The sequence below is a fragment of the Corallococcus sp. bb12-1 genome (assembly GCF_026626765.1).
Classification (GTDB): domain Bacteria; phylum Myxococcota; class Myxococcia; order Myxococcales; family Myxococcaceae; genus Corallococcus; species Corallococcus terminator.
On record NZ_JAPNJZ010000010.1, the window covers coordinates 169,261 to 226,931 of the forward strand.

Genomic DNA, 57,671 nt, shown 5'->3' on the forward strand with positions numbered 1-57,671 from the left:
GGTCATCCCAGGCGGGCGGCGGGCGCCCGCGGGTCAGAGGATACAGGAGGGGTAGTTGCCGTCCTGCCCACCGGTGGAGTTGCACGGCGCTACGGCATCCGGGACCTCATCCGGCCCGCAGACGGGGATGGGGCGGGTCGCGTTGAAGGCGTCGAACGTGTAGACGTACTCGTTGGACTCGAACGAACCGCTCCCACTGGCGAACTTGCCCGTGAGCTTCACCGTCACGGTCACCTGCACCGGTTCCGAACCCGGCGGCACGTTGTCCAGCAGTGCCTCCGCGGACTCCCGGGTCAACAGGTTGATGAGCAGCCTGTTCTGTTCGGAGCCCGGATTCAGGCTGCCCGTGTATTTGATGGTCTGGTCGGGGATCCGGAAGCTTGGCGTCGTCTCATACGACAGCTCCACGTTCTCCACGATGGTGGTGGCCTGACCACCCGTCCCTGGTTCGGGATCCAGGGGGATGTCGTTCACCTCCAGCGGGGTGTTGACGTAGCTGGAGTTGACGAAGAGCCCCAACAGATAGCTCTGGCCGTAGGCGAGGTTGAGCGACCCGCCCGCGCTTCCGACCGCGCTGTTCTCCAGCGAGCATTCCGCGGTCGGGACCTTGACCGAAAGGATTTGAACGACCGGCGGGCTTTCGGAGCACCCGCACAGGCCCAGCGCCAGGGACGCCGCGACGAACAATGGCTTCATTGGAATGAGTCTCCCAATCAGACGGCAGGCCCCTAGAGGCTCTGCGCGATGGTCTGCCGGTTGAGGATGCGGGGCGTGATGAAGATGAGCAGTTCCTGGCGGTCGTCGGTTTCCAAGGTGCTCTTGAAGAAGAAGCCCAGCACGGGGATCTTCGACAGGAAGGGCACCGATTCGCGGGAGGTGCTGCCCCGGCGCACGTAGATGCCACCGATGACGGTGGTATCGCCGTCCTTCACCAGGACCTGCGTGTTGGCCTCCTTGCGCTGGATGGACGGCTGACCGTTGGCACCCGTGTTGGACGGGTCCGGCTGGTTGTTCTGCGCCTGGATGGACATCAGGATGCTGCCGTCCTGGGTGATGTGCGGCGTGACTTCCAGCGACAGACGCGCTTCGATGAAGGTCGTGTTCACGCCGCTCGCCGACGTCTGGCTGAACGGGATGGACAGACCCTGGCTGATGCGGGCCGTGTTGTTGTCCAGCGTCGTCACCTTGGGCGACGAGATGGTCTTGATCGTGCCCTCGGACTCCGCCGCAGACAGGCGCAGGTTGAGCTGGAGCGCGCCGCCCGCGGAACCGAAGGCGAAGCCCATGGCACCACCGATGCCCTGGCCCACGGCCGCCGGCAGGTTCACCGCGAAGTTGGGCGCCGACGGGACGCCCGCGGCCGTGCCCGGAGAGCCACCCGTCACGCCCACCGTGCTGGGGAAGATGAGGCCGGTGGGGTTGCCGGTCGCCGGCGACAGACGCGCCTGACCGCCCCACTGCACGCCCAGGTTGCGACTGAACGTGGTGGTCGCCTCCACGATGCGGCTCTCGATGAGGACCTGCGGCGTCTGCGTGTCCAGGCTGCGCACCAGGGCGCGCGCCTTCTCCGTGTTGGAGCGGATGTCCTTGATGATGAGCACGTTGGTGCGAACGTCCACCGACACCGAGCCGCGGTCGCTGAGCACATCCTTGACCCGCGACGACATGTCACCGGCCACCGCGTAGTTCACCGGCACCAGGCTGACCAGCAGGTCCTCCTGCTGCTGCAGGGACTTCTTGCGCTCCTGGCGCAGCCGCGCCTCCTCTTCCAGGGTCTTCAGGGGCGCGATGCGGATGATGTTGCCCACCTGCTCCTGGCCCAGCTGCTTGGTGCGCAGGATGAGGTCCAGCGCCTGGTCCCAGGGAACATTGCGAAGGCGGATGGTCACGCGGCCCGACACGTCGTCGGCCACCACGATGTTGCGCTTGGAGATCTCCGCGATGACGCGCAGCAGGTTCTGGATCTCGATGTCCTTGAACTCGAAGGACACGCGCTTGCCACGGTAGCGAGCCTGCTGGGGCGCGCCTTCCGCCGCGTACGCCGGCGCCTCGGCCGTGAAGCCGGCGGTGCGCTGGGTGACGGCGACCTCCTCCGTCTTCACGCCCTGCACATCCAGCCGCCAGCTCAGGGTGTTGGCGCCCTGGGTGACGTTCTCCTCGATGGCGCCGTCGGCGGCGACCACCACGCGCACCTTGCGGCCCTCTCCGGGGACGCTGAAGGCGCTGATCATCTTCACCGGCGTGTCCAGCGCGCTGGTGTCCAGGCTGCGCTCCAGCTTCTTGGGCAGCCGCGCGTTGTCCAGCGTCAGCACCGCGCTGCGCGGATCCGGCCGGTCCACCTTCCACGTCGTCGCGCCGGACAGCTTCAGCTGCACGCGACCACCAGAGGCGCTCTCGTCGAAGGACAGGTCCTTGACCTCCACCGCCTGGGGCTGCGGGGCCGCCTGGGCCACGACGGCCGGCGCGGACTTCGGCGCCTCCACGGGCAGGGGCTGCGGGCGCAGGGGTTCGGTCTCCGCCACCGCGTCGCGGGGCGTGGAAGGCTTCGGCTTGCGCGCCACCGCGGCGCCCAGCACCACCTCCAGGCCGCGCTCGGAGCGGTCCACGCGGTAGGCGGGCATGTCGCCCTTCGCCACCAGGACCAGGCGGACCTTGTCCTCATGGGCGCCCACGCGCACGTCCTTGAGCAGGTTGCCCTTCACCTTGGGCGCCTTCGCGCTCAGGCCCACGCCGTAGACATCCACGGCGAGACGGGGGGGATCCACCAGCTCCAGGACCTCGTAGCGCGCGATGTCGCCATCGGCGCCCACGCGCAGCGCGTCGCCGTCCAGGGACAGCCGGGTGATGCGCTGGGCCGGGTGGGCCACCTCGCGCTCATCCGCCTCCGTGGCGACCACGTTCTCGCGGCCCGGCGTCTGGGACGGAGCGGCCTTGGCGGCAGCGCCCTCCTCCGGCACCACGGCCACCATCGCCTCCACGACAGGCGCCGGCGCGGCCTTCACGGGAGCGGGCTTCGGCGCGGCGGCGACAGCCACCGGTTCGGCCTGCTTCGGAGCCACGGGCGCCTGGGCGGTCACGGTGGCGGGGGCCACCGACGAACCGTCCACGGAGATGACGACGCGGTTGCCCTCGGCGCGCACGTCGTACTGGGACGCCTGGTCGAGCGCCACCAGCACACGGCCCACACTGGCGCGTGCGTCGGAGAACTGGGCGGCCACCACGCCGGACACCGGACCGGTGCCGTCATGATGTCCCTTGATGCCCGTGGCATCCGCGGACGACAGGTCCACCACCAGCCGCTCCGGCCCACTGAGCCGGAAGACGGTGAAGGTAGGCGGCCGGGTCCCGGTCACCACGACCTGGGCACCAGCTCCCGTCCGCGACACCTGCAGGTCGCGCAGCGTATTCAGATCCGCGCCGTACACATTGGCGCTTGCCAGGACGACCGCCCATGCGGTCGCCATGAACCACTTGCCCCTCGTCACAGCGCTCTGCTCGAGCATGCGTCCCCTCAACAAGTTGGTGCGGGCGACTGCCCGCGGGCGCGCCGTGGGGCGCTACTCCCAGTTCTTGCCCGTCATCAGGTTGTAGGCGGGGTCTTTTACGCCATCTGCCTTGAGGTGCAGGCTCACCGGATTGCTGATGAGCTCGCCCTTGGCACCCGTGAAGACCTCGGTGACGGTGACCGAGTCCCGGAGGATCTGGGTCACCTTACCGCCCTGGCGCCCCACCCGGGTGTTACGCCGGACGATATGGCCCCGGCCCAGCGGATCCTCCACCATCGCCAGCGGACTGGCGTCCCCTGTCACGACCGCCACCAGCTTGAGCTGGTCGAGGTCGAACACGCACAGGGGTTCGTTGCAGGCGCGCTCCGGTGCATCGCGCGCCACCGGTCCCAGCTCCTCCAGCGGACTCCGGAACGGATCCCGCTTGCCCACGGGACTGTAGGTGTAGACGAAACCTGGCACCGTCGACACCTCGGCCTTCGCCATCACCTGTGCCACGGCGGGGGCCGCAGCCTTGGGTTTGGCGGGAGGCTTGCTGGCCGGAGGCGTCTCCCCACAGGCAGACAAGGTCAGCACCAGCACCGCAGCAGTCATCGTGGACTTGAACGTCTTCATCCGCGTCATCCCTTGTCGCCCCAGTTGCCGGGCGGATCAAGTTTCTAGTTTTTCTTCTTCTCGACGGGCTTCTTCGGGTCGGCGGCGACGGCGGGCTTCGTTTCGACGAACCGGAACGTCGTCGCCAGGAAGCTGCTCTGGAGGACCACCTTCTCGTTCTTCAGGGCCGCGCCATCGAGCTTGATGTTGTTGACGTTCACGATGCGGCGCATGTTCGCCATCTCCTGCAGGAACATGGCGATCTCGTGGTAGTTGCCGCTCACCGTCATCTTGATGGGGATGCGCGCGAAGAACTCGCCGCCGCTGACGTACTCCTTGTCAGGCTCCACGCGGGCGATCTCCAGGCCGGACTTCTTGCCGATGTCGTTGATCTGCGCGAGCAGCTCTTCCATGTCGCGCCGCTCCGGCAGCTCCGTGAGGGCCTCCGCCAGCTTCTGCTCCAAAACGTCCATCTCGCGACGGCGCTCGTTGAGGTTCTGGGCGATCTCGCTCTTCTCCGCGAGCTCCAGGTCCAACTTGCGCCGCTCCGCCGCCCGGGCGGTGATGGCCTCTTCCGTGGGCTGGATGGCGAGGAAGAAGTTGGCGACGGTCAGGATGACGACGAGTGCCGCGAGTCCGCCGAACTTCACCGCCGGCGGGGCCTTCGCGAGCTGATCCAGGTATTTGTCCATGACGTGGGGGTCCTTCGCCGCCTGCTAGATGGCGTAGTTGGCGGTGAGGGTGAGCTTGAAGTCGACCAGCGTGGGCGACCCGGCCGCGGTGGCCTTGGTCTGCACCGCGTTGGTCAGTTCGATGTTCTTGAAGAACGGCCGGATGTCGCCCACGGGGAACTCCTCCACGGAGGCGGTCTCCGTGTTGAAGAGCTCCACGCGGGTCGTCTTCGCGTCGCGGCGCTGCTCCACCAGGCGCCCCATGCCCTTGGGCGTCCACACCATGCCGCCCAGGCCGCGCATCAGTTCGGCGACCTCGTCGTGGCTGACGGCCGAACCGTTGATGGTGACGTTGTTGGACGCCTCCACGAAGTTCTTGAGCCAGACCTTCTTGGGGAGGGCGGACGACAGCGCGTCCAGCATGCGCACCGGCCCGTTGCGCCCCTTGCGCAGCGTGTCCAGCACGGCCAGCTTCTTCTCCACCTCGGTCTTGCGGGTGTTGATGTTGGTCACCTCGCCGATGACCTTCTCCAGCTCCGCGATCTTCGCCTTCGTCTGGGCGATGCCCTGCTTGGCACGCGTCAGGTCGCCATCGCGATCCGCGTACCAGAAGTAGTTGCCCACCACCGCGGCGATCAGGACCGCGGCGTAGACGACCAGCACCTGCTGGCCCATCTCGCGCTTCTTCACCGCCCGGACGGGCAGCAGATTGATTCGAATCATCATGTGCGTCATCTCCTCGCGGCCAGAGCGGTTCAGCCCAGCTTGTCGCCCGGGCGCCGGAGCGCCAGTCCCACTGCCACCGCGGCCATGGGTGCCACGTCCATGATGAACGCGGGGTCGAACTTGCGGTTGTCCACTTCAATCTTCCGGAACGGGTTGAGGATCTCCACCGGCACGCCGGTCCGCGCCTCGATGGTCTTGAACAGGGCGGGAATCTTCGCGGTGCCGCCGGAGAGGTAGACCTTGGTGAAGTTCGAGTCCGCGGCGGTGCCCGCGTAGAAGTCCAGCGAGCGCTGGATTTCACCGGCGACCTGCTCCGCCACGCTGGAGAGCACCCGCTCCACGTCCTGGGGCACCACGGCGTCCGCGTCCGCTCGGTTGCCGCCGATCTTCAGCGCTTCGGCCTCCTCGTAGGAGACGTTGAGCTGCTTCTGGATCTCTTCGGTGAACTGGTTGCCACCGATGGTCACGTCGCGGGTGAACACCGTCACGCCGTTGGCGATGATGTTGATGTTCACCACGGAGGCGCCGGCGTTGATGAGGACGACGGTCTCCTTCTCCGGCAGCTCGTAGTTCGTGGAGAACATGTTCTGGACGGCGAACGCGTCCACGTCCACCACCACCGGCGACAGCCCCGCTTCGGAGACCACGGTGGTGTAGTCGTTGATCATGTCCTTCTTGGCGGCCACCAGCAGCACGTCCATCTGACCGGTGGCGTCGTTGCCGCCGCCGTCGAGGATCTGCGTGTCGATGTTCACGTCCTTCACGTCGAAGGGGATGTACTGCTCCGCCTCCCACTGGATGCTCTCCTCGAGCTCTTCCTGGCTCATGCGAGGCATCTGGATCTTCTTGATGATGACCGAGTGGCCGGACACGCCGATGGCGACGTCCTTGCCCTTCACCTTCAGCTCCGCCATCAGCTCCTGCACGGCCTGCACGATGGCCGTGGAGTTCATCAGGGCGCCGTCGACGATGGCTTCGGGAGGCAGCGGTTTCATTCCGAAGCTTTGCAGGGCGTAGCCCACTTCACCGCGCTTGCGCTGCTCCTTGAGCATGATCATCTTGATCGACGTCGACCCGATATCCAGCCCAAGTGCCAGTTTGCCCTTCGCCATGCGTAACTCCATCGGAGAGGCGGCCAGCGTAGCACCGGCTTGATACCCCTCCTAAAAAGTGCTTGGCGCCCGGCCGCCCATCGGACGGGGGAGCGCCGCAAAGACCGACGACAGCCGCTCGCCCCCTGACGTACCGCCGCGGAGGCCCGATTTTCCGGCCCCAGCCGCGTTCCGTCAAATGGCCGCGGATGATTCCTGCCAGGTCGGGTCGCCAGGCGACCCTCTCCCCTGCCCTTGGGTCCCTCCTTCAGCCCCGGAGCGCCTCCGCGTCGGGATCAATGCCGTACTCCTTGATCTTGTACAGGAGGGCGCGGTGGCTGATGTCCAGGACCTCCGCCGCCCGGGTGCGATTGCCCTTCGTACGACGAAGCGCTGCCCGGATGTAGGACTCCTCCATCTCCCGGATGGCTCGCTTGAGCGACAGGTCGCCTGCGGTCTGTAGCGGCGACGCCGTCCCGGCGGACGCGGGTGCGGAAGCCGCCCACAACTTCTCCGGCAGGCTGCCGGGCGCGATCAGGATGCCCTCTTCCAGCAGCACCGCGCGCTCCATGGCGTTCTCCAGTTCGCGCACGTTGCCCGGCCAGGCGTAGGCCGTCAGCAGGGCCTCCGCTTCCGGGGTGAACCCCTGCACCGGCGGGTCCCGGTTGAGCTCGCGGTTGAAGCGACCCAGGAAGGAGCGGGCGAGCAGCGGGATGTCCTCGCGGCGCTCGCGCAGGGGCGGCAGGGCGAGGTTCACGACGTTGAGCCGGTAGTAGAGGTCCTCGCGGAACTCGCCCTTCTCCACCAGCCGGCCCAGGTCGCGCAGCGTGGCGGCCACCACGCGCACGTCCACGCGCTCCACGCGGCTTTCACCCACCGGGCGGATCTCCCCCTCCTGCAACACGCGCAAGAGCTTCACCTGCGCGCCCAGGGGCAGCTCTCCCACCTCGTCGAGGAAGAGCGTGCCGCCGTCGGCCTCCGCGAACAGGCCCCGGCGGGCGGTGCGCGCGTCGGTGAAGGCGCCCTTCGCGTGGCCGAACAGCTCGCTCTCCAGGAGGCCGTGGGGGATGGCGCCGCAGTTGACGGCCACGAAGGCCATGGCGGAGCGGCGACTCTTGCCGTGCAGTTCGCGGGCGATGAGCTCCTTGCCGGTGCCGCTCTCCCCGGAGATGAGCACGGTGGTGTCCACCGGGGCCACGCGCGCCACCTGCTTGAGCACCGCCTGGAGCGCGGCGCTCTCCCCCAGGATGTGGCCCAGCGACGCGCCGGGCAGGTGGGCCTCGTGCAGGCGCCGGTTCTCCCGCAGCAGCCGTTCGCGCTCCTCGGCCTTGCGCAGGACGAAGACGATCTCCTCCGGCTTGAAGGGCTTCTGGACGTAGTCGTACGCCCCTGCCTGCACCGCCTCCAGCGCCTGCTCCTGGGAGCCGTAGGCGCTCATCACCACCACGGTGAGGCCCGGCTGGTCGGCGAGGACCGCGCGCAGCACCGACAACCCGTCGCGCTTGGGCATGCGCACGTCGCACAGCAGGACGTCGTAGGGGCGCGCGGACAGCTCTCGCAGGGCCTCTTCGCCGTCGGCGACGGCGCGCACCTCGTAGCCCTTGTCGTTGAGCACCAGGGTGAGGATGTGGCGGATGGACGGCTCGTCGTCGGCGACGAGAACGGTGCGGAAGAGGGACATGGGCTTGGGCGCAGCGTATCAGACGGCGGGAAGCGACAGCCGGAAGCAGGCGCCGCCCCCTTCGCCGTCGCGGGCCTCCAGCCGTCCGCCCATGCCCTGCGCCAGGTTCAGCGACACCGCGAGCCCCAGGCCCGTGCCCTGCCGGCCCTTGGTGGTGAAGAACGGTTCGAAGAGGTGCGCGCGCACCTCCGGCGACAGGCCCGGGCCGCTGTCCTCCACCTCCACGAACAGGAGTGAGTCCTCGCGCCGGGTGGAGATGCGCACCTGCCCCTGCCCACCCATGGCCTGCGCGGCGTTGAGCATCAGGTTGATGAGGATCTGCGACAGGGGCCCTGGATCCGCGCGCGCCAACAGGCCGGGCGTCAGCGCCAGCGTCACGTCCACGCGTTCCAGCTCCGGTCCGGCGCGCACCAGGCGCACGCACGTCTCCACCACCTGCCCCACGTCCACCGGCACGGGCTGGGCGCTGCCGGGGCGCCCCAGGTCCAGCAGGCCCCGCACGATGCGGTCGATGCGCAGCACCTCGTGGTCGATGCGCTCCAAGAAGTCCTTCACCTCTGGCCCTTCCGCCTTCATCCGCGCCAGGGAGAGGTAGCCCAGGATGCCCGCCAGCGGATTGCCCACCTCGTGCGCCACGCCCGCGGCCAGCTTTCCCACGGTGGCCAGCCGCTCCGACGCGACCAGCTCCGTCTGCGCCCGCGCGAGCCGGGAGTTCGCCTCGCGCAGCGCCTCCAGTTGAGAGCGCGTGAGGGCCTGCTCCTGGCGCAGCGCATCCGCCATGCGCTGCAGCGCGCGCTGGATGCGCGACAGGAGCGGTCCGCCCTGCCCCGCCAGCGGCACGTCCAACTGCAGCCGGCCCAGTTGCTCCACGGCGGCTTCGGTGGCGCGCAGCGGACGGCCCACCGTGAGGTCCAACACCACGTAGGCCAGCACCGTCAGCACCACCAGGTCCAGCCCCAGCGCCAGGGGCAGGAAGGTGCGGATGCGCGCGAGCCCCTCCGCCTCCGGCGTCCCGGGATCCGCCAGCCGCCGCGCCACGTCCAGCAGGCGGATCAACACCGGTTGCAGCGTGAGCCAGGACAGGCCCGTGGACAGCGAGCCCAGCAGGAAGGCCACGCTCGCGATGCGCCACTTCATCCGCGCACCGGCGACCCGCCCCTCACTGCGTCCCCCCGAGCATCATCGCCACCTCCAGCGGCAGCACGCGGGCAATCCAGGGCCCCAGCAACATCACCTCCAGCCCCGCCAGCGCCAGCCACGGGCCAAACGGGATGTTGGTGGGACCGGGCACCCACTCCTCTTCTTCTCCCGTCTCGTCCAGGGGCGCGTCCGGGATGGGCTGGAAGAGCAGGCACGGAATGACCAGCGCCACGCGCTTCCACCAGGGCAGGCCGGGCTTCGTGAACTCCCACGTCATCGTGGACTCGGGCTCCTCCGCGTCCTCAGAAGGAGACGCCTTGGACGGATCTACCTTCTCCTCCTCCGCGCCACCGGGGCCCGCCCGACCCGTGATGGCGAGCAGCACCACGCCCACGACCGCGCCCTGGAACGACGAGAAGAAGAGGATGCCGAGCAGCGACTGCCAGCCCAGGAACGCGCCCAACAGCGCGACGAGGAACTTGTCCCCGCCGCCCAGCGCCTCCTTCTTGAAGGCCTTCCAGCCCACGTACTCCATGAAGCGGAAGGTGAGGAAGCCCACCGACGCGCCCACCACCGCGCGGATCACCGCGTCCTGGCCCAGGGGAATCGCCAGCAGGACGCCCGCCACGATGCCCGGCACCGTGAGCGAGAACGGGAGGATCCAATGCTCCAGATCAATGAAGGTGAGCGGCACCAGCAGACAGACGAGCACCAGCGCGGGCACGAGCGGATACGTCCAGTCGAAGCGCTTGAGGCACGCGAGGAACAACAGCCCCGTGAGCAGCTCCACCAGGACGTAGCGCGGTGAGATGGGCATGCCGCAGCCGCGGCACTTGCCTCGCAGGCCCAGCCACGACAGCACCGGGATGTTCTCGTACCAGGACAGCACGTGCCCGCACTTGGGGCAGCGCGAACCCGGCCGCACGATGCTCAGCCCTTCCGGCACTCGCGCGATGACGACGTTGAGGAAGGAGCCGAAGCACAGGCCCAGGAAGAACAGGAAGAGGATGAAGAGGGGCTCGGCCCAGCCCGGCGCGTAGGTGAACGTCACGGAGCCGGGCATCCTACAAGCCGCTCCAGTCACTGGCGACTTCGTGGCGGACGACGAAAACCGTCAGCGTCAGTGACAAAAATTGGCAGGCCAGCAGGCGTGCCGCGCCTGAGGTGGGCTGCCCTTTGAGGGAATCCAAGCGGTTGGCCGAATTGTTCGCGGTGGCACTCTTCGTGCTAAGCCTTCCCCCGTCGTTCAACCCCCCTCTGCCTGCTGCGGAGTTCCCAAACATGATGAACCGTCTCTTCCGGAAGAAGGGTGGCTTCACCCTCATCGAGCTGATGATCGTGGTCGCCATCATCGGCATCCTGGCCGCCATCGCCATCCCGAACTTCATCCGCTTCCAGGCGAAGTCCAAGCAGTCGGAGGCGAAGACGAACCTGAAGGCCATCTTCACGGCCCAGAAGGCGTACTTCGGTGAGAAGGACAAGTACCAGGTGAACTTCACGGTCATCGGCTTCGATCCCGAGGCCGGCAACCGCTACAGCTACGGCATGGCCACTGGCTGCGCCGCCGCCGTTGACGCGACCCAGACGGCCCGCCGCGCTGGCGCCGTCCTCGGCTGCATCGGCCAGGACGCGCTGAAGTTCCCCACCGCTCCTGCGGCGGCGGACGCCGTCACCGCCGTTGGCGTGAACCCGGACATCCCCACGTGCCCGAACTGCTACTTCAACGCGACGGCGATCGGCAACGTGGACAACGATCCCGAAGGTGACACCTGGGGCATCACGTCCGCCACGGTCGCCGGTCAGGCCGCCATCCCGGATCCCTGCGGCATCGACCAGGACACGCCGAACGGCCTGAACCTGGTCGCTGGCGAGCCGACCAACGGTTTCAACGATGTGAGCTGCGGCGGTTGATTCGCTGCATGCTGTTTGAGCCGGTCTCGCCTGCTTCATTTGTTTCACCGACGCGGGCGTGACATGGCACAATCGACGGGGCGCCCGGGCATTTCGGGCGCCCTGTTGTCGTTTCGAGAGGCCATGCGAAAGCTGCCCCTGTTGCGATTCGTTCCGGGACTGCTGCTGGTAGCCCTCCTGTCAGCGCCGCCCGTGCCCCCGCGCAGGCAGGGCGGCGGGCCCCTGCTCCCCCGTCCCGACCTGCTCAAGGTGCTCTTCACCGCCCAGAAGGGGCTGGTGACGGACTACTTCTGGATCCTCATGCTCAACCGCATCGGGACGGCGGTGAAGCCGGAGGAGTACCGCCACATCTCCGACTACGCGGAGCTGGTCACGAACCTGGATCCGAAGTTCCGGCAGGCGTACCTCTACGGAGGCCTCACGATCCCTGTCTATCGGGGAGAGGGCCAGTATCTCAACACCGCGGAGTCCACGGCCCTGTTGCTCAAGGGCGTGGCGAATGTCCCCCACGACCAGCCCCTCACCTTCCAGCTCGCGTACAACCTGATGTTCTTCGAGCGGAAGTACAAGGAGGCCGCGGACCTGATCCTGGAGATGTCCCGGTGGGAGGGCGCCCCGGAATACTTCTCCGCGCTCGCGACGCGGCTGTACGCGCAGTCCGGGGACTTCGACGCGAGCATGTCGCTGACCGTCGCCCTGCGTGACAGCGCGGAGGATGAGGAGTCACGCACCTTCTACGAGCAGCGCATCCAGGAGATCCAACAGGAGCGCGTGCTGAAGGGCATCGACGCGGCCATCGCCCGCTACCGGGCCCGCGAAGGCCGCCTGCCCGAAACCCTGCCCGCGCTGGTGAGTGCGGGCGACCTGCGGCAGCTTCCCGCGGATCCGATGGGTGGAGAGTTCTTCCTGGGGCAGGACGGTCGGGCCTACTCCAACGTCTCCCGGTTCCGGTTGGAGCTCATCGAGGATGAGAAGACCGAAACCGGAGACCGCATCGTCCCCCAGCCCCGAACGACGACCGAGCCATGACGACTCCCAACCCTGACGCACCTCCCATCCTGGCCCAGGGGCTCGCCAAGACGTACAAGGTCGGCTTCTGGTTCAACCGCACCGTGCGCGCCCTGCAGTCGCTGGACCTCCAGGTGGGCGCCGGACAGATCTACGGCCTGCTCGGCCCCAACGGCGCCGGCAAGTCCACCACCATCAAGATCCTGATGAACCTGGTGCGCCCCAGCAGTGGGGTCGCGCGCATCTTCGGCCAGCCGGTGGATCAGGCTTCCACGCGGCGGCTGGTGGGCTTCCTTCCGGAGAACCCCGCCCCGTACGAGTACCTCACCGGCCGGGAGTTCGTGACGCTGGCCGGACAGCTCGCGGGCCTGAGCGGCCACGAACTGGACGGGCGCGTCACGGAGGTCCTGGGCGCGGTGGAGATGGCGGGTGCGGAGAAGCTGCAGATCCGCCGCTACTCCAAGGGCATGGTGCAGCGCGTGGCGCTGGCGCAGGCGCTGGTGAGCCGGCCGAAGCTGCTCATCCTGGACGAGCCCACGAGCGGCCTGGATCCGCTGGGCCGCCGCCAGATGCGCGACCTCATCCTCGCGGAGCGGGAGAAGGGCACCACGGTCCTCTTCTGCAGCCACATCATCCCGGACGTCGAGTCGCTGTGCGACCGGCTGGCGGTGCTGGTGGGCGGCCGGCTCGTGCGCGAAGGCAGCGTGCGGGAGCTGGTGTCCGCGCAGGTGCCCACGGTGGAGGTGGTGGTGGAGGGAATGGAACCGGACGCGGTGAAGGGGCTGGGCGTTCCCCTGGAGTCGCTCCAGGCGCTCGATGGGCGCGTGCTGCTCCAGGTGTCGGACGTGGACACGCAGCGGCTTCTCAGCGGGGTGCTGGGCGCCGGGGGCCGGGTGAACCAGGTGCAGCCAGCGCGGTTCTCGCTGGAGCAGCTGTTCATGAACGCGCTCAAGGAGTCCGGGCGCGCATCGACCGTGGGCGGGGAGATCAATACATGAGCGCCTTCAGCGCGATGATGTGGAATGGCTTTCGCGAGGCTCGCCGCAACCGGGTGACGGTGGTGGTGGGCGTGTTCGCCGCGGTGGTGCTGCTGTCCTCCACGTTGGTGACGGAAGTCACGGTCACCACGTTCGACCGCGTGCTGACGGACTTCGGCCTGGGGATGATGAGCATCATCCTCGTCTTCCTGGCGGTGTTCCTGTCGAGCAGCCTGCTCAGCCGTGAAATCGAGCGGCGCACCATCTTCCTGGTGGTGAGCAAGCCCGTCTCCCGCACCCAGTTCCTGCTGGCGCGGTTGGCCGGCACCATGCTGACGCTGGGCGCGTTGCTGGTGGCGATGACGCTCGTCTTCCTCAGTCAGCTGCTGCTGTTCCGAGCGGACATCACGTCCACGCAGCTGCTCGCGAGCGCGGGCCTGTGGTTCGAGCTGCTCGTCATCAGCAGCGTGGGCATCCTCTTCTCCAGCTTCGCGGGCCCGGCGGTGTCGGCCATCGCCACCACGGGCCTGTACTTCACCGGGCACCTGACGGGCGACCTGTATGCCATCGCCAGCCGGTCGGAGAGTTCGTTCATCCAGGTGCTGGGCAAGGCCATCTATTACGCGCTGCCCAATCTGGAGCGGGTGAACTTCCGGCCGCAGGCCACCTACGCGCTGCCCGTGGACGCCAGCACCTTCCTGTCCGGTGTGGCCTACAGCGTCGCGTGGGCAGGCGTGCTTATCGCCCTGGCCACGGTCATCTTCGAGCGGCGCGACTTCCGCTGAGCAGCGCCTGGGCCCGCCGTCCCCGGAGCCTCGGGCGGGGCTTCAGGCCCGGGGCGTCGGTTCGTCCAGTTCGTCGGTGAGGCCGTGCTTGGCCAGCCGGTAGCGGAAGGAGCGGAAGGACAGCCCCAAAAGCTCCGCGGCGCGCGTCTTCACCCCTTGCGCCTGCTTGAGCGCGGCCAGCAGGTGGCGCCGCTCGCTGTCGTCCAGGTGCCGCTCCAGGTTGAAGCCCGCCCCCAGCGAGGGCTCGCCGCCCTCGGAGGAGCGGGCCTGCGGCTCCGCCTCGCCCCGCACGGTGGGCGGCAGCGTCGTGGGCCCCAGCAGGTCCGAGTCCGACAGCGTGGCCGCGCGCTCCACCATGTTCTGCAACTGGCGGACGTTGCCCGGGAAGGCATAGCGCTCCATCAGCGCCAGCGTCTCCGGGGCGAAGCGCAGCGCGGGCCGGCCCAGCTCCTCCGCCAACCGCGTCAGGAAATGGGTCGCGAGCGGAACGATGTCATCCGGGCGCTCCCGCAGGGAAGGCAGCTCCAGGGTGATGACGTTGAGCCGGTAGAAGAGGTCCTCCCGGAAGCGCCCCGCCTTCACCTCCGCCTCCAGCCGGCGGTTGGTGGCGGCGATGACACGCGCGTTGAAGGGAATCTCCGCCGCGCTACCCACGGGCTTCACCTTGCGCTCCTGCAACACGCGCAGCAGCTTCACCTGCGTGGACAAGGGCATCTCCCCCACTTCGTCCAGCATCACCGTGCCCTCGCCCGCGGACACCAGCAGGCCCTGCCGCTCATGGGTGGCGCCGGTGAAGGAGCCCTTCATGTGGCCGAACAGCTCGCTTTCCAGCACGCCCTCATTGAGGGCCCCGCAGTTGAAGGGCAGGAAGGGCTGGGCGGCGCGCTGGCCGCGCAGGTGGACGGCCCGGGCCACCAGTTCCTTGCCGGTGCCGCTCTCCCCCGTCACCAGCACCGTGCTGCGCCCCGGGGCCACCTTCTCCACCAGGTGCCACAGCGCGCGCATGCGGGGACTGGTGCCCACCATCAGCCCGCCCAGGCCGGGCAGCAGCCGCTGCTTGAGCGTGCTGTTCTCCTGGCGCAGCGCGCGCTTCTCCAGCGCCTTGTGCACGAGCAGCCGCAGCTCCTCGTTGTCGAAGGGCTTGCAGATGTAGTCGTAGGCGCCCTCGCGCATGGCCTCCACGGCGGACGTGGGCGTCCCGAAGGCGGTGATGAGCACCACCTCCGGCGGCTCCTTGCGCGCTCTGGCCGCCCGGAGCACGTCCAGGCCGCTGCCTCCCGGGCCCAGCCTCATGTCGGAGATGACCAGGTCCACGGAGTCCCGGGCCAGCACCTCGCAGGCGGGCGCCACCGCGGGCACGCTCGTCACCGCGTAGCCGTCCCGCACGAGCAGGATTTCGAGGTACTCGCGCATGGACAGCTCGTCGTCCACCACCAGCACGTGGCCGCGCGGGCCGCCTTCATGGAGCGTGCTCACAGCGGCAACCCCACCAGGAATTCGGTGCCTTCGTCCGGGTGCGACTTCACGCGGATGGTGCCGCCGTGCGCGCGGATGAGGGAGTGCGCGGTGGACAGGCCCAGCCCGGTGCCACCGCTGCGGGTGGTGAAGAACGGCTCGAACAGGTGTCCCATCATCTCCTCCGTGATGCTGCCGGCCGAGTCCCACACCCGAATCTGCGCCTCCTCGTTCGCGTGCGCCAGCGCCACGCGCACCGTTCCGCGAGCCCCCGCCGCCTGACAGCCGTTGCGCACCAGGTTGATGAGCACCTGGCGGAGCTGATCCGGATCCACCGGCACCGTCAGGGGCTGGGTCACCCGCACCTCCAGCGTCACCTCACGCGTGAGGGGGTCCGCGCGCAGCATGTCCACCGTCTCCGACACGAGCGTGTCCAGCGCCACCGGACGGCGCTGCGGCTGGGGCGGGCGGGCAAAGCGCAGGAAGTCCTCCACCAGCCGCGCCAGCCGGTCCGATTCGCGCGTGAGGATGCCGGTGAGCCGCTGCACCACCGCGTCCTTCGACTGCTCCTGCGCCAGCAGCTGCGCGGAGCCGCGCATGGCGGCCAGCGGGTTGCGCAGCTCGTGCGCGAGCTGCGCGGACAGGGTGCCCAGACTGGCCAGCCGGTCCGTGCGCTTCAGGTCCTCCTCCATGCGCCGCAGTTCGGTGAGGTCCTGGAAGACGATGAGCAGCGCACCCGCCTCGCCCTCCAGCGGCGACACAGACAGGCCCAGCACCCGCTTGCCACCGGGCGTCTGCACCGGCAGCTCGCCCCGGGTGGAGCGCGGCGCCAGCGTGGACACGCCCGGCAGGAGGTTCTCCAGGGGCTGGCCCAGGCAGGAGAAGTCATCCACATGGAGGATGCCGCTGCCCGCGGTGTTGAGGAAGGTGACGCGCCGGTGGACATCGCAGGTGAGGAGCCCCGACGGCATGGAGGACAGGATGAGCTGCTGGAGCCTTCCCAGCCGTCGCAGGTCCGCCTCGCTCTGGGACAGCGCGCCGCCGGTGGCGGACAGCTGGCGCGACAGGTAGCCGGACAGCACGGCGATGAGCACCAGCGCCAGCGCGTTGCTGCCCAGCACGAAGAGCACCCGCGCGGGCGACACCTCCACGCTGGTCACCGGCGTGGTGAGCCGGATGATGAGCAGCAGCGCGGTGAAGGCGAACGTGGACACGGCCGCGGCCACCAGCGCGCCCCGCCAGTCCAGCACCACCGCAGCGCCGATGACGGCCAGGCTGTAGAGGAACGTGAGGGGTGAGTCCGCGCCGCCGCTCAGGTACACGAGCCCGGTGGCGATGAGCACGTCGCCCACCACCTGCACCGTGGCGTCCAGGCGTCCGGCGGTGCCCCGGCGCAGCCGCAGGCCCGTCACCACGGTGAGCAGGTAGGCGCCCGCGATGACCGTGAACGACAGCGAGTCCGCGCGGCTGGGCTCCTGCACGGGCTGGGTCATCAACCGGACCACCGTCACGACGAGCGACAGGCTCGCCGCCACGGTGCGGAACAACACCAGCCACACCAGGCGCGAGCGCAGCCCCGGGGCCACGCTTCGCGCCGTGCTTCCCATCACCGCGTTACTTGATCGCGCCGGCAAGCGAGAAGATGGGCAGGTACATGGCGATGAGGAAGCCACCGACCACGCCGCCGAGGAACACCATCAGGATGGGTTCGATCAACGACGTCAGGTTGCTGACGGCCGTGTCCACCTCGTCGTCGTAGAAGTCGGCGATCTTGTTGAGCATGGTGTCCATGGCGCCCGTCGCTTCGCCGACGCCAATCATCTGCACCACCATGGAGGGGAACACCTTGGTCTCCAGCAGCGGCCCGGCGATGTTCTTGCCTTCGGAGATCTTGCCGCGCACGTAGTAGATGGCCTCTTCCACCGTGCGGTTACCAGCCGTCTTCGCCGTCACGTCCAGGGCGTCCAGGATGGGCACGCCGGAGGAGATCATCGTGCCCAGGGTGCGCGTGAAGCGCGCCACGGCCACCTTGCGAAGCACGTCGCCGAACAGGGGCAGCTTGAGGAACGTCTTGTCCCAGAACTTGCGGCCCCGGGGCTGGCGGTAGGTCCAGGTGAAGAAGAAGGTGAAGGCGGCGATGCCGACGACCGTGTGGATGAAGTACGCCTGGGCGAACTTCGACATGTCCACGACGACCTGCGTGGGGGCCGGCAGCGCCGAACCGAAGTCCGCGAACATCTTCTCGAAGACGGGCGTCACCTTGAGGAGCAGGAGCGCCGTCACGCCGATGGCCACCAGGATGACCACCGTCGGGTAGGTCATCGCGCTCTTGACCTTGGACTTGAGCTTCTCGGCCTTCTCCCGGTAGGCGGCGAGCCGGTTGAGGATGGTGTCGAGGATACCGCCGACCTCGCCCGCGGCGCAGAGCTGGACGTAGAGCTCGTCGAAGACCTTGGGGTGCTCCTTCAGCGCGTCCGCGAAGGTGCTGCCCTGCTCCACCTTGTTCTTGATGGCGAACACCACCTTCTTGAAGGCGGGGTTGTCCATCTGGCTGGCGAGGATGTCCAGACACTGCACCAGCGGCAGACCAGCGTCGATCATCGTCGCGAACTGACGGGTGAAGATGAGGATGTCCTTGCCCGCGACACCTCCCATCCCGGGGATGGAGAGCTCCACGTCGAAGCCGCTCTTCTTGCGGACCTTCGTCGGGTTGAGACCCAGGGACTTGAGGCGCGCGTTGACGGCCTCCACGTCCATGGCCTCCATCTCGCCCTTCTTGCTCTCCCCGCTCTTGGTCTTCGCCTCCCAGAGGAATTGGGCCGTGCTCTTCTTTCCTGCTGTCGCCTTCTGCTGGACCGCTGGTGCTGCCATACCTGGACCTCCGGGGAGGGCGCGAGTCTAACCCGCGAAATTCACGACAGAAAACTAACGGGCACCCGCTCCCCCGGCCGGCCGCTGGGCACCACCCTGCCCTGCGCCCGTCGCGAGGATGTTGCGCAGCTCTTCCGGGTCAGAAGAGCGGCCGAAGGCCTCATCCTGGGAGATGAGCCGACGCGCCAGAAGGGCGGCCAGCGCCTGGTTGAACGTCTGCATGCCGTACTTCGCCTGACCGACCTGCATGGACGAGTAGATCTGGTGGACCTTGTCCTCGCGGATCAGGTTCCGGATGGCGGGGTTCGGGATCATGACCTCCAGGGCCAGCACGCGGCCCGGGCCACCAATCTTGGACACCAGCGCCTGGCTCATCACGCCCTCCAGCACGAAGGAGAGCTGCGCGCGCACCTGCGGCTGCTGGTACGGCGGGAACACGTCCAGCACGCGGTTGATGGTCTGCACCGCGCTGTTGGTGTGCAGCGTCGCGTAGCAGATGTGGCCCGTCTCCGCGATGGTGAGCGCCGCTTCGATGGTCTCCAGGTCTCGGAGCTCACCGACCAGCACGATGTCCGGGTCCTGGCGCAGGATGTACTTGAGGGCCGTCTTGAAGTTCTTCGTGTCCGCACCGACTTCGCGCTGGTTGACCAGGCAGTTCTTGTGCGGGTGCAGGTACTCGATGGGGTCCTCGATGGTCATGATGTGCTCATGACGCTCGGTGTTGATCTTGTCGATCATCGAGGCCAGCGTGGTGGACTTGCCGGAGCCCGTGGGCCCCGTCACCAGGATGAGGCCGCGCGGCTTCTTCACGAGCTCCGCCACCACCGGCGGCAGGCCCAGCTCCTGGAACGTCAGGATCTTGAAGGGAATCGTGCGGAAGGCTCCGGCGACGGCGCCACGCTGCATGAAGATGTTCGCGCGGAAGCGGGACAGGCCCTTCACGCCGAACGACAAGTCCAGTTCGTTCTCTTCCTCGAACTTGTGCTTCTGCGCGTCCGTGAGGATGGAGTAGCAGAGCTGCTTCGTCTCCACGGGGGTGAGCGGCGCCGTCTTGAGCGGGACGAGTTCACCGTCCACGCGGAGCTGCGGCGGCGAGCCGGTGGTGATGTGGAGGTCGGAAGAGCCCTTCTCGACCATCGCCTTCAGAAGCTGGTGCAGGTTGGCCACGGATGCGTGTCCTGTCGGGGAAGAAGTGAAGAAGGTGTCTAGAAGCGGTCCGGCGCGGTGTTGCCCACGACCTCTTCGAGCGTCGTCATGCCGTCCATGAGCTTCTTCAGCGCGCTCATGCGAAGGCTGCTCATGCCCAGCCGGATGGCTTCCTGCTTGAGCTCCGCCGCGGAGCCGCCGTTGATGACCAGCTCCTTGAGGCCATCCCAGAAGGGCATGACCTCGTAGATGGCCACGCGGCCCCGGTAGCCACGGTCATTGCACTCGCGGCAGCCGACCTTCTCGTACATCGTGAAGGTGCCCATCTTGTCCGGGGGGATGCCCGCGTCGATGAGGGCCTGCTCGTCCACCTTCTCCGCGGGGCGCTTGCAGGCCGGACACAGCCGGCGCGCCAGACGCTGGGCGAGGATGAGGTTGAGCGACGCCGTCACGAGGAACGGCTCGATGCCCATGTTCAACAGACGGCTGACGGTGCCGGGGGCGTCGTTGGTGTGCAGCGTGGAGAGCACGAGGTGGCCGGTGAGCGCGGCCTTCACGCCGATTTCCGCCGTCTCGAAGTCGCGGATCTCACCGATCATGATGATGTCCGGGTCCTGGCGCAGGAACGAGCGCAGGCCGGCGGCGAAGTTCAGGCCGATGTCCTCATGCATCTGCACCTGGTTGATGCCGGCGAAGTTGAATTCGACCGGGTCCTCCGCGGTGCAGATGTTGGTGCCCACGTCGTTGAGGCTGGCGAGCGCGGAGTACAGCGTCGTCGTCTTGCCGGAGCCCGTGGGGCCCGTCACCAGCACCATGCCGTAGGGACGGTCGATGGCTTCCTTGAACCAGGCCAGGGGCGTCGCGTCGAAGCCCAGCTTGGTCATGTCGAGCTGCAGGTTGCTCTTGTCGAGCAAGCGCATCACGACCTTCTCGCCGAAGAGCGTGGGACACACGCTCACGCGGAAGTCCATCTCCTTGCCGCCGCCAATCTTGATCTTGATGCGACCGTCCTGCGGCAGGCGGCGCTCGGAGATGTCCAGCGACGCCATGATCTTCAGACGGCTGGTGATGGCGTTGCGCAGCTTCATGGGCGGGCGCATCACCTCGTACATCACGCCGTCGATCCGGAAACGGACCCGGAAGTCCTTCTCGTACGGTTCGATGTGGATGTCGGACGCGCGCTTCTTGATGGCGTCCATGAGGATGAGGTTCACCAGCTTGACCACGGGCGCGTCGTCCGCGGCCTTGGCCATCTCATCCAGGTTCTCCTGCTCCTCCTTGGCGACCTCGATGTCGTCGCCCACGTCGCCGACGATGTCCTCCATCGAGGGGCCCTTTTCGGCGTAGTAGCGCTCGATGGCCTCGCGGATGGAGATTTCGGAGGCGACGACGGCCTCGATGTTGTAGCCGGTGAGGAACTTCAGGTCGTCCACCGCGAAGATGTTGGACGGGTCGCACATGGCGACGATGAGCGACGGGCCCGCGCGGTTGACCGGGATCACCAGATGCTTCTCGGCCACTTCCTTGGGCACGAGCTTGATGATGTCCGGATCAATGTCGAAGTCCTTCAGGTTGATGGCAGGCACGCCGTACTGCTTCGACAGGAAGTCGGTGAGCTTCGACTCCTCGATGGCGCCCGTCTTGATGAGCGCGGTGCCAATGCGGGCACCGCTCTTCTGTTGCTCCTCCTGCGCCTTGCGGAGTTGCTGGACGGAGATGAGGTTCTCGCGCACCAGCAATTCACCGAGTCGACCGGACATTTCTGGGATGCCTCTTTGAGCGTGAGGAGGGGACAGCCAGACCCCCGGCCATCGCGGGGACCTTGAGGGGGATGAGGGGTGCGACAGGGACCTGACGCCCTGGCACGGATCCTCACGGATTAGAGGAAACCGATGCGCAGCCTGTCAAGGCGCCCCCACGTGCCTCCTTGCTGTCCGCTGCCCCGGAACTGCGTGCGCCGTCCTTCACCGAGGAAGGCGTCCGGTGTGGCGGAAAAAGGGCCGCCGTCCCGGTCCACCGGTGGGCCACCTTCACCCGTCGTCGCGGGCCACCACGGTGCGGGCGGCCTCCACGTCGCGTTTGATTTGACCCACCAGCTCCGCGGCGGAGCCGAAGCGCTGTTCGGGCCGCAGCCGCTCCAGGAACTGCACCCGCAGCTCCTTGCCGTAGAGGTCGCCGGTGAAGTCCAGCAGGTGCGCCTCGATGGTGACCTCCGTGCCTCCGAAGGTGGGCTTCACCCCGATGTTCGCCGCGCCCGGCCGCCACGGCCCATCCGCGTCCGAGTGCAGGCGCACCCGGATGGCGTACACGCCGGGTGCGGGCCGCAGTTCGTTCTGCGTGTCCACGTTGGCGGTGGGAAAGCCGATGGTGCGGCCCCGCCCCGCCCCGGCCACCACCGTGCCGTCCAGGTCGAACGGGCGACCGAGCAGGCGCCGGGCCGCTCCCACGCGGCCTTCCAGGATGTACTCGCGGATCCGCGACGAGGAGGCGACGACGCCGTCCACGTGCACCGGCTGCACGATGTGGACCTGGGCCCCGCGCTTCGCCGCGGCCTCGCGCAGGGTGGTGACGGTGCCCGCGCGGTGGGCGCCATAGGTGAAGTCGCTGCCCACCACCACGTGGCCCACGCCCAGGGTGTCCAGGAGCGAAGCCTCGAAGTCGGCCGGGGAGTTGCGCGCGTAGTCGCGGGTGAAGGGCTGCACCACCACGCTGTCCAGGCCACGGGTGGCGAGCAGCTCCAGCTTGCGCGGCAGGAGCGTGATCAGCTTGGGCGCGAGGTCCGGCTGGAGCACCTTGCCCGGGTGGGGCTGGAAGGTGAGCGCGGAGGCGGCGGCGTGGCGCAGCCCTTCCGCGAAGAGGGCCTGGTGGCCCACGTGCACACCATCGAAGTTGCCCAGCGCGACGGCCTGCCCCTGGAGCTGGCGGCCCGCCTCGGACACCGACTGGAAGACCTTCATGGCCCTTCCCTATAGCACCCCGCGCGCTTTTGCCCTGGCCAACCCACGCGGCTCCATGGTTAGAGGCGCCCGCTCCCGCCATGCGCCCTGCCCTGCTCCCTGAACCGGTCGGCCTCAAGTTCGTCCCCCTGGAAACGCCCCCGGACTGGGACGCGGAGTTCGGGTTCACCGGCCCCCTGGAGCTGGAGATCGGCTCCGGCGCGGGCGGCCACGCCCTGGAGTACTGCCGCCGCAACCCCGGCGTGCGCTTCGTCGCCTTCGAGTGGCGCAAGAAGTACGCGCGCGACACGCAGATGCGAGGGGAGAAGCTGGCCCTGAAGAACCTGCGCGTCATCGAATCCGACGCGCGCTTCGTGGTGCCGCGCATCATCGCCCCCGCCTCTCTGGACGTCATCCACCTCCAGTTCCCCGACCCCTGGTGGAAGCGCTCCCACGCGAAGCGGGCGGTGGTGCAGCCGGACTTCGCGAAGCTGATGCTGGGCCTGCTCAAGCCCGGCGGCCGCTTCGACATGCGCACCGACGTGCAGGAGCGCGGCGTGGCCATGCTGCGCATCCTGGAGGAGGCGGGCTTCCACAACCCGCTGGGCGCGGGCGTCTTCCATCCGTATGACCCGGAAGAGGTGCCCTCCACCCGCGAGCGGCGCTACCTGGCGTCCGGAGAACCCGTCTATCGCGCACGGCTGGTAAAGCCCGCACCGTAGAACGGCCAACGTCCCGGCCCGGCCGCACCGCGTGGCCCTTGGCAGCAACCCGGAGCCCGGGAGAGAATCAACGTGACAGGTCCCTGGACCGGGGGCCACGTGTGAAGTCGGCCACGACCGCACTCCAGGGGGGCGGGCACCTCATGCCGGAAGCCGAGAGGAAGAGGATGCTGGAGGTCGCCCGGAGGAGCGGGCCGGCGAACGACTTCTCCGGCCGCACCGTGCTCATCGTGGACGATGATCCGGCGCAGGTGAAGCACGTGCGCGAGGGCCTGGCCCCGCACGGCTATGTCTTCAAGGAGGCGCTGGACGGGGCGCAGGCGCTGTCGGCCATCCGCGCGGGGCGGCCGGATCTCATCGTCATGGACGTGGAGATGCCGGGGCTGGGCGGCGTGGAGGTGTGCCGCATCGTCAAGGCCAACGCGGGCGAGGGCGGCTTCGGCTTCATTCCGGTCATCCTGATGACGGCGCGGCAGGCGGCGGGCAAGGTGGAGGGGCTGGAGCTGGGCGCGGACGACTACCTGGTGAAGCCCTTCGACATGCTGGAGCTTGGCGCGCGCGTGAAGTCGATGCTGCGGCTCAAGGCGCTGCAGGACGCGCTGGTGGAGAAGAATCGGGAGCTGGAGTGGGCCAACCGGGAACTGGACCGCAGGCGGCAGGAGCTGTTGGCCCTGAGCCGCACGGACGCGCTCACGGGCCTGTTCAACCGGCGCTACTTCGAGGAGCGGCTGAGCGAGGAGTTCATGCGCTCGCGCCGGTACCGTTCGCCCCTGTCGCTGGTGATGCTGGACATCGACCACTTCAAGAACATCAACGACTCCTACGGTCACCCCTTCGGGGACGAGGTGCTGCGCGCGGTGGCCCAGACAGCCCGGAGCACGCTGCGCGAGGTGGACCTGCTGGCCCGCTACGGTGGCGAGGAGTTCATCGCCCTCTTGCCAGAGGCCGCGCCCCAGGACGCGCTCCGGGCGTGCGAGCGGGTGCGGGAGGCCATCGAGAAGCTGGAGCTGCCCTGGCAGGGACCGGGCGGGGTGACCCAGATGGTGAAGCTGACGGCCTCGCTGGGGGTCGCCACGGTGCCGGCGGACGACCTGCAGGAGACGGAGGCGCTGCTTCGCGCGGCGGATGTGAGCCTGTATTCCGCCAAGGGGACGGGACGTAATCGCGTCCATCAGCACGCGGCTTGAAGCAGCTCGCGCTTCCCCACGGCGGCGCTTTGACCTAAACCGGAGGCTCCATGCGCCCGCTCGCGACGACGACCTGGCTGCTGCTCGCCCTGTTTGCACTGGGCGGCTGCAACCGGCTCCAGCCGGACTCCCCCGTGGGGGCCTACCAGACCTTCCACCGGCACGTGCAGCGAGGCGAGCTGCCCAAGGCCTACGCGGTCCTTTCCCAACCCACCCAATCCAACCTCAAGGCCCAGGCCCAGAAGGTCAGCGACGCCTCCGGAGGCATGGTGAAGCCGGAGCCGCTGGCGCTGTTCTTCGCGAATGTCCCCGTGCCCCCCGATGTTCAGGAAGTCTCGCTGCTCCGCCAGGAGGGCGACAAGGCGACCCTGGTCGTGCGCTCGGCGGGAAGGTCGGGCGAGGTCCGGATGGTGCGAGAGCCATCCGGGTGGAAGGTCGACCTCTCAGCATCCCCCCAGCCGTGAGCCCGGGCATGCCCGGACCCCGCGCATCAGGTAACGTACAACCGTGAACGACAGGAAGACACGGCGGGTGGTCCCCGCAGTCGAAGTCATCCGGAGGCCGGGCACGCCCGGCAGTGGTCCGGTGACTCCGACCTCGGCCGCCCCCTCCCCCACGACGCCGAGGCCCACGCCCCGGCCCACCCCGGTGGCGCCCACCCCCGCGCCCGCGTCCCCCGACGCGGAGCCCGCGGCGCGTGCGACACCGGTGCCCCCCGTGCCCAGGACAGCCCCGGGCATGCTCCCCACACCCCGGCCCACGGGGCTTGCGCCCACGCCTCCCCGGCCGGCCACGCCCGTGGCTGCCACGGGGGTGCCCGCCCCCACGACGGGGCCGGGCGTCGCGACGGCGGCTGCCCCGGCCACACCCCGGCCGGCGGCTCCAGCGCCCGCGTCCGCGTCCGGAGGTTTCGCGCCGGGCGTCGGGGCACGTCCCTCCGCGCCCCGGGCGCCGGGCATGGGTGGGCCTCCCCGTTCGGGCGGTCCTCCGGGCCGCTTCGGTCCCCGGCCCTCCACGCCGCGCCCGCCGCCCACGCCGGAGCAGATCCTGACGCTGGCCACGCGCGAGCACGTGCCGGCGCGCATCGCCAAGGGGGAGCTGGAAGGCAAGATGAAGGCGCGCATCTGGCGCAAGCTGCACGCCGAGGAGGCGAAGCGCTTCGACCAGGTCTACGAGCTGATGGGCCAGACGGCGGGCCTGTCGCTGGGCGACGCGTTCGGCATCCTCCAGAGCGGCCTGACGGTGGCGGAGTTCATGGCGCGCAAGGAGCGCAGCCAGCGCAAGGCCGCCATCAAGCAGGCGCGCGGCCAGGTGGACAACGCGCTGGTGGCGGACTTCCTGGGCGCGTTCATCGAGCAGAAGACCGAGCTGTCGGTGGTGCTCGCGGAGCGGTCGCTGCTGGACACGCTCCTGTCGGAGGAGGCCATCGCCTTCACCTTCGAGCGCACGGGCCGGCTGGAGAAGCTCCAGGTGGTGCTCATCTCGCGGCGGGGTGACTGGGAGCGGCTGATGCCGACCCTGGACCGCGACGCGAAGCTCACCCAGAAGCCGGCGCAGGTGGCGCGTCAGCCGGACAAGCGGCCCTATTCGGATCCCCGCCCGTTCCTGCCGCACATCGGGCAGACGGTGAAGCTGGTGATGCGCAACGGCATCACGGTGGAAGCGCCCCTGCTGCGCGTGGGCCGCTTCGACGTGCTGCTGGGCGAGCCGGGCCACGAGCTGTTCATCCCGCTCCACGCCCTGCTGCGCTTCGAGGCGCCCCCGGCCCCGCCCGAGGACGAGTCCGACGACGACGACGTGCCGGCCGCGGCCCCGGATTCCGAGGGCTGAGGTCCGCTGTTCTCTTCCGGGCGGCCTGGGCTTCAGTGCCGGGCCGCCCTTCTTCTTTCGGAGTCCTGCCCATGCGTCCGTTCTTCTCCCGCATCATCAAGCCCTGGCTGGCGCTCACCGCCGCGGCCATCGTCGCGGGGGCTTCCCAGCAGGCCTGCACCCAGGACGCGACCGCGAAGGCGCCGGCCGCGCCCCCCGCGGCCGAGGTGGGACGGCGGGAGAATGGCGTGCACGTGGTGGAGCTGGCCGTCACGGAGAAGGGCTACGAGCCGTCCCCGGTGCAGCTCAAGAAGGGCGAGCCGGTGAAGCTGGTGGTGACGCGCAGGACGGACATGACGTGCGCCACCGAGCTGGTGATGGACGAGTATAAAATCGACACGAAGCTGCCGCTGAACACGCCGGTGGAGATCGCCTTCACCCCCAGTCAGTCCGGCACGCTGCGGTACGGGTGCGCGATGGGGAAGATGATCGCCGGCACCTTCGTCGTGGAGTAGTGGCCACCGCGCGTTAACTGGCGATGTCCCCCCGGGCGGGTAGGCTCGGCGCCCTGCATGGGCAGCTCGGAGCTCTTCACCCGGCACGTCTTCCTGGACCTCGAAACGACGGGGCTGGACCCGCGTGTGGACGAGGTCATCGAGGTCGGCTGCCTGTTCTTCGAGAACGGCCGCGAGGTGGACCGCTTCAGCCGCCTGTATGCGTCGACGCGCCCGCTGAACCTCACCATCAAGCGCCTCACGGGCCTGGGGGATGCGCAGCTCGCCGGCCAGCCCCGCTTCGACACCGAGCGCGCCGAGCTGCGTGAGCGGCTGCGCGGGTGGACGGTGGTGGCGCACAACGCCCCGTTCGAGAAGGGCTTCCTGCCGGACGTGCTGGGCCCCATCCGCGCCCCGGTGCTCGATTCGTGCGAGCTGATGCACTACCTGCACCCGGAGCTGCCCAGCCACTCGCTGGAGTCGCTGATGCGGTGGGCGAAGCTGGGGCAGCAGCAGCCGCACCGCGCGCTCCATGACTGCGCGGCGGTGCACGCGGTGCTGGTGCACGCACTGGACGGCTGCGTGCGCGATGGGCGCGCCGAGGACGTGGCGGACCTGCTCTCCACCATGGATCCGCGCGCGCGCACGTCCCTGCTGGGGCCCACGCCGCTGCTGGACTCGGCCTCGGCGGAAGACGAGCGTGACCTGGGGACGGATGCGGAGGCGCGTCCGCTGGTGGAGCTGCTGTCCCGGCTGTGGGAGGCGTGCCGGGCGACACCGGTGCCGCTGGGCCTGGAGACGACGGGCGGATTCCTGCGCGCTCGGCCGGAGCGGCGGCGGGCGAATGGCGCGCGGCCTCCTCCCGAGCCGGAAGCGGATGCGACTCCGCTGCCGGTGCGGCCGGAGGAGGTGTCCGCGGTGCTGGGGCCTGACGGCGCGCTGGAGCGTGGCGGTGGGTTCCTGTCCCGGCCCGCGCAGTTGGAGATGGCGCACGCGGTGGCGCGCACGCTGTCGGACGGCGGGCAGGTGGCGGTGGAGGCGGGGACAGGCACGGGCAAGTCGCTGGCGTACCTCGCGCCCGCCGCGCTGTTCGCCGCGCGCAACGGGCTGAAGGTCGGCGTGGCGCCGCACACGAAGACGCTCCAGGACCAGTTGCTGGAGAAGGACCTGCCCCGGCTGCATCAGGCCACCGGGGGCGCGTTCGGCTATGCGCTCCTGAAGGGCCAGACGAACTACCTGTGCCGCCGCCGCGCGCTGGAAGCCACTCGGGTGGAGCCAGGGATGAACCACTCCGCTCGGGCGCCCCGGGCCTACGTGCGCGCGTACATGCGCCGCAGCACGGATGGGGACCTGGACCGGCTGAGCCACTGGTTCCGGGAGCGCTTCCCCGCGATGCACGGGCTGGTGCCGGCGGTGCGTTCGGAGGCGGCGACGACGCTGGGCGAGCGGTGCCCGCACCACCACAAGTGTTTCTACCACTCGGCGGTGGCGCACGCGCGCGAGGCGGACGTGCTGGTCATCAACCAGTCGCTCGCGTTCGCGTGGCCCGCGCGCTACCCGCGCCTGGACCACCTGGTGCTGGACGAGGCGCACGAGTTGGAGGACGTGGCCACCACCGCGCTCACGCTGGAGCTGTCGGACCTGGCCTTCATGCGCCTCACGGAGCGGCTGCACGGGCGCGACGGACGCCGGGGCCTCTTCGCGGAGCTGCGCCGCGCGCTGGCGGCCACGCGCCGGGAGGAGTCCCGCTCCTTGATGGGTGAAGTGGACGACGCGCTGCGCACGCTGCTCCAGGAGGCGCGGGCCCTGGGCGAACAGGTGACGGCGCTGTGCGAGCCGGCCTCCGCGATGCCCGGCGAGGACGCGGACGAAGCGGCCTATGCCCCGGAGCTTCGGGTGACGGACGCCGTGCGCGCCCTGCCCGCCTGGGAGCCCGTGCGCGAGGGGCTGGATGCGGTTCGCGGCGCGTTGCAACGCGTGCACACGCTGCTCGCGGTGCGGGCGCTGGCGGCGCTGCCGGAGCTGGCGGTGAAGCAGCCCTCGCTGGAGCGGGAGCTGGCCGGGGCCACCACGGAGCTGGGCGAGCTGGGCGTGCTCGCGGGCGAGCTGGCTGGCGAGCCGGATGTGAAGCGGTGCTACGCGGCGCGCGCGGAGCCTCGCAAGGGGCGCTGGAGCGTGGGCGCGCAGTTGGTGGACGTGTCCGAGGCGGTGGCGAAGGACTTCGCCGCGAGCAAGCGCGCGCTGGTGATGACGTCCGCCACGCTGGGCACGGGCGACCCTGTGCCGTTCGTGCTGAAGCGGCTGGGACTCCGGCCGCCCATCCTGCGCGCGCCCTCCCCGTTCCACCTGGGACGGCAGGCGCTGGTGGTGTTGGTCACCGACGCGCCGCGCGCGCACGAGGAGCCCTTCATCGACTGGGCTTCGGGGCGCATCTCCGGGCTTGCACAGGTGATGGGTGGACGGGTGCTGGGTTTGTTCGCCTCCACTCGGCGGCTGGAGCGCGTGGCGCGCGAGGTCCAGGCCCGGCTGGAGCCGCATGGGATTGAAGTGCTGCGCCAGTCGCGCGGGCACGGCCGTTCGCTGGCGGCGCGGCAGGAGCGCGACACGGGCACGGTGCTGCTAGGCACCAAGAGCTTCTGGCAGGGCGTGGACATCCCCGGGCGTGGCGTGGGGTGTGTCTTCATCGACAAGCTGCCGCTGGAGCCGGCATCGCGTCCACTGGTGGCCGCGCGTGAGGAGCCCCTGGCCCGGGGTGGCAACGAGTACCTGGGCTTCCTCCAGTACCGGCTGCCTCGCGCGCTGTTGATGCTGCGTCAGGGCGTCGGGCGGCTCATCCGCTCCACCACCGACCGGGGCATCGTCGTGGTCGCGGACCCCGGGCACGCCAGCTACCGGCCCATGCTGCTCCAGGCGCTGGACGGCTATCGCGTCGTGGCGCTGCCGTGGGCCCAGGCGCGGTTGCTGCTGCACTCGGAGCTGATGCAGATGGGCCTGGCCGCGGACACCGCGCGCGTGTGATTCCGCGCCGGGGCGGACATCGCTCCGGTGACCCGTTCCGAGGGAGGGCCCCACCGCGCCGGACCGATTAACGTCTGGCAGGGACGCGCGGGCAACCGCCCACCCGGAGCGCGCGGGCCACCGTCTCACCCCTGCGCTCGGATCGCGCCTCGCAGCCACGGACCAAGGCCCCTCCGCACGAAGCGAACAGGCCACCGTTCCACCTGAGTTCCTCGGGTCGTGTCTCGTCCGACCGGGCTCGGACTACGGTCCCGTGAGTCGCTTCCACGAGCGCACCAGCGCCACCGCCGCGCGTTCGATCTCCTCCGCCGTCGTGCCACGACCGACGCAGAGGCGCACCGTGCCGAGCGCGGCGTCCAGTTTGATGCCCATCGCGAGGATGACGGCGGATGCGCTTTCGTGGCCCTCGTGGCAGGCCGACCCCGTTGAAGCCGCGACCTCCGGTGCACCCGCGAGCACCGCGTCGCCGAAGACGTTCGGGAACCGGACGCTGAGCGTGTTTGGCAGAGACAGGTCCAGGCCGCCATTGAGCGCCATCCCCGGGATGGACGAAGCGAGGCGCTTCCAGAGCAGGTCCCGACGCGCGCGCATGCGCGACGCGACCGCCTCCAGGTCACGGCCCGCTACCTCGCACGCGACTCCGAGCCCGACGATGGAGGCCACGTTCTCCGTACCGGGACGCAGGCCGCGCTCATGCGACGCGCCGAGCGTGAAGGGCAACAGCGGGGTGCCGCGCCTCACGTAGAGCGCACCCACGCCCTTGGGCGCGTAGAGCTTGTGGCCCGCGACGGACAGCAGATCCACCCCCAGCTCCCGCACGTCCACCGGCGTCTTGCCCAGTGACTGCGCCGCATCCGTGTGGATGACCGCGCCCGCGGCGTGCGCGAAGCGGGCCAGCTCCGCGACGGGCTGATAGACGCCCGTCTCGTTGTTCGAATGCATCACCGTGACGAGGGCCGTGTCCGCGTTGACCGCGTCCCGGGCCTCGTCGAGCCGCGCGCGGCCCTCCGTGTCCACGCCGAGCCGGGTGACACGCCAGCCCTGCTTCTCCAGCCAGTCACAGGGACGCGCCGTCGCGGGATGCTCGATGACCGTCGTCACGAGCTGCTGCCGTGCTCCAGCCGCCTCGCTGACACCGCGGATCGCCAGGTTGTTCGCTTCGGTGCCGCCCGACGTGAAGAACACCTCGTCCGCGTCACACCCGAGGAGCGCGGCCACCTGTTCGCGCGCCTGGACCACGGCGACGCGGGCCCTCGTGCCGTAGACATGCCCGCTGGAGGGATTGCCGAAATGCTCCCGCAGGTACGGAAGCATCGCGTCCAGACACTCCGGCAGCAGCGGCGTCGTGGCGTTGTGATCCAGGTAGATGGGCGCGTCGTGAGTCATGGGGAATCCTTATGCCATCGGGAGCCACCCGGCGTGCCCGCCCACTCACGGCGTCACCTCCAGCCCCCGCCCCCACGAGGACCTCTGCCCCCTGCCCTACCGAGCCAGCCGCTCGCGGTAGCGTGCTTCCAGGGCGCTCAGCTCATCCACCCACGGTCCGGTGACGCCCTTCTGCCTCGCGACCGTCAGGGCCTCCGCCAGCACGCGCGCATCCTCTTCCTGTTGGTTGCGCAGCCGCTGCGTCATGTCCCTCGCGGCCTCGAACATGTCCTGGAGTTCGTCCCCTTCGCGCAGGCCATGCTGCGGCGGGCGCAGGCGGCCCTCGGCCACCTCGCGTACCATGCGCTTGATGCGGAACAGGGGGCCCGCCATCCGGTGCGTCACCACGATGGTCGCCAGCGCCACCACCACGATGAAGGTGAGCATGCACAGGCCCAGCACCCACCACGTCAGCCGCTGGTGGCGCTCCAACTCCTCGCGCTGCGCGACGATGGCCGTGCGCTCCGCCTCGTAGCCCGCATCGATAGCCTGCGCCTGCTCGCGGAACTTCGCCTCGAAGGACGGGTCGTCCATGTGGGCGAGCAGCTCGTTGGAGAGCGTGGCCCCGGACAGCTCGCGGCTCACCTCCGCCGCGCGCGAGCGGGCATCCACCGCCGTCGCCGTCTCCGCCATCAGCGAGTTCGCCGCGCGCACCAGGAAGATGCCGAGGATGGCCGCCAGCACCAGCGACACGCCGACGATGTACGCGGTGAGCTTGAGCTGGAAGGGCGCATCCAGCAGGAAGTTGCGCCACCGGCGCTTCGTCGGAGCGGGGGTCGGGGCCGGGGCGGTCGTCGTCGTCATGTCTCGCTGCTCCACTCGAAGGTCGCGGCGGCTTCCTCGATCGCGCGGGGGATCAGGGCCTTCAACAAGTCCGCGGGCGGCGCACCCGCGGCATTCACTTCCACCTGTCCCATCAATGACTGCTCCGGGTAGCTCATGCAAAGAATCGCGAGGCGAAGCCCTCCGCTGTCCGTGGCTTGAATCTCCGCCGTGATGCGGTAGCCGTGCACGCCCATCTTCTTGAGCGCGCCCTTCGCCGCCGCCTTCGTCTCCTTCACCGGCGCCATCTGCGCGCCCCGGCGCACCAGCTTCGAGCGCAGCCGCGCCTCCGTCACCTTCACCAGCTCCGGAGGGATGCCGCCCGTCTTGTCCTTCAACGTGTCCAACGCCAGGTAGAAGCGCGGCCGGCGCGCCTGGTACGCCTTGATGGCCTTGATGGACTCCGCCACCGCCGCCTGCACGGAGGCGTCCGTCTCCCCCTGGAACGCCTGGAGACAGTCGAGCCCCCCTGGCTCCAGGAGCGACCCCAGGCCCTTGGCCACCGCCGCGCGCACCAGCTCGCTGGGGTCCTTCAGTGCGCCGCACAACGGCGTCACCGCTTCAGGGTCCTCGGTGGCGCCCAACACGAGGGCGGCTTGTGAGCGCGCACGCGGATCCCTTCCCTTTTCCAACTGACGTCCCAGGAAGGTGATGCGCGTGTCTCCCTGCGCCAGCGCAGCGCACGGCAGCAGGAAGAGGATGAGCAGGATTGCTGTCGGCAGCCGCATGGGATGGGCAAAGAAGTGCCACCAGTGTAGCCGCGTTTTACCACTCCATGACAGTTGCCTCGCAGGGCAATCGCACCCACCTTCGATGCGCACAATGGGCGACGTCCTCCAGCCCGGAGGACGCTGGGGTGCGGCGGACCCGAGGGGTCACCGCGAGTTGGGGGAGCAATGAAGCGCGGACACATCCTCGCGGGTGTTCTTCTGCTGGCGGGGTGGATGGGGGGGTGTCGGGACTCGGACCGGCTGACGTCGGTGGGCAGGCCCCGTCCGCCAGGGCCTACACCGGTGGAAGGCGCGCCCACCCTTCCCGACTCGGAAACCTCCCAGCCACCGCCCACGACCCAGCCACCTCCGGAGCCCGAGGTGGTGGACCCGCCGCCGGAGCCGGAGGCCGAGGTGTTGGACCCCACGCCCATTCCGACGACGGATGGCGTCCCGGGGCCGTTGCCGGGCGTCTACACCGACAAGGGCGAGGCGCCGGAGACGGACCTCATCCGGGGGCTGGTGGCCTTCCCCATCCGCGACAGGGACGCGCTGGAGCAGCGCATCAACGACATCTACAAGCCGGGCGGCGCGGGCTTCCGCCAGTACATGACGCCCCAGGAGTGGAACGCGAAGCACGCTCCCCTGGAGAAGGACATCACCCTCGTCACGGACTGGATGAAGTCCGCGGGGCTCCAGACGCCTCGCGTCGCGTCCAACCGGCTGCTGGTGCAGTTCGTGGGCACCGTGGGCCAGTTCAACAAGGCCTTCGGCGTGAAGATCCGCATCCTGGAGCGCAAGTCGCCCCAGGGCGGAAATGATCCGCACGACGTCTACGGCCTCACGGAGGCCATCAAGGCGCCCACGTTCGTTCAGCAGCGCGTGTCCGCCATCGTCGCGCTGGACCTTCCGGCCGGGGTGGGCACGCTGCCCGGCGAATTCGGCCAGCCCTCCACGCAGAAGCCCGACCCCATCAACCGGGGTCTCACCCCGCAGCAGGTGGCGCGCGCGTACGGCCTGGACACCCTCTACAACCAGGGCCACCAGGGCCAGGGCACGAAGCTGGGCGTGGTGATTGGCGCGAGCTTCCGGTGGAAGGACCTGCGGGCCTTCTGGAAGATGTTCGACATCGAGCGCGAGGACCCCAAGGTCATCCAGACCATGGAGCCGCCCGTCACGCGCTACCGCGAGGGCACGCTCGATGTGGAGTGGGCCGCGGCGATGGCGCCCAAGTCGGAGGTCATCGTCTACATGGGCCCGGACGCGCGCAACACGTCCATGCTCTTCACCTTCAATGAAGCCATCGCCCGGGGCGAGGTGTCCGTCATCACCACGTCCTTCGCGCACCGCGAGGACTCCGAACCGCGCGCCGTGCATGAGCAGTACGGCGCCTCCGGGATGATGGCCGCCGCGCTGGGCATCACCGTCACGGCCGCGAGCGGCGACTCCGCGGGCGTGGACACGCCGGGCTCCAGCCCGTACGTCACGGCGGTGGGCGGCACGCAGTTGAAGATGAACGGCATGACGGTGACGGGCGAGACGGCCTGGTACTACTCCGGCTCCGGCATCAGCCGCACCTTCACGACGCCGGAATGGCAGAAGGGCATCGTGCCCCTGCCCGCGAAGCGCGCGGTGGTGGACGTGGCGCTCAACGCGGACACCGGCTTCTGGTACACGTGGCTGGGCGTCACCGTGCCCAACACCGGCACGTCGTTCTCATCACCCATCTTCGCGGGCCTCATCGCGGTGGTGAACGGCGCGCGCTCCGAGGTGGCGAAGCCCCAGGTGGGCTGGCTCAACTCGCAGCTCTACACGCTGCCCGCGGTGCAGGGCACCTTCCGCGACATCACCGTGGGCGTCACGGACCGGCAATACGAAGCCGGGCCGGGCTGGGACATCCCCACCGGGTGGGGCGCCCCCAACGCGGACGGACTGCTGCGCACCCTTCCCTAGCGGACAGGCGACAGGGGCGGGCAGGCATCCGGGCCCTTCCCCGGCTGTCATCCGGGATTGACGCCATGAGAATGCGTGCGCAAGCGGTGGTGTTCGGGACGGGCCATGTCCCAGCCCCTCCTGCGCGCGTCCCTCCTCTGCCTCCTGCTGCTCGCAGCCGCCTGCAGCAGTGCCGTCGCCGGTCCGACCGGTGCCGTGTCCGAGGCGCCCTCGGCGGAATCCCCTGGCAGCGTCGTGCAGACGCCCGCGTCGCCCTCGGCCCCGGTCGAGGACGTGGGTCAGGCTCCGGTGGAAACACCCACTGAAGACCCGAGCGCACCTGTTGAGCAGACGCCGCTCGCTCAGACGCCCACAACGGAGACCGGAACTCCCGTCACCGTCGCGCCTGCTCCCTCTCCGAGCGTGTGCGCACCGCTCAGCGGCCTGGCCACCCTCCAGGGGGACCTGTCGACGTGGCTTCTGGGCGCGTCCATCAGCCCGGCGCTCAGCGGGGGTTTCAAGGAGCCGGGCGGCACGGACCTCACCGCCTTCGAAGGCGCCTTCCGCGCGCTGCTCACGGAAGGGCCCACCGCGCAGGTGGTGCAGGACCTGGGCAAGCTGGGCTTCGGCGTGGCCACCTTCCGCAACCAGGACGGCGCCGCGTGGCTGGTGGTGCGCGAGCAGGGCCTGCTCACCCGGGGCGGCGGCACCTTCATCCTCAACCTTTCGCCCGCGCGAGACCTCTGGCTGGAGGCGCCGCACGCGGACTCCGACGAGGGCACGCTGCGCCAGACAGCCACGCAGTTGGTGACGCTGGGGGCCCGCGCACTGCTGCTCACCGGCAGCAACCGCTGCGCCGTCACCACCGCCAGCCCGTGCAGCGGCACCACCAGCGTGTGCGGCACCAAGGGCCTGCGCATCTCCGACGCCGCGCACTACGGCAACACCTTCTTCACCGCCGCCCACCGCGCGCTGCGCGACACCTATCCGGACGCGGTCGCGGTCAGCGTGCACGGCATGGACTCCAGCGAGGGCCTCGAAGCCGCCGTGGTGAGCGACGGCACCAGCGTGCAGCGCCCCGACTCCCTCTCCGTGCGCTTCCGCGACGCACTCAACACGCACCTGGTGGGCACCAAGCGGGCCTTCTCCTGCAACGCGCCCGATGACTCAGGCAAGCACCGCACGCTGTGCGGCACCAGCAACGTGCAGGGCCGCATCGACAACGGCGCCGCCGACGCGTGCTACGCCGAGGCCACCGCCGCGTCGGACCGCTTCCTCCACCTGGAGCAGTCCGTCACCCTGCGTGGCACCGGCGCCTCCTCCAAGGCGGTGATCCAGGCGCTCGCGGACACCGTGCCGTGCAGCCTCACCGGCTCCGGCCTGGGCTGTCAGGCCGTGGCCTCCGCGGCCCCGTGTCCTTGAGCTGACATCCTTTCTGCACGCACCCTGCGTGCCAGATGCGGGGCTCGGGGTGAAGTCTCGGGCCGGTTCCAAGGGCGTCTCCTTGGACCTGGGGACACTGTGACCGAGCCAATGTCGGGGCGTGGGCAGTCCGCGCGACTTGCGGGTCGGATCAGGGGTTGAGCAGCAAACGCTTCTCATGCCGTGAGAAGTGCAACCCTGGTCGGAGCCAACTGCCTCCCTAGATTCGAGCGCAGCCACCATGGCGCTCTTTTCGACCCTGACATTGTTTCCGGCTTACTCCCTCGACACCTCCATTCTCGTGGCGGTGCTCGTCGGTGTGCTCATCCTGGCGCTCCTCACGGAGACGCTCGGGTGGGTCTTCGTGGGCCTCGTCGTTCCCGGCTATCTGGCGTCGGTGTTCGTCATCCATCCGGAGGCGGGTGCGACGGTGGTCGCCGAATCGCTGCTCACGTACGGGCTGGCGTTGGCGCTCTCCAGCGGACTGAGCCGCACGGGAGCGTGGAGCGAGTTCTTCGGCCGCGACCGCTTCTTCTCCATCGTGCTCGCCAGCGTGATGGTGCGCGCGGTGAGCGAGACGTGGCTCCTGCCCGTGCTCGGCCGGTGGATGGATGACCGCTGGGGCACGTCCTTCATCGTGGACCGCAGCCTGCACAGCATCGGTCTGGTGCTGGTGCCGCTCACCGCGAACGCGCTCTGGAAGCTGAAGGTGCGCCGCGGGCTGTGGCAGGTGGGCGTGCCGGTGGCGCTCACGTACGCGCTCCTGCGCTTCGTGCTGCTGCCCGCGACCAACCTGTCCTTCAGCAGCCTGGAGCTGATGTACGAGGACGTGGCGCAGGACTTCCTGTCCAGCCCCAAGGCCTACATCATCCTGCTGACGACGGCGTTCCTCGCCGCGCGCTTCAACCTCAAGTACGGCTGGGACTTCAACGGCATCCTCGTGCCCGCGCTGCTCGCGCTCACGTGGCTGGAGCCCCTGAAGCTCGTCGCCACGCTGGCGGAGGTGCTGCTGCTGGTGGTGGCCGCCAAGGCGGTGCTGTCGGTGCCGGGGTTGCGCACGCTCAACCTGGAGGGCCCGCGCAAGACGGTGCTCGTGTTCTGTCTGGGCTTCGGCGTGAAGTGGATCATCGGCTGGGCCATGGGCGGCCGCATTCCGGGCCTCAAGGTGACGGACCTGTTCGGCTTCGGCTACCTGGTGCCCACGCTGCTGGCGGTGAAGATTCTCCAGAAGCAGGTGGTGGCGCGCGTGCTGCTGGCCACGCTGCACACGTCGCTTGCGGGCTTCCTCATCGGCAGCCTCGCGGGCTTCGGCCTGTCGCTCATCGAACCGCGTCCGGCCACCGCGCTCACCGCGCAAGCGCCGAGGGAACAGGCGCCCGGACTGGGCCTGGACCAGACGCCGCTGGGCCTGATGGCGATGGGCCGCGCCACCGCGCGCGAGAGTGACGCGGGCGGCGTGTCGCTGCGCCTGAAGCATGGCGACCTGCGCACGTACTCCGCGCTCTGGAACCACGTGGACACGTGGCTGGAGACGGGTCGCATGGAGGGGATGACCGCGCTGCGCACACAGGCGGTGTCGCTGGGCCTGGAGCTTCGCGAGTTGCCGGAGGTGGAAGGTGTTCCCGCGCGCTTCGCGCTGGTGGAGCGCGTGGACGGCGAGGGCAAGGCGGGCTGGGACACGTCCCTGCTGGTGCCCGGCGCGAAGGGGCCGGTGCTGGAGGTTCCGCGTCCCCTCACCGAAGCGCCGAGCGCCGAGGCGGCCGCGCTCCTGTGTGAACGCGTGCACTGCCGCGCCATCATCGTGAGCGGCGTGGATTCACGCCGCGCGGGGCTGGTGCTGGGCGACGCGCTGTCGCAGTCGGAGACGCCGCTGCGCCACGCCCACGAAGCGCTGTCCTCGCGTGAGCGGGTGCAGGTGCGCGTGGATGCGTCGCTGAAGCCGGGCCAGGTCGTGCTGCACACCCGGGAGGGCACGGTGCCGGAGTCCCTGGCCGCGCTGTGGCCCGACGCGAAGGTGACGCCCGCCGCGCCGCCGGAGCCCGGGGACACCTGGGGCGAGGAGCGACTGAGCGTGCTGCGCGCGGGGCCCGCGGACCTCGCGTCGCTGGTGCTCTCCCAGGCGCCCGCGCTGGCCGCGCCGATGACGGAGCGCGACGCGCTGGGCGTCCTGATGGTGACGCCGGAAGTGGCGCGCACGCCGACGGTGCGGCCCTCGGATTCAGAATTGCTGGTGCTGGAGCAGCAGGTGGCCGCGCTCCTCCTGGGCGGTGGGACGGCGGGCGTGCCCGTGGAGATGCGGGCGCGCTGGGCCGGGGCCATGGCGACGCTGCTCGGCCTGCGGGTGCACCCGGTGACGGACTGCGCCCAGGCGAAGGACTGCTGGTGGGTGACGGACGCGGAAGGAACGACGGGCCGGCTGGGCGCGGGGCTGCTGGTGCGGCAGGGCGGCTCACCGCTCGCGCTGGAGGTGCCGTCGCCGCTGCGCGAAGCGGGCACGCTGCCGGTGGCCGCGGAGCTGTGGCACGAGGCCGGCGCCACCGCGCTGGTGTTCGCCACCTCCTCCGACGAAGCGCCCCACCCCGCGACATTCGGGGAGCTGCGCACCGCGTTCCAGGCCTTCCACCAGGCGGTGCACCGCGCGCTGACGAAGGAGCACGGGCAGGTGCTGACCCTGCGCGGGTTCTCCGGCCGGCCTTCCGTGAACGCGGACGTGCTGGTGGACGTGGGCAACCCGGTGCTCACCCCGGCGCAGCGGCCGGCGGAGCTGGAGCGCCTGCTGTCCGCTTCGGGCCCGCTGGGCTGGCTGGGCCAGCGCGTGCGCTACAACGACGGCGCTCCGGAGCTGACGGGCCTCAATGACGCGAGCCCCCAGCAGGTGTTCTCGCGCACCTTCGGCGGAGCGAAGCTCGCGACGCTGTGGCTGTCCGAACCGCTGCGCGGCGCCTTCGTGGGTCCCCGGCTCGCGACCGAGGAGCTGGCCCTCACCGGCCTGACGCCCGAGGAGTCCCGCGAGTCACCGGAGCGCGCGTTGCTGGCGGACCGGCTGGTGGCGCCCTCGCAGCCGGTGTCGGCCGCGCTGAAGGAACACTTCGCGGAGCTCACCGCCAGCGCGGAGCGCTACGTGGCCCAGCAGAACGTGCACGACCTGCGCGCGCTGTCCCAGACGAAGCGCGTGGGCAATGTGTCCCGGCAGGTGAAGTCTGGCTTCAGCGCCGAGCACGGCCTGCCCTTCCTCCTGGTGGAGGCGCGGCAGGGACAGCAGGTGCTGCGCGCCATCTATTTCCTTCAGCAGCACCCGTCGCCGCTCGAGCGCGCGGAGCTGACCGCCGGTGACGCGGGGCTCGCGAGCGCGGTGGACGTGGCGCTGCGGCACCGCCGACCGGTGGTGTTGACCGGGGAAGTCTCCCGCGAAGAGGCACGTCGATGAAGAACCGCGGCCGGGCGCTCCTGGCGCTCCTCGGACTGGTGGTGGGCCTGGCGCTCATCTGGGGCGCGAGCCTCGCCGTCCTGGGCAACAACGACACCCCCACCGCCCGGCGCGACGCGAAATTCGTCAACGCCGAGCGCCTCATCTTCTACCGCCTGGAGCCGGGCAAGGAGATGCGCGTGCGGGTTCCCTCCGAAGCGGAGGAGCTGCTCATCGTCACGCACGAGATGCTGCCCGAAGGCACGCCCTACGCGCCGGAGAAGCAGTACCAGTACGGCCTCCAGGCCATCCTGCGCGCCCCGGCCGGCATCGTGCTGGAGCGCTCCATCTTCACGCGCACGCGCCAGAGCAAGGGCCAGCCCCAGGAGGACGGCACCTTCCTGGAGGAGAGCGCCTTCACCACCAGCGCCACCGCGCAGGTGACGGACGAGCGCGAGTTCGTGCTGCGCCTGCCGGAGCGGCCGGAGCATTCCGTGCTGTACCTGCGGCCCGCGGGCACGCACGGCACGCTGCTGGCCCGCGTGTACGTCCGAGCGCACCGCACGCTGCCGCTGCTCGCGTCGCAGAAGCTCGCGCAGGCCCGCGCCGAGGTCCGCGCCGGCCGCGCCACCTTCGAGCCCTTCGAGAAGCTGTCCCAGGACACGCGCCGCTGGCTCACGGAGGAGCACTGGGAGCGGCTCAACGCGGAGGGCGAAGCGGGCACCGACTACCAGATTGAGCCCGTCTACCGCACCCCGTACCGGCTGCCGCTGGTGGAGGCCACCGAGTCCGTGCAGGAGCGGCTGGAGGCGGGACGCGCCGTGGCGCTCAACGTCACCGGGCCCGCGAAGCCGGTGCTGTGGCTGTGGAGCGACGCGACGGACGCGCACCCGCAGCCGCATGGCTCCGTGACGGTGAAGACGCTGTCGCAGGACGGGCTCGTGCACACGCTGGAGCTGCCGGGCCCCGTGGCGGGCTCGCCCATGTCGCATCCGCTGGAGCTGCCCCCGGGCGTGCACACCGTCACGGTGCGCAACGAGGGCAAGGAGGACCTGCGCTACACGGTGGAGGGCCCGTTCGAATCGTGGCTGATGCCCGCCGGGCCGCGTCCCGCGCCGGGCGCCGCGGCGGATGGCCACGTCGCCTTCCTGCCGGACACGCGCCGCACGGAGGCGTTCGCCACCGGCCCCACGTGTCCGGTGCTGGAGCTGGACATCGATCCGCGTATGGACGCGGCGGGACGACTGGTGCGCATCGACGCACGCTCGCTGGACCGTGCGCCGTCGCGGGAGCCGCTGCACCTGAGCCTCACGGTGCTGGATGCGCAGGATCAGCCGCTGGGGCAGGCCGCGCTGGATGCCACCACGGAGCCCGCGCCGTTCGAGAGCGCGGACCTGGTGGCGCTGCCCGGGGGCGCGCTGCCGTGCGCTCCCGTGGCGAAGGTGACTTCGGACGCGGGCTTCGCGGGCTCCTCGGGCTCCGGAGAAGTGACGGACCTGCCCGCCTGGGTTTCGCAGGTGGCGAGCGCGCGGCTCTTCCTTCCGGCGGGTGCGCGCAAGCTGCGCGTGGAAGCCCCGCGCTCCACCATCGTGCAGCTCTACAGCTTCCTGCCCGGGGACCAGGCGCTCGCGCCCGTGGCGCCCTACACCGAGACGGCGCTCACGGGCGTGCGCTGGCGCAACGCGCCGCTGGATCAACGCTCGTGGCACCCGATGCGGCCGGCCAACCTGACCGCGCTGATGCAGGGCGGAGCGCGCATGGAGCTGCTCAGCCAGGTGCGCCTGGAGCCCGTGGGCCCGGACGACGAAGCGCTGCCGCCTTCCGGTGACGCGGTGGTGGTGCGCCCGTATGGCTCGCCTTCCGTGGTGGAGGTCCTGGAGTCCGCGGATCCGGATACGGCGGACGTGGTGCGCGCGCTGTCCACCATCCTGGAGCCGGGCCGCGCGGTGCGGGCGCAGTTCGACGCGCGCACGCCCACCCGTCCGGAAGTGCGCCTGTCGTTGAAGGACGCGGCGGCGCTGGGCAACGAGGTGGAGGTGCTGCTCGACGGCGAGCCCCTGCACCGCTTCACCGTGCGCTCCACGCGTTCGCGCGAACTGCTGCCGCCCCTGCCGCCCGGCGAACATGAGGTGTTGCTGCGCTCGTCCGCGCCCGGCCTGTCGGCGATGCTCAACCGGCCGCCCGTGGCGGGCAGCGGGCTGCGTTCGCGCACGGTGTATCCGGTGGGCACCAGCGGGCTGCGCGTGCCGGTGCGCAAGACGGGCCCTGGCTCCGTCACGCTCAACATCGTCGTCTACACGCCGGTGGCGGAAGCCTCCACCGGGCCCCGGCTCTCCGTCACGGTGGATGGGGGCAACCCCGTGCGCCGCGCCAGCGTGCTGGTGCCGCACGTCACCCACGCCGAGCGCACCGTGGTGCTGCCCGCCTCCGAGCGGGACCCGGCGATGCCCGCGGGCCGCCCGGGCGTGAAGTGGTACGCGCGCACGGTGCCGGTGACGCTGGGCGAGGACATCGCGCCGGGCATGCACACCGTCCGCATCCAGGCGGTAGGCCCCGAGCCGATGTGGGCGCGCTTCTTCGTCTTCGGCCAGTCGCTGGAGAACACCGCCCCGCGCGAGTGGAACCGGGGCGGCTGGCAGTTGGAGGAAGCGCTGTGAAGCCGTCCCGGAGGACCGGGTCGTGGCGCCCGTTCGTGGCCGCGGGAGTCGTGTCGGTGCTGGGCTTCGCGCCCGGTGCTGATGCCCAGACGGCCCAGCCCTCCGATGCGATTGCCTCCAGCCCGAGCGCGAAGACCGAGCCCGAGGCCGGCGCGCTGGCGCAGAAGTCCCAGAAGCTCGAAGTGCCCCGGCCCGCCGTGAGCGCGAAGGCGCCCAAGCAGGAGCGCGTGCCGCAGGAGGATCCGACCGTGGAGCCCAACGCGCGGAAGGGCTGTCGCGTGGATGCACGCTTCTCGGGGCTGTGGCCCCGCGTGGACGCCGTGACGTTCCATCCCACGACGTTGGAGGAGCGCGCGGCCTTCGCGAAGCTCATCCCCGCGCTGCTCGCGGCGGCGCCGAAGCAGAAGGACGTGCCGCCGGAGCTGACGAACGTGGCCGCGTCGGTGGGCTTCTTCCTGGAGACATGGACGACGCCGCGCGACACCTTCTGGGTGCTGCGCGAGCGGCCGGACGGCTACCACGGCGCGGGCGCGTACGTAGTGCGCACGGGCGAGGCCACCGAGGACGTGGTGCAGGTGCCCCACCCCTACTTCGACATCGGGACGGAGGACATCGGCGCGGGCCTCTTCTCCTGCCCGCCGGAGGGCCGCGCGCCGCGCCTGTTCATGACCGCCACCGCGCACCGCTACCACGGCACGCCCGGCGAGACGCCCGAAGACCCGGAGCACCCGGCGGATGTCGCCCACAACCCGGAGCACCTCTTCCAGACCGTGACGGACCTGACCGCGCGAAGCCTGCCCGCACCGCGCGTGGTGCAGCTCCACGGCTTCGGCGAATCGAAGGTCCAGAAGGGCCGCTCGGAGACCCTGACGGCGGTGGTGAGCGACGGCTCGCGCACCCCCGGAGCGTGGGCCCGGCGGGTCTCCGCACCGCTGGATGAAGCCCTGGGACGCGGCGTGAAGCTGTTCCCGGAAGGGGTGCAGGTGCTGGGTGGGACGCAGAACGCCCAGGCACGGTTGCTCCAGGCGTATCCGCAAGCCCTCTTCCTGCACCTCGAAATGTCATCCCGTACGCGCAAAGCGCTGGCCCGCCCGGCGCGATTGGAGCGCCTGGGACAGATTCTGTTCGCACCCTTGGAGGACTGAGCGCCGATGTTTCCCGTTCGACGCCGCGCCCGTTTCACCCTGCTCGTGGGAGCGCTCGCGGCGCTGCCCGTCATCGCGCAGTCCGCTGCACCGCAGCCGCCGTCCGTCATCGCCCGCCGCGAGGAGGGCATGTCCTGGCAGCCGAGAGCCGTCCGGGGTCCGGTGGCCCTCGACGATGTGCGCGGCCATGCGCCCTACGTTCCCGACGGCGTGCCCCAGGTCTCAGGCGCCGTGGAGGTCACGCCCCAGAAGGGCGCGGCGCTGTGGCTGGGGCCCCTGGATGTCGTGCGTGTCTCCGGTCCCGCCGGGGCGCTGCGCTTCACCCGCGTGCCGCTGGTGGAGGACAAGGACGCGCCCGAGCTGCGCGTGGACGAGGAAGGCATCCCGGAGCGCCCGGGCCGCTGGTACCTCGCGGAGCCGATGGGCGCCGGCAGCATCTGGTGGGTGACGGCGACGAAGAACGCGCGTGTCACGGTGGAGCGTCCCACGACCACCTCCACGGTGAAGACCGAGGAGCGGATGCGCGATGCGCTCCTCAAGTGGGTGGACGGCCAGGGGCCGCGCCCGACGCTGGCGTTCGACGCGGGCACGCGCGCACGGATGGATGTGGTCGCGGCGCTGGAGGCGGAGCTTGTCCATGACGAGCCCGCGAACTCTCCACTGCGCGACGCGGTGCACGCCTGGCGCAAGGCGGAGGTCCTGCGCGAGTGGGCGCTGGTGTCTCCGTTGTGGGGGCAGGCGATGCGCGTGGAGCGCCCCCGGCCCGCCGGCACCGAGGTGAAGCTGGAGGGCGTGGACTCGCCCTGGTACCGCCCGGAAGTGAAGGGCAACGTCTGGGCGCTGGAGCTGGAAGGTCCGGCCGTGCTGTCGCTGGAAGCGCGCTCCGTGCTGGGCACCGACGCGAACACCGAGGCGGCGACGGTGGAGGTGTACGGCGTGGGCGCCACGCTCGCGCAGGCGCAGCTCACCCCGCAGCCCGCGTGGGCGGAGGCGCCCGAGGGCGCGGCGCTCCCGGACGGACGCACGGCGCGGACGCTCGCGTCGGGCGAGCGCGTGGGCATCGCGGAGGAGATGCGCGTGGCGCTGGCTCCGGGCAAGCACAACTACCGCGTGAGCTGGAAGGGCGGGCCGCTGATGCTGCGCGCTCGCGTCTCCACGCGCAGGCCCACGCTGTCCGAGGCGATGACGCACCAGACGCACTGGACGGAGTTCGCGGAGAAGGCGTGGGAGCAGGTGAAGACGGACACCGCACCCCGCCCGTCCCTGCTGCGCCAACGGCTGGTGGCGCTGATGCCGGAGCTCGCTCGCGGCACGTACGGGAAGACGAAGACGGAGGGCCTGTCGCCGCTGCTGCGCGCGCTCGCCGCCATCGGGGACCGCGACACGGACGCGGCGGTGGAGGCGCTCAAGGGCGCGGATGCCTCACCGCTCGCGTGGCACCTGCGCCTGCTCACCGCGAAGCAGTTGTTGGATCAAGGCAAGGCGGACACGGCGCACGCGATGCTGGGCACCGCGCCCGCGCTGCCGGAAGCGGGCTTCCTGACCGCCGAGGCGTCGGAGCTGGTGGCCCGTCTGCCGCTGGGAGATCCGCTGCGCAGCCGAGAGCTGGCCGCGTTGGAGCTGGCCTGGCGCGCGGAGCCGTTGTCCGAGGACATCCGCCGCCGCTACCGCACCGCGTGGTGGCGCGAGAGCCGCTGGTCGCAGGTGACGCCCGCGTCCCTGGACAGCACCGAAGCGGGGACGGAGGTGAAGTCCTCGAAGTGGCTGGACCTCCAGGCCGTGGAAGCCGATGCGTCGATGGCGAGCAGCGCGATGTGGCCGCTCGCCGCCGGAGGCACCGCCCAGGTCCAGGCCACGGGCCTCGCCGAGGCCCCCACCCTGCTGCGCGCCTATGTGCTGACGCCGCCGGGCACGAAGACGAACCCGGTACTGCGCGTGGGCGGCAATGCCTTCCCGCTGCTGCCGCTGACGTCGCTGGAGCCGGTCGAAATCGCGCTGCCTCCGGGCGAGCACGCGCTCAAGCTCGAAGGCGCGGCGGGCACGCAGGCCTTCCTCTCGCTCGCGCCCATGAAGGCGCAGGGCACGCCCACGGAAATCGGCTACGTGCGCACGCAGTGGCCGGTGAAGGTGGGCACGAAGCCGGTGCGCTTCCGGGTGCCGGACGCGAAGCTGCCCTCACCCGTGCGCGTGCAACTGCGTCCGCTGGATGCGTCAGCGGGCAAGCCGCTCGTGGTGCGCATGTCCACCGACGTGGGTGCGCCGCGCCGGATCGTCCTGCGCCCCTCCGCCGCGAGCCCGCGTCACCTGGCGCTGGAAGGCGCGCGGGGCACGTCATCCGCGCCGGTCTCGGTGGTGGTGACGCTGCCGCCGCAGGCCCGCGAGGTGTGGTTCGAGCCCGAGGACCCGAAGGCGTCGCTCGTCGTGTCGCTGGCGGTGCGCCGCGCGGAAGTGGCCACGCCCACGGAGGCCCCTGCCCCGCCGCAGCCCCAGGCCGGCACGTCCTACGAAACGCTCCAGACGCTCTCGCGCACGCTGCGCGCCACGCCCGGTGAAGCGGAGCCGCGCCTCGCGCGCGCCGAGCTGCTCTCGTCGCTCCAGGAGGACGGCTTCGCCCGCGCGGACGTGGGCCAGCTGCTGGATGCCCAGGCGAAGCTGACGCCGGAGCAGCAGAAGCGACTGCTCGCGCTGATGGACCGCCTGTCGCAGGCGGCCCCGCGCACGGTGCGCTTCACGCAGGCCATCACCCAGCCCACGCTGGTGTCGCCGGCCTTCGCGGCGCTGCCGGGGACGGGCGATGCGAAACTTTCGGCCCCCAGCGCCCAGGCGCGCGAGGGCCAGACGAACGCGGCGCTCGCGGCCGTGGCGCTCGACAAGAGCCTCGCGGGTCGCTACCTGCGCGCACGCCTGCTGTCCGCCTCCGGTGAGGACGCGGCGGGTGCGCTGTCCATGGCGGCGCTGTACCGCGAGACGGGCCTGCCGCAGGTGGGCCTGGAGGCGCTCGGGATGCTGGAGCGGCTTCAGGACTCGCCCCAGGCGTGGAAGGACGGCGGAGCGCCCCTGGGCGCGGCGCTCGCGGGCCAGCTCCAGGCGTGGGCGGACCATCCGGACGTGCGGCGCATGCGCTTCACGGCGGGCCGCTGGACTCGTTGGGAACGGCTGCGCGACGCCGAGGAGACCGCGGGCTCGCTGGAGGCCACGTCGGAAGGTGGCACGGAGGACGAGGACGTGGCGCAGGCCGTGCGCAAGGCGCTGCTCGCGCCGCCGTGGAAGCTGTCCGAAGCGAAGCTGCTGCCCGCGGGCGCGTCCCGGGTGATGAGCCTGACGGTGAAGCAGCCCCGGCCCCTGGGCGCGGAGGTGCTGTGCGGCACGACGCCCCGTCCCGGCGTGGAGGTCGCCGGCACCTGTTCGTTCGCGCTGCGCGTGGACGGCCGCGTGGTGCGCGAGCTGAAGGTGAAGGAAGGCGAGACGGCCGTGCTCGGCACGCGCCTGGACATCCCCGGCCGCCACCAGGTGGAAGTGGTGCTGGCGAGGGCCGACACGCAGCAGACCGGCCTCGTGCGCTTCGTGGAGTCCGAACAGGGCGCCGCCAACGCCCGCGTGCTGGTCGCGCCGCAGCCCCTGTCGCTCCTGCGCAGCCGTCCGGGTGCGCCGGTGGTGATGACGGTGCTGGGCCCCACCGCGCTGCGCGTGCGTGCGTACGCGCTCGCCCCCACGGCGGGCCGCGAGTTGCTCCTGCGCAGCACGCCCCTGCCCGCTGGAGACGGCGCGGGCGGCTCCAGTGCGGAGGATGGACCGCTGATGCACCTGGGCCTGCCGGGGGATGCCGACCCGGGCCTCAAGGGCGCGTCACAGCCGATGGGTCGCGCGGGTGAGACGTGGCTGCTGCTCCCCTCGCGCGGTCCGCACCGCGTGAGCCTGGAGTCTCCCGAAGGTGAAGCGCTGGTGCAGGTGCAATTGGGTGTCGTCGCGGATCCGAGCGCGCTCGCGGCCTCCACGTGGGCCCAGGGCACCACCGGGCTGGAGCCCCTGCCCTGGCCGGCGCTGCCGCCGGGCATGGCGCTGCTGCCGGACGGCATGGCGCCCGAAGACATGGGGTACGGGCCGGGCATGCTGTCCGCGGAGCTGGGCTTCCGCAGCGAGGACGTGGAGGAAGGCGAGCTGCTCAACCGTCCCCTCCAGACGGGCATGGAGCTGCGGCTGTCGCTGCGCCGCGAACTGTCCCCGGGCCGCGCGTGGCTGCGCGTCACGCCCGAGGCCCGCTATCCGCTCAACCGCAGTGCCGTGCTGGGCGGATCCGCGGCGGTGTACCTGACGCAGCTTCCGGGGGACCTGCGCCTGTCGATGCAGGGCGCGGTGTTCACCCAGTCGCTCGACGGCGCGATGCGCTGGAGCGCCCGGGGCCGCGTGTCGGCGGACCGCTACGTGCGCCTGTCGCCGGACGTGGGTGTCATCCCGGGCCTGGGCCTGACGCTGGAGTCCATGCAGGGCAGTGGCGCGGTGGACGCCACGCGCTACGACCAGAACGTCTACTGGCTCTACGGCAAGGACCACCCCCAGCGGCTGGCGCCCCGGCTGTCCCTGCGCTGGCAGCCGTTCCAGGACCACGTGGCCACGGTGGGCACGTCCGCCACGAGCAACGGCAACCTCTACACGCTGGACAACGCGGGGGCCTACGCGAGTTGGACGGGGCTCCTGGGCGGCAAGCTCCGGGGCACGCGCGCGGAGCTGGGCTACGGCGCGTCGCAGCGCGTCCAGGACGAGCACCGCTCCACGGCCTACCTGCGCCACCGCGTGTCGGGGCGCGTGGACTGGAACGTGTGGATGGGGCGCGGCGGCAACCGGCTGATGCTCTACGCCGAGGACCGCGCGTTCCTCTCCGGCCCGTACGGGTTCCAGAACGTCTTTTCACTGGGAGCGCGGTGGGATTGGACCGGCGGACGTGGGTTGCAGGACGTCACGCCCACCGAGGAGGAATTCGAGGAGCTGCTGGATGAACGACGTTTCCAGCCCTGAGCTGTCCTGATCCGAACGGGAACCCGGGCGGTCCGGGCAGGTTTCTCAAGCGATGAATAGCTCTGGCCGCGACATGCACCTGTCGACCGATCAGCTCGAAACGCTCCTGTTGGAAGCCCTGCCCCCGCTGCACCGCCGCGTGCGTCACGCGTCGGCCGGAGCGCTGGCTCAGCGGCTGGTGGAGACCTGCCCCCGGCCCGCCGGGGCGGACGGCCTGGCCCCGTGGCTGGGCGTGGCCCTGGAGGTGCTGGAGACGGAGCTGGCCACCGTGCACGCGGAGCTCATCCAGTTCACCCGCCTGCACAACGAGGCGGGGGATGACGCCGCTCGCCGCGAAGTCCTGGTCAACCACCTGAAGGCCACGGTGAAGGACCGCAAGGACCGCCGTGAGGACCTGCGAGCCCTGGACCGCTGGATGGGCTTCGATGCCCTGCGGGAGCGACAGGAGAAGCGCCGGCACAAACTGCTCATCGAAGAAGAGACGGCGCTCCGGGCCCTGACGGGCATCCTCGCCGTGACGACGCCCCAGGAGCTTCAGCCGTCGGCCGTCGCGCTCGCGCGGCAGTTGTTGGACCGCGCCGTGGACGCGCCCCGGGCGCAGAACCGCTTCGCCGCGCTGGAGGCCTTCCGGCAGCTCACGCAAGCGGTGCCGGGCGTCGCCAGCACGCTGCCGGAGGTGGGGCCCACGCTGACGAGCCTCGCGGGCCAGGAGGACGTGAGCCCCTTCTTCCAGGCGGAGGCCCTGCGCGCGCTCCTGACGGTGGATGCGCTGACGGGCCTCGCGCTGCTGCGCCAGCGGCTGCGCGCGAAGGCGCCGTCGGAGAAGGACTTCCTCTTCCGCCGGCAGGTGCTGGAGCAGTGCGCGCCGATGCTCGCCGAAGAGCAGCGGCTGACGCTGCTCACCGAGGTCGCGCACCACGACCCGAGCGAATACGTCCGCATGGGCCTGTGCGCGCTCGTCGCCACGCGGCCGGAGGGACAGCCGCTGCTGCGCAGGCTCGCGGGGCTGGAGAAGGTGCCGGCCATCGCGAAGGACGGGGCGGAGCGGACGCTGTCGGAGCCCAGCCCGCGCGTGCGCACCGCCGCCGTGCTGGCCGCGGTGGAAGCGGCCATCTCCACGCCGAAGGTGAAGGGTCCCGCGCTCCAGGTGTTGGTGGACGTGCTGGGCCAGGACACCGCGCCGCTCGTGTTGCGCGTGTCGTGTGAGCGGGCCGCCGCGCTGGCCGAAGCGCTGGGCGCCGCGGGGCTGGGTCCCGCGCACGCGGCCCTGCTGGACGCGTTGGAGTCGCTGGCGACGCAGGCCACGGGCACCGGGCCGGTGGTGGAGGCCGCGGCGGCGGCGGCGCAGGTGCTGCGACGGGTGAAGGACCCGGTGCGGCAGGCATGGACGGCCTTCCTCGCGGACCGTGTCAGCAAGCTCCAGCCGGGGGGCCGCACGCGCCTGCCGCTGGAGCCGCCTCCGGAGAACCTGCCGGCGATGCCGGAGGGCCCCGAGTGGCTGGGCGCCATCCTCGCGGACCTGTCGCAGGACGGGCACGGGCTGTACGCGGAGCGTTCGAAGCAGATGCTGACGCTGTGGCATGGCGACCGGCAGCAGCGCCGCATGTGGCGCATGTGGCACGAACTGGGCCGCCCCGCGCCGAACAAGCGTCAGGCCTTCCTGCACACCACCGGGCGCACGATGCCGGGCACGCTGCGAGCGCACCCCGGACACCTGGACGAAATCACGGAGACGCTGGTCCCCGGCGAGCGCGTCCACGTCGCGAGCCAGGGAAGCTGGGGCCGTCACCTGCCCACGGTGGATGACCTGTTGGACATGCCGTTGGCGAAGGACGGCAAGGTGCACCTGTTCAGCAGCCACGGCGAGACGGTGCTGGTGCCGCCCGCCTCGCGCCTGCGCCGGCTGGCCAACCGCCTCAAGGTGACGAAGGACTACCGGAGGCTGGCGACGCTGCGGCTCGACTCGCTGGGCGGCGAGGAGCCGCGCGAGCGCCGCCGCTTCGTCGAGCAGGTGGAGAAGGACCTGGGCGTCCAGGTGCGCTTCACGCCGTACGGCCAGGGTCAGAGGGTCCCCGCGCCGCTGGCGACGCTCTTCCAGGACACCGCGGAGACGGTGGCGAAGCCCACGACGCTGCACACGCCCGCGCTCTTGGGCTTGCAGAGCGGGTTCCTGGCGCTGCTCACCGAGCGCATCCTGGAGAATGAAGGCTACTTCTTGGGCATGGGCGGCAACGGCATCGCCGCGCTGGGCCTCTTCACGGCGGCGCTCTTCTCCGTGTTCCTGGGCGACACGTATGTGAAGCGCCAGAACGTGCGCAAGGCGCGCGAACAGATTCCGCTGTGCATTGGAGGCTGGGGCACGCGCGGCAAGTCGGGCACGGAGCGGCTGAAGGCCGCGCTCTTCTCCGGCATGGGCTTCGAAGTCTTCGCGAAGACGACGGGCTCCGAGGCGATGTTCGTGCACAGCGCCCCGGGCGCCGGGCCGTCCGAGTTCTTCATCTTCCGCCCCTACGACAAGGCCACCATCTGGGAGCAGAAGGACATGGTGGAGCTGGGCGCGCGCCTGGGCACGGAGGTGTTCCTCTGGGAATGCATGGCATTGCAGCCGAACTTCGTCGAGCTGCTCCAGAACGACTGGATGAAGGACGACTTCGCCACGCTGACCAATGCCTATCCGGACCATGAGGACATCCAGGGTCCCGCGGGCATGGACGTGGCAAACGTCATCACCCACTTCATGCCCAAGGGCGGCAAGGTGGTGACGACGGAGGACCACTTCCTGCCGCTGTTCAAGCAGAAGGCACAGGAGAAGGACACGACCCTTCTGCACAGCGCGTGGTGGGAGGCGGAGCTGATTCCGGAGGAGCTGCTCGCGCTGTTCCCCTACCGCGAGCACCCGCGCAACATGGCGCTGGTGGCGACGCTGGCCGAACAACTGGGCGTGTCGCGCCCGTACGCGCTGGCGCTGATGGCCGAGCATGTGCAGCCCGAGATTGGCGTGCTGAAGGTCTTCCCGCAGACGCGGGTGCGCGGGCGCCTGCTCACGTTCATCAACGGGCACTCGGCGAACGAGCGCACGGGCTTCATGAACAACTGGACCCGCACGGGCCTGGGGGACGTGGATCCGGAGTCGAACCCTGAGCGCGCGGTCATCACCGTCATCAACAACCGCTGGGACCGAGTGTCCCGTTCGGAGGTGTTCGCGCGCATCCTGGTGGAGGACGCGCCCGCGGACCGGCACGTGCTCATCGGCACGAACCTGGAGGGCCTGCGGAAGTACGTGCGCGACGCGTTGGACCGGCACCTGGCGGGCACGGAGGTCGCGGCGGCGGAGGAGCTGTCCACCCCGGAGGGCGCGGGCCGCGCGGAGGTGCGCCTCGCGAAGGCGCTGGCGCGGCTGAAGGTGCCGCGTCCCACGGCGCAGACGTTCCTGGACCGGTTCGCCCGTTACGCGGCGGGCGCGGGCCTGAAGGTGACGCCCACGGTGGCGCTGAACGCGGCGGTGGAGAAGGCGCTGGCCGGCGCGGGCGACGATGTGGCCGTGGAGAAGGTGCGCCGCGCGCTGGAGCGCGAAGTGGGCGCCCTGCTCGACGAGGCGCTGGCGCCGGTGTCCCGCGTGCAGGCGCAGCCGCTGCCGGAGGTGTTGGCCCCGGCGACGAAGGACGAGGTGCGCGAACACGCGCTGTACCTGCTGGCGCGCATGGCGGTGCACGCGCGGCTGAAGCAGGCGCTGCCCCGAGGTGCGGCGGCGGATGCGGTGGGGCGCGTGAAGGCGTTCCACGCGAAGTTCCGCGAAGCCTACAAGGCGATGTTCCTGGAGCAGGTGGTGACGGTGCCCGACGCGCAGGCGACGGGCGACCAGGTGGTGGACGCCTGTGCCCGCGCCGTGGCGCCGGGCATGCAGGTGAGCATCATGGGCGCGCAGAACATCAAGGGTACGGGCCTGGATTGGGTGTACCGCTGGATGGCGTTGGACCGGGTGACGTCCGCGTTGAAGGCGCTGGAGGGCACGTCGGTGGAAGCGCGGCGGGCGTTGGAGTCGCTGGAGACGTTCGACGACTCGGGCTTCGTGGACGCGGGGCTGGCGCGCACGGTGCTGCCGAAGCTGGTGGAGAAGGCGAACTCGCCGGACGAAGCGGACCGGCTGCGCAAGCTGGCGGAGCGCGCGCGGGAACGGCACGAATTGAAGCTGTCGGCGCTGACGCACACGGCGGTGGGCGGAGCGACGCAGACGGTGGTGCGCAAGCTGGAGAAGGTGTTCGACTACCTGGACAGCGTGACGCGCCGAAGGCTGAGCGAGATGTTGCTGGAGGACCTGGAGAAGGGCCGCGTGTCGCACGCGCGGGCGGCGGTGGAGACGCGCAAGCTGTACGAGCGACAGAAGGGCGGCTGGCTCTTCCGCGGCCTCAAGAAGCAGCAGCCGAAGCGGCTCCTGCCGGTGCCGACGGACGTGCCCGTGCTCCAGCCCGTCACGGAGACGCCACAGCCCCTGCAACCGCAGGTCGTGTTCACGAAGTCGGTGGAGCTGCGCGGCACGAGCGTCACGGTGCCGCTGCGCCACCTCCACACCTCGGAGACCAACGCGATGTCGAAGGGAGAAGGGCCAGTGCGGCAGCGCGACGCGACCGCGAAGCCGCAGGGGCCAGACGTCCCGAAGCCTGAAGCGTCGGCCGACGACGCGGGCGAGCCCCTGTCCTGAGCCCTCCCGAGCCCGAGACCCGAGGAGACACATTCATGGAGGAAAGTCCCATCACGGACGCGCCGCTCGGGAAGCGCGTTCCATCCAGGCCCTGCGACAGCGAGCCTCGCGCCTGGAGACAGGCACCGCGCAAGCCCGGAGGGCGCACGGAGCCCCTGCGGGTGGAGGTGGTCCGGGACCTGGCCGGCTTCGACGCGCTGGCGGCGGAGTGGAACGCGCTGGTGATGCGCGTGGACGACCAGGTCTTCTACCGGCATGAGTTCGTGCGCTGCTGGCTGGAACACTTCGGCGCGGGAGCACCGCTGCGCATCCTCACGGCGAGGGACGCGGCGGGCGCCCTGGTGGCGGTGCTGGGGCTCAAGGAGGAGCAGGGGCACCAGTACGGGGTGCCGGTGCGGCAGTTGTTGTCGCTGACGAACAAGCACTCCTGTCGCTTCGACCTGCTGGCGGAGGAGCCGAAGGCGGCGGCGGCGGCCTTCCTGTCGCACCTGATGGGCGACCCGAGCTGGGACATGCTCCGGCTGTCGGACGTGCCGGAGGACGGCGGGGCGTGGGCGCTCATGCACGCGGCGCGTGGGGCGGGAATGCCCTGGGGTGCGTGGCCGAGCGCGAAGTCTCCGTACCTGGTGCTGCCCGACACGGTGGCGGCCTGGACGAAGGGACGCAGCAACGCGAAGCCGCTGCGCAGGAGGCGCCGGAGGTTGGAGGAGAAGGGCCGCGTGGAGGTCGAGCGCGTGTCCGGAACGGAGGGACTGGAGGCGAGGCTGGAGGAGGCGTTCGCGCTGGAGCAGAGCGGCTGGAAGGCTCGGCAGGGCACGGCCATTGGCCAGGCGGAGCACCGTCGGGGGTTCTACACGGCGCTGGCGCGGGTGGCGGCCGAGCGTGGCTGGCTGGGATTGTATTTCCTGCGATTGGACTCAAGGCCCATCGCCTTCCAGTACGGGCTGGAGTACGGAAGCCGCTACCTGGCGATGAAGCCCGGCTACGACGAAGCGTTGGCTGAAGTGAGCCCGAGCCACCTCCTGACGGAGAGCCTTGTCCAGGACTGCATCGGGCGGGGGCTGAAGGAACTGGATCTGTTGGGGGACGACGCCCCGTACAAGCGCGAGTGGACGCAAGAGGTGCGACAACACCACTGGCTGTTCATCTACCGGGATACACTGGTGGGGCAGACCCTGCAGCGTTCGAAGTTCCGCTGGGCACCGGTAGCGAAAAGGATGGTGGGCAGATGGGTCCGACGGCGCTGAGCTTCTACTGGGCCGCCAAGCGGCTCCAGGCGCTGAAGGCTCCGAGGCTCGCGGTCGTGGTGGCGGCGGTGGGCAACCGGCTGAGCAACAGCCACGTGGACACGAAGGCCGCGCTGCACCCCAGCGTGGAGCTGGGCTACGGAGGCATCGGCGTCATCATCGCGCCGGGGGTGGAGATTGGAGAGAACAGCTTCGTCTCCCAGAACGTGAGCCTGGAAGGCGCCCCCGGAGTGGACGGAGTGCCCCGAGTGGGGCGCGACGTCTTCATCGGCGTGGGCGCGAAGGTGCAGGGCCCGGTGACCATCGGCGACGGCGCGAAGATTGGAGCCAACGCGGTCGTCATCGAGGACGTGGCCCCCGGGGCCGTGGTGGCGGGGGTTCCCGCGCGGGAGCTGAAGCGCGTGCCTCCGACGGGGACGTGACGAAGGATCAACCTTTGTCCGATGATTCCCGCTCCAACGCCTCGAGCGATTCCATCAAGGCAATGAGTTCCTCAATGGGCAGAAGATTGAGTTCCCGGTAGCGACAGGCCAAGTTGACCTCCTTGGATAGCCATTTGATCAGCGGCGACTGGGCTCGCTTAGACCTTCTCACCACTTCCAACAACGCGATCAGGATGCGCTGATCGCTGCCGAACTCCCGCTCAAGCGTGTGGAAGAAAACGTCCTGATTTCCCAGAAGCAGTCGCGTGTAGACGTATGGATCCTCGTTCAAAAGTGGGAGCAGCGCATCATCCTGCTCCCATGGAGCGCGAGTCAGGTGGACCGCCCACCATAAGCGGGCCACGGAGTGGCGCCGGAGGGACGCGCGCCCTTCGCCTTGCACAAACCAGTGCTCCAGGATGGAGTTACGAATCTTCTTGGGCTCGCTCGGAAGCGGCCACCGGGCACGCGTGTAGTCCGCGAACGGTCCATGGGCCGCCCATACCCACAATCTCCTATCGCGGGCTTCTGTCTCCGACAGGGGACCAATCCAGTCATAGACCTGAAGAGCATGCTCGAAGTCAGCAGCAGCACGCCCACGCCGCGAGTCCTCGACGACAAGCGCCGGTGGTTCATTCGGGGCGTCATGAGGAAACTCAAGCAGTTGTTCGGGAGTGAATTCAAAAGCCCCAGACCTGCGGTACCACTGACCACCGTCATCAAGGAGGACCCGTGCCTCCATGTCCTTGAGCGCCTGCTCTCGAACCACATAGATGCGCGGCATATCAATCCTCCTCACTCTTCCTGACAATGCTCCTGAACGACCTCAAGAGAGGCATGTCCAGCAGCTTCTGCGCCGCCGAAAGAGCCGATTCATCGTCGTTGATACGCCTCGCCTCAAGCATGGCTTCCAGTCTGCGATACCAGGGCAATTCGACCATCGTCGCTTCCTCATCGGACACCTGACGAACCTTCCGGATCGCTTCGCACAAGACCGGCATCACCAAAGCAGCATGAATCAACTCAGGAGAGCTGTTACTGGCGATTCCGTAGAGTTCGTGCGCATCCGCAGGCAGCAAAACAACAATCTGTTCTCCCCAGAAGTCGACCTCAAAAGGTCCGCTGACGTTATTCCCTTTCATAATCCGCATGATCGAAGGGATATCCGCCGCCAGAGGGTCAAATTGTTTGTCAACGCGCAGCGAGAAATCGTCTCCGAGTGCCAGGACATCGCCTACCTGGATGTCAAACGTCCGGTCGCCATAGTCTGGATGAAGCTGGTCGGGATGATACCGCTCAAGCCGCTGAAGCGAGCACACCCGGACCTGGATTTCTACATCACCAACCAGCGTCGACGACGGAAGCGTGAACTGAATTTGTGCACTTCGAGACTGGAACGTCTCCCGGTAGTAGGTCGCACCGCAACTGACGCGAATCGTGAATGCGGCGACTCCATCCCGAACAAGGCTGGCAATTGATGGGTTCGTCACCGCAAGCCCATCTACACGCACCGAGGTTGTATCGACCCCGAGATCGAAATCAGGTGGATTACAATGCACCTCCCCCTTCAAATCATCGCCGATGCCAACCACGGGATGAGGAAATGACGTGGGCCGGGCTCTACGCGCCATGGGCCACCTCCACCAGGATCGCCACACGTCGAGCGGGGCGCAGGTCGAGCCGCAGTTCCTTTCCCTGTCGGGCCTCGAAGGTCACATCAAGGATCCTATCGCCCACACATTCGAAGCTCTCTCCCGTGCGGACATCAACAGCGGAAGCAACCCTCAGCTCATAGTCTGAGTCCTCTCCTGACGCTGTCAGTCGGAGCGTGGCCCGCCCACGGCGCGTGGCACGCAATAGCAGATGGGTGCTTTTCTCTTCCGCCGAGAACCACGCACGCATCGTCACCTGGGTCTGGGACAGAGCACGAAGGCCTGGTCCGCTACCACCTGGCGACTCACCGGGACCGCCGGCAGCTTGTTGTCCGCCCTGCCGTGGATGACCGCCAGCAGGCTGGGGCACAGGCAGCCCCTCTTCGGTGGAGAGCCCCTGCCATTCCACCGCTCCGGGACCCTCGGGGCCGAATGGGCCCGGGCCTGCACGGGTTCCTCCCTGCCCCTGAGGAAGAGTCCCTCCGACCGGTCCTGCAAATGGACCGACGGAGGGCCCAATGCCCTCCGTGCCATTTCGTCCAACGCCTCCCCTGCCAGCACCATCTTCCTGCTCGTGGCTGGCTGCTGCTGTAGCGGACTCATCCAGGCTGGCTCCGGAGCGCATCCCTGGCGTCGGCCCGTTGCCTTGATCCGCCGTCAATGCCTCATTGACCTCCTGCTCATCAGCCTCAAGAGGAATCAACAAAACCTGGGGCTGCAGTGGCGGACGCGGTCGCGGCACCGCGCGTTTTTGCCCCTGCGCCTGTTGTGGACGTCCGCTCTCCTGGTCGGAAACGCTCTGGGTTCGCCTGCGCGTGCCCGTTTGTCGAACACCCGGGCGGATGGCATCGTCCTCAGGCAGATACCGCCCCAGGTCGGGAAGATCTTGAGGAACCGCCGCGTCTTGCTGCGCCAGACTCTTGAGTGATTCACGAACGAAAGCGTAGATGTCCGTCAGGAGCCTATCTCCCGGTGGAAGTCCTTCACCTCCAGGCAGGCGCTCCTTGCTCCACTCTGAATGCGAGGGGTCCTCCATGCGAGCAAGGAGGTCATTGCCCTTTGCGTCCTCACACAGGAGAACCGCCGCATACCCCGAAAGCAGGTTCTGCGTTCGCTCATAGACGCGGATGCGTGGCTTTCGCATGAAGACCGTTCGCGATGGAGCATCTGGATCCAACGTGACATACAACTCGACACTTCCCAGGTCCGCATGCTGGAGCAAGAAGGAAGGCTTCCCACGAACAGGAGCAGAGAGCGCCTTGAGGTAATGCCGCGTAACCCCTAAATTGTCACGGACCTCCTTCTGAGCCGCCTTCGAGGTGGCCGCCTTCGAGGCCTGGCGATAACGAACGTCCACGGACTGCTCGAGTGTCGCGGCATTGAATTCCTGC

The 57,671-nt window shown here is 69.7% G+C and carries 41 protein-coding genes (1 of these 41 running past the window's edge); 19 read left to right on the forward strand and 22 right to left on the reverse strand.

The genetic code is table 11. The features are described 5' to 3' along the window. Positions 1-33: 33 nt before the first annotated feature. The 9 genes from OV208_RS14635 to OV208_RS14675 form a co-directional block, all read right to left on the reverse strand. A complete protein-coding gene (locus OV208_RS14635) occupies positions 34-696 on the reverse strand; it encodes a hypothetical protein (protein WP_267574443.1) in 663 nt (220 codons plus the stop codon). A gap of 32 nt (positions 697-728) precedes the next feature. Then, the gene (pilQ, locus tag OV208_RS14640; RefSeq protein WP_267574444.1) at positions 729-3,503 is read right to left on the reverse strand and encodes a type IV pilus secretin PilQ; all 2,775 of its coding nucleotides are present in this window, start codon (positions 3,501-3,503) and stop codon (positions 729-731) included. Positions 3,504-3,557: 54 nt separating this feature from the next. Beyond that, positions 3,558-4,121 carry a pilus assembly protein PilP gene (locus OV208_RS14645; protein WP_267574445.1) on the reverse strand — a complete coding sequence of 188 codons (564 nt, stop codon included), beginning with the start codon at positions 4,119-4,121 and terminating at the stop codon, positions 3,558-3,560. 44 nt (positions 4,122-4,165) lie between these two features. Beyond that, entirely contained in the window at positions 4,166-4,792 is a 627-nt protein-coding gene (locus tag OV208_RS14650; RefSeq protein WP_120539797.1) for a type 4a pilus biogenesis protein PilO, read from the reverse strand. Between the two features lie 24 nt (positions 4,793-4,816). Then, positions 4,817-5,497, reverse strand: coding sequence for a PilN domain-containing protein (locus OV208_RS14655; RefSeq protein WP_267574446.1), 681 nt, complete (start codon positions 5,495-5,497; stop codon positions 4,817-4,819). Positions 5,498-5,526: 29 nt separating this feature from the next. After that, a complete protein-coding gene (gene pilM, locus OV208_RS14660) occupies positions 5,527-6,609 on the reverse strand; it encodes a type IV pilus assembly protein PilM (protein WP_120539795.1) in 1,083 nt (360 codons plus the stop codon). Between the two features lie 247 nt (positions 6,610-6,856). After that, the gene (locus tag OV208_RS14665; protein WP_267574447.1) at positions 6,857-8,269 is read right to left on the reverse strand and encodes a sigma-54-dependent transcriptional regulator; all 1,413 of its coding nucleotides are present in this window, start codon (positions 8,267-8,269) and stop codon (positions 6,857-6,859) included. 18 nt (positions 8,270-8,287) lie between these two features. Then, positions 8,288-9,406, reverse strand: coding sequence for a sensor histidine kinase (locus OV208_RS14670; RefSeq protein WP_267574448.1), 1,119 nt, complete (start codon positions 9,404-9,406; stop codon positions 8,288-8,290). A gap of 22 nt (positions 9,407-9,428) precedes the next feature. Then, on the reverse strand, positions 9,429-10,472 hold the full coding sequence (locus OV208_RS14675; protein WP_267574449.1) for a prepilin peptidase: 1,044 nt from the start codon (positions 10,470-10,472) through the stop codon (positions 9,429-9,431). 218 nt (positions 10,473-10,690) lie between these two features. Between OV208_RS14675 and OV208_RS14680 the strand changes: the two genes are divergently transcribed. From OV208_RS14680 to OV208_RS14695, 4 genes are all read left to right on the forward strand, one after another. Further along, complete coding sequence (locus OV208_RS14680) at positions 10,691-11,320, forward strand: type IV pilin protein (RefSeq protein ID WP_324291382.1); 630 nt, start codon at positions 10,691-10,693, stop codon at positions 11,318-11,320. A 123-nt stretch (positions 11,321-11,443) separates the two neighbouring features. After that, on the forward strand, positions 11,444-12,349 hold the full coding sequence (locus OV208_RS14685; protein ID WP_267574450.1) for a pilus assembly protein PilG: 906 nt from the start codon (positions 11,444-11,446) through the stop codon (positions 12,347-12,349). Beyond that, positions 12,346-13,326, forward strand: coding sequence for an ABC transporter ATP-binding protein (locus OV208_RS14690; RefSeq protein ID WP_267574451.1), 981 nt, complete (start codon positions 12,346-12,348; stop codon positions 13,324-13,326). Before OV208_RS14685 ends, OV208_RS14690 begins: the two co-directional genes overlap by 4 nt. Next, on the forward strand, positions 13,323-14,090 hold the full coding sequence (locus OV208_RS14695) for an ABC transporter permease (protein ID WP_267574452.1): 768 nt from the start codon (positions 13,323-13,325) through the stop codon (positions 14,088-14,090). Before OV208_RS14690 ends, OV208_RS14695 begins: the two co-directional genes overlap by 4 nt. Before the next feature lie 42 nt (positions 14,091-14,132). Here the strand turns inward: OV208_RS14695 and OV208_RS14700 are convergent, their stop codons facing one another. From OV208_RS14700 to OV208_RS14725, 6 genes are all read right to left on the reverse strand, one after another. Beyond that, positions 14,133-15,566, reverse strand: coding sequence for a sigma-54-dependent transcriptional regulator (locus OV208_RS14700; protein ID WP_267574453.1), 1,434 nt, complete (start codon positions 15,564-15,566; stop codon positions 14,133-14,135). After that, the gene (locus tag OV208_RS14705) at positions 15,563-17,152 is read right to left on the reverse strand and encodes a two-component system sensor histidine kinase NtrB (protein WP_267574454.1); all 1,590 of its coding nucleotides are present in this window, start codon (positions 17,150-17,152) and stop codon (positions 15,563-15,565) included. Before OV208_RS14705 ends, OV208_RS14700 begins: the two co-directional genes overlap by 4 nt. 7 nt (positions 17,153-17,159) lie before the next feature. After that, positions 17,160-18,416, reverse strand: coding sequence for a type II secretion system F family protein (locus OV208_RS14710; protein WP_267574455.1), 1,257 nt, complete (start codon positions 18,414-18,416; stop codon positions 17,160-17,162). Positions 18,417-18,470: 54 nt separating this feature from the next. After that, complete coding sequence (locus tag OV208_RS14715) at positions 18,471-19,583, reverse strand: type IV pilus twitching motility protein PilT (RefSeq protein ID WP_267574456.1); 1,113 nt, start codon at positions 19,581-19,583, stop codon at positions 18,471-18,473. 38 nt (positions 19,584-19,621) lie between these two features. Continuing rightward, the gene (gene pilB / locus OV208_RS14720) at positions 19,622-21,322 is read right to left on the reverse strand and encodes a type IV-A pilus assembly ATPase PilB (RefSeq protein ID WP_120536688.1); all 1,701 of its coding nucleotides are present in this window, start codon (positions 21,320-21,322) and stop codon (positions 19,622-19,624) included. Between the two features lie 270 nt (positions 21,323-21,592). Beyond that, positions 21,593-22,519, reverse strand: coding sequence for a bifunctional riboflavin kinase/FAD synthetase (locus tag OV208_RS14725; protein WP_267574457.1), 927 nt, complete (start codon positions 22,517-22,519; stop codon positions 21,593-21,595). 80 nt (positions 22,520-22,599) lie between these two features. Here OV208_RS14725 and trmB point away from each other — a divergent pair, with 80 nt between their 5' ends. From trmB to OV208_RS14740, 3 genes are all read left to right on the forward strand, one after another. Further along, a complete protein-coding gene (gene trmB / locus OV208_RS14730; RefSeq protein WP_267574458.1) occupies positions 22,600-23,220 on the forward strand; it encodes a tRNA (guanine(46)-N(7))-methyltransferase TrmB in 621 nt (206 codons plus the stop codon). Positions 23,221-23,363: 143 nt separating this feature from the next. Then, complete coding sequence (locus tag OV208_RS14735) at positions 23,364-24,407, forward strand: diguanylate cyclase (RefSeq protein WP_267574459.1); 1,044 nt, start codon at positions 23,364-23,366, stop codon at positions 24,405-24,407. A 50-nt stretch (positions 24,408-24,457) separates the two neighbouring features. Continuing rightward, entirely contained in the window at positions 24,458-24,871 is a 414-nt protein-coding gene (locus OV208_RS14740) for a hypothetical protein (RefSeq protein ID WP_267574460.1), read from the forward strand. On the opposite strand, the gene OV208_RS14745 is transcribed toward OV208_RS14740, so the two are convergent. Continuing rightward, positions 24,851-25,366, reverse strand: coding sequence for a hypothetical protein (locus tag OV208_RS14745; protein ID WP_267574461.1), 516 nt, complete (start codon positions 25,364-25,366; stop codon positions 24,851-24,853). The two genes, OV208_RS14740 and OV208_RS14745, sit on opposite strands and share 21 nt — an antisense overlap. On the opposite strand from OV208_RS14745, the gene OV208_RS14750 reads away from it, so the two are divergent. The 3 genes from OV208_RS14750 (at position 25,365) to OV208_RS14760 (ending at position 29,728) form a co-directional block, all read left to right on the forward strand. Continuing rightward, complete coding sequence (locus OV208_RS14750) at positions 25,365-26,237, forward strand: hypothetical protein (RefSeq protein WP_267574462.1); 873 nt, start codon at positions 25,365-25,367, stop codon at positions 26,235-26,237. The two genes, OV208_RS14745 and OV208_RS14750, sit on opposite strands and share 2 nt — an antisense overlap. 71 nt (positions 26,238-26,308) lie before the next feature. Further along, a complete protein-coding gene (locus tag OV208_RS14755) occupies positions 26,309-26,731 on the forward strand; it encodes a cupredoxin domain-containing protein (protein ID WP_267574463.1) in 423 nt (140 codons plus the stop codon). A gap of 57 nt (positions 26,732-26,788) precedes the next feature. Then, on the forward strand, positions 26,789-29,728 hold the full coding sequence (locus tag OV208_RS14760) for a helicase C-terminal domain-containing protein (protein ID WP_267574464.1): 2,940 nt from the start codon (positions 26,789-26,791) through the stop codon (positions 29,726-29,728). Between the two features lie 243 nt (positions 29,729-29,971). Here OV208_RS14760 and OV208_RS14765 read toward each other — a convergent pair whose 3' ends face one another. The 3 genes from OV208_RS14765 to OV208_RS14775 form a co-directional block, all read right to left on the reverse strand. Continuing rightward, positions 29,972-31,114, reverse strand: a complete 1,143-nt coding sequence (locus OV208_RS14765; RefSeq protein ID WP_267574465.1) for a cysteine desulfurase family protein — start codon at positions 31,112-31,114, stop codon at positions 29,972-29,974. 96 nt (positions 31,115-31,210) lie between these two features. Then, entirely contained in the window at positions 31,211-31,957 is a 747-nt protein-coding gene (locus OV208_RS14770; protein WP_267574466.1) for a signal protein, read from the reverse strand. Next, positions 31,954-32,703: a HEAT repeat domain-containing protein gene (locus tag OV208_RS14775; RefSeq protein WP_267574467.1), complete on the reverse strand. Its 750-nt coding sequence runs from the start codon at positions 32,701-32,703 to the stop codon at positions 31,954-31,956. The genes OV208_RS14770 and OV208_RS14775 overlap by 4 nt, the downstream gene beginning before the upstream one ends. Positions 32,704-32,871: 168 nt before the next feature. Between OV208_RS14775 and OV208_RS14780 the strand changes: the two genes are divergently transcribed. From OV208_RS14780 to OV208_RS14820, 9 genes are all read left to right on the forward strand, one after another. Then, the gene (locus OV208_RS14780; protein WP_267574468.1) at positions 32,872-34,638 is read left to right on the forward strand and encodes a S53 family peptidase; all 1,767 of its coding nucleotides are present in this window, start codon (positions 32,872-32,874) and stop codon (positions 34,636-34,638) included. 105 nt (positions 34,639-34,743) lie between these two features. After that, entirely contained in the window at positions 34,744-36,039 is a 1,296-nt protein-coding gene (locus OV208_RS14785) for a hypothetical protein (protein ID WP_267574469.1), read from the forward strand. Between the two features lie 241 nt (positions 36,040-36,280). Next, positions 36,281-39,466 carry a poly-gamma-glutamate biosynthesis protein PgsC/CapC gene (locus tag OV208_RS14790; RefSeq protein WP_267574470.1) on the forward strand — a complete coding sequence of 1,062 codons (3,186 nt, stop codon included), beginning with the start codon at positions 36,281-36,283 and terminating at the stop codon, positions 39,464-39,466. Then, on the forward strand, positions 39,463-42,102 hold the full coding sequence (locus tag OV208_RS14795) for a hypothetical protein (protein WP_267574471.1): 2,640 nt from the start codon (positions 39,463-39,465) through the stop codon (positions 42,100-42,102). Before OV208_RS14790 ends, OV208_RS14795 begins: the two co-directional genes overlap by 4 nt. Positions 42,103-42,137: 35 nt before the next feature. Beyond that, on the forward strand, positions 42,138-43,247 hold the full coding sequence (locus OV208_RS14800) for a hypothetical protein (protein WP_267574472.1): 1,110 nt from the start codon (positions 42,138-42,140) through the stop codon (positions 43,245-43,247). Between the two features lie 6 nt (positions 43,248-43,253). Further along, on the forward strand, positions 43,254-48,260 hold the full coding sequence (locus tag OV208_RS14805; protein ID WP_267574473.1) for a hypothetical protein: 5,007 nt from the start codon (positions 43,254-43,256) through the stop codon (positions 48,258-48,260). A 73-nt stretch (positions 48,261-48,333) separates the two neighbouring features. Continuing rightward, positions 48,334-52,959, forward strand: coding sequence for a hypothetical protein (locus OV208_RS14810; protein ID WP_267574474.1), 4,626 nt, complete (start codon positions 48,334-48,336; stop codon positions 52,957-52,959). A gap of 35 nt (positions 52,960-52,994) precedes the next feature. Beyond that, positions 52,995-54,206, forward strand: a complete 1,212-nt coding sequence (locus tag OV208_RS14815; protein ID WP_267574475.1) for a GNAT family N-acetyltransferase — start codon at positions 52,995-52,997, stop codon at positions 54,204-54,206. Further along, on the forward strand, positions 54,188-54,628 hold the full coding sequence (locus tag OV208_RS14820) for a serine O-acetyltransferase (protein ID WP_267574476.1): 441 nt from the start codon (positions 54,188-54,190) through the stop codon (positions 54,626-54,628). Before OV208_RS14815 ends, OV208_RS14820 begins: the two co-directional genes overlap by 19 nt. A 7-nt stretch (positions 54,629-54,635) precedes the next feature. Here the strand turns inward: OV208_RS14820 and OV208_RS14825 are convergent, their stop codons facing one another. The 3 genes in view from OV208_RS14825 to OV208_RS14835 are tightly spaced (at most 1 nt apart) and all read right to left on the reverse strand, a layout consistent with a single transcriptional unit that may run on beyond the window. Further along, positions 54,636-55,412 carry a DUF6339 family protein gene (locus OV208_RS14825; RefSeq protein ID WP_267574477.1) on the reverse strand — a complete coding sequence of 259 codons (777 nt, stop codon included), beginning with the start codon at positions 55,410-55,412 and terminating at the stop codon, positions 54,636-54,638. 1 nt (position 55,413) lies between these two features. Beyond that, entirely contained in the window at positions 55,414-56,259 is an 846-nt protein-coding gene (locus tag OV208_RS14830; protein WP_267574478.1) for a hypothetical protein, read from the reverse strand. Next, on the reverse strand, positions 56,249-57,671 hold the 3' portion of the coding sequence (locus OV208_RS14835; protein ID WP_267574479.1) for a hypothetical protein. 842 nt of this gene lie beyond the right edge of the window; 1,423 of the gene's 2,265 nt are visible here — the last part of the coding sequence; the start codon falls outside the window, past its right edge — the gene reads right to left on this strand; the stop codon is at positions 56,249-56,251. The genes OV208_RS14830 and OV208_RS14835 overlap by 11 nt, the downstream gene beginning before the upstream one ends.

Excerpts from the sequence above, each read along its gene's own strand:
- trmB (WP_267574458.1), top strand. The coding sequence starts at position 22,600 with ATGCGCCCTGCCCTGCTCCCTGAACCGGTCGGCCTCAAGTTCGTCCCC.
- OV208_RS14815 (WP_267574475.1), top strand. The coding sequence starts at position 52,995 with ATGGAGGAAAGTCCCATCACGGACGCGCCGCTCGGGAAGCGCGTTCCA.
- OV208_RS14755 (WP_267574463.1), top strand. The coding sequence starts at position 26,309 with ATGCGTCCGTTCTTCTCCCGCATCATCAAGCCCTGGCTGGCGCTCACC.
- OV208_RS14790 (WP_267574470.1), top strand. The coding sequence starts at position 36,281 with ATGGCGCTCTTTTCGACCCTGACATTGTTTCCGGCTTACTCCCTCGAC.
- OV208_RS14785 (WP_267574469.1), top strand. The coding sequence starts at position 34,744 with ATGTCCCAGCCCCTCCTGCGCGCGTCCCTCCTCTGCCTCCTGCTGCTC.
- OV208_RS14675 (WP_267574449.1), bottom strand. The coding sequence starts at position 10,472 with ATGCCCGGCTCCGTGACGTTCACCTACGCGCCGGGCTGGGCCGAGCCC.
- OV208_RS14710 (WP_267574455.1), bottom strand. The coding sequence starts at position 18,416 with ATGGCAGCACCAGCGGTCCAGCAGAAGGCGACAGCAGGAAAGAAGAGC.
- OV208_RS14735 (WP_267574459.1), top strand. The coding sequence starts at position 23,364 with ATGCCGGAAGCCGAGAGGAAGAGGATGCTGGAGGTCGCCCGGAGGAGC.
- OV208_RS14685 (WP_267574450.1), top strand. The coding sequence starts at position 11,444 with ATGCGAAAGCTGCCCCTGTTGCGATTCGTTCCGGGACTGCTGCTGGTA.
- OV208_RS14830 (WP_267574478.1), bottom strand. The coding sequence starts at position 56,259 with ATGGCGCGTAGAGCCCGGCCCACGTCATTTCCTCATCCCGTGGTTGGC.
- pilQ (WP_267574444.1), bottom strand. The coding sequence starts at position 3,503 with ATGCTCGAGCAGAGCGCTGTGACGAGGGGCAAGTGGTTCATGGCGACC.
- OV208_RS14805 (WP_267574473.1), top strand. The coding sequence starts at position 43,254 with ATGTTTCCCGTTCGACGCCGCGCCCGTTTCACCCTGCTCGTGGGAGCG.
- OV208_RS14635 (WP_267574443.1), bottom strand. The coding sequence starts at position 696 with ATGAAGCCATTGTTCGTCGCGGCGTCCCTGGCGCTGGGCCTGTGCGGG.
- OV208_RS14705 (WP_267574454.1), bottom strand. The coding sequence starts at position 17,152 with ATGGGAAGCACGGCGCGAAGCGTGGCCCCGGGGCTGCGCTCGCGCCTG.
- OV208_RS14810 (WP_267574474.1), top strand. The coding sequence starts at position 48,334 with ATGCACCTGTCGACCGATCAGCTCGAAACGCTCCTGTTGGAAGCCCTG.
- OV208_RS14770 (WP_267574466.1), bottom strand. The coding sequence starts at position 31,957 with ATGACGACGACGACCGCCCCGGCCCCGACCCCCGCTCCGACGAAGCGC.
- pilB (WP_120536688.1), bottom strand. The coding sequence starts at position 21,322 with ATGTCCGGTCGACTCGGTGAATTGCTGGTGCGCGAGAACCTCATCTCC.
- OV208_RS14795 (WP_267574471.1), top strand. The coding sequence starts at position 39,463 with ATGAAGAACCGCGGCCGGGCGCTCCTGGCGCTCCTCGGACTGGTGGTG.
- OV208_RS14745 (WP_267574461.1), bottom strand. The coding sequence starts at position 25,366 with ATGCCCGGCGCCCGGGGCGCGGAGGGACGTGCCCCGACGCCCGGCGCG.
- OV208_RS14775 (WP_267574467.1), bottom strand. The coding sequence starts at position 32,703 with ATGCGGCTGCCGACAGCAATCCTGCTCATCCTCTTCCTGCTGCCGTGC.
- OV208_RS14765 (WP_267574465.1), bottom strand. The coding sequence starts at position 31,114 with ATGACTCACGACGCGCCCATCTACCTGGATCACAACGCCACGACGCCG.
- OV208_RS14650 (WP_120539797.1), bottom strand. The coding sequence starts at position 4,792 with ATGGACAAATACCTGGATCAGCTCGCGAAGGCCCCGCCGGCGGTGAAG.
- OV208_RS14680 (WP_324291382.1), top strand. The coding sequence starts at position 10,691 with ATGATGAACCGTCTCTTCCGGAAGAAGGGTGGCTTCACCCTCATCGAG.
- OV208_RS14690 (WP_267574451.1), top strand. The coding sequence starts at position 12,346 with ATGACGACTCCCAACCCTGACGCACCTCCCATCCTGGCCCAGGGGCTC.
- OV208_RS14670 (WP_267574448.1), bottom strand. The coding sequence starts at position 9,406 with ATGAAGTGGCGCATCGCGAGCGTGGCCTTCCTGCTGGGCTCGCTGTCC.
- OV208_RS14750 (WP_267574462.1), top strand. The coding sequence starts at position 25,365 with ATGGGTGGGCCTCCCCGTTCGGGCGGTCCTCCGGGCCGCTTCGGTCCC.
- OV208_RS14655 (WP_267574446.1), bottom strand. The coding sequence starts at position 5,497 with ATGATGATTCGAATCAATCTGCTGCCCGTCCGGGCGGTGAAGAAGCGC.
- OV208_RS14695 (WP_267574452.1), top strand. The coding sequence starts at position 13,323 with ATGAGCGCCTTCAGCGCGATGATGTGGAATGGCTTTCGCGAGGCTCGC.
- OV208_RS14760 (WP_267574464.1), top strand. The coding sequence starts at position 26,789 with ATGGGCAGCTCGGAGCTCTTCACCCGGCACGTCTTCCTGGACCTCGAA.
- OV208_RS14825 (WP_267574477.1), bottom strand. The coding sequence starts at position 55,412 with ATGCCGCGCATCTATGTGGTTCGAGAGCAGGCGCTCAAGGACATGGAG.
- OV208_RS14820 (WP_267574476.1), top strand. The coding sequence starts at position 54,188 with ATGGGTCCGACGGCGCTGAGCTTCTACTGGGCCGCCAAGCGGCTCCAG.
- pilM (WP_120539795.1), bottom strand. The coding sequence starts at position 6,609 with ATGGCGAAGGGCAAACTGGCACTTGGGCTGGATATCGGGTCGACGTCG.
- OV208_RS14780 (WP_267574468.1), top strand. The coding sequence starts at position 32,872 with ATGAAGCGCGGACACATCCTCGCGGGTGTTCTTCTGCTGGCGGGGTGG.
- OV208_RS14725 (WP_267574457.1), bottom strand. The coding sequence starts at position 22,519 with ATGAAGGTCTTCCAGTCGGTGTCCGAGGCGGGCCGCCAGCTCCAGGGG.
- OV208_RS14740 (WP_267574460.1), top strand. The coding sequence starts at position 24,458 with ATGCGCCCGCTCGCGACGACGACCTGGCTGCTGCTCGCCCTGTTTGCA.
- OV208_RS14665 (WP_267574447.1), bottom strand. The coding sequence starts at position 8,269 with ATGTCCCTCTTCCGCACCGTTCTCGTCGCCGACGACGAGCCGTCCATC.
- OV208_RS14645 (WP_267574445.1), bottom strand. The coding sequence starts at position 4,121 with ATGAAGACGTTCAAGTCCACGATGACTGCTGCGGTGCTGGTGCTGACC.